The sequence below is a fragment of the Pedobacter sp. GW460-11-11-14-TSB4 genome (assembly GCF_059423705.1).
On record NZ_JBWKYI010000025.1, the window covers coordinates 1 to 57671 of the forward strand.

Here is a 57671-nt window from a genome sequence, read left to right on the forward strand (position 1 = left end):
AATTCATTTCCAAATATTATGTTAATCTTTTAAAACTGTTATTAAAGATTGTGAGTACTTAAACCCTTATCAATTAAAAGTTTAAACAAGCAAAACCGTTTTAGCAGATTTTACTTAGTGTAATTTTTTAATTTTTTTTACCTTGTAAAATGGATTGTAAATATCTGTAAATAAAATGTTTACATAATAGTGTATTTGCTACAATATGTAAAAAATTACGCTTCAAAACTAGTTTTTGTGGAAGATAAGTATTTACCTTTGCTGTACTAACTAACTTATTGTTATGAGCAAAAAGAAACTGCAAACGCCAGATTTAAGCTATTTAAATCTAGGTGGAAACATTGCTGTAAAGTACCAATTATCTCCAGCGGAATTAATTGATGATGCCTTATTAAATAAAGAAGGTACGCTGGCCGCTTCAGGAGCGCTGGCGGTTGATACCGGAAAGTTTACCGGACGTTCTCCTAAAGACCGTTTTATTGTATGCGACGAAGTAACTGAAGATCAGGTTTGGTGGGGCGATGTCAACATTAAAATTTCCCCGGAGAAATTCGATCAGCTGTTTTATAAGCTAACCAATTACCTTGAAGATAAGCAAATTTATGTCCGCGATTCTTCGGCTTGTGCCAATCCGGATTATTCAATATCGATCAGGGTAATTACAGAAACGGCTTATCAGAATCTTTTTGCTCATCATTTGTTTATTCGCCCGGATGAAGATCATTTGGGTATAACACCACCAGAGTGGACCATTATTGCTGCACCAGGTTTCCTGGCCGATCCGGCTATTGATGGAACCAGGCAGGAAAACTTCTCCATCATCAATTTTACCAGGAAAATGATTTTGATTGGAGGAACAGGTTATACTGGCGAAATTAAAAAGGGAATTTTCTCTGTTTTAAACTTTATCCTGCCAGTATATAAGAATACCCTTTCCATGCACTGCTCGGCCAATGTGGGTAAAAATGGCGATACCGCTATATTCTTCGGTTTGTCAGGAACAGGAAAAACGACCTTATCAGCCGATCCCGAAAGAGGATTAATAGGCGATGATGAACATGGCTGGGGCAAAGATTCGGTATTTAACTTTGAAGGCGGTTGTTATGCAAAATGTGTAGATTTAACCGAAGAGAAAGAACCTCAGATCTTTAAGGCGATCAAATTTGGCTCCTTGCTAGAAAACATTAATTTTTTTCCAGGTACCCAGGAGGTTGATTATAGTAATATCAGTAAAACGGAAAATACCCGTGTGGCCTATCCTATAGATTATATTGACAATGCCATTTTACCATCAATAGCGGCTGTTCCGAAAAATATCTTTTTCTTAACTGCAGATGCGTTTGGGGTATTGCCACCCATTTCAAAATTAAATGTAGAACAGGCCATGTTTCATTTTATGAGCGGTTATACCGCCAAAGTTGCAGGAACAGAAACAGGGGTAACAGAGCCTCAGTTAACGTTTTCGGCTTGCTTCGGTAAGGCATTTTTACCACTGCATCCATCTAAATATGCCGCATTATTAGGCGAGAAGATGGAAAAACACCAGGTAAATGTATGGTTGGTAAATACAGGTTGGAGTGGCGGGGCCTACGGTGTAGGTAAAAGGATGAAATTAAGTTATACCCGGGCAATGATTACAGCTGCGTTAAACGGAGATTTAGATCATAATAAATATAAGCAGCACCATGTATTTAAATTGATGATGCCATTAAATTGCCCGGGAGTACCAAACGAAATTTTAGACCCCTCTAAAACATGGAGCAATCAGGAGGAATACTTTTTAAAAGCCTACGAACTGTCTGATGCCTTCGTCGAGAATTTCAAGCAATTTGAACTGACAAAAGTACCAAAAAGCAGACACGAAGCGTTAAAATTATGTTAAATGCACTTTAAAATGCATTTTTTGAGCGAAAAATTTGCAATTCGATTTTTTTTTAGTTTTTATTGTGAAAGAATTGCCTCGGCTGGGGCAATTTTTTTGTTATACACCCTTGGTGATTTACCGAAACTAAATTCTAAGTAACGATTTAATTGCTTATTGATTTATTAATTTGTAATTTAAAATCAATTTATAAATTTGTTTTTCGCAACAATTTCGGATATGAAACGTTGAGTGTATTACAAAAGAAAAAAACAGCTAAAAATTAAAAACAAGAACTAAAACTAAAATTTCAAAAAAAATGGCAAACGCACCAAAACCAACAACTGTTAAAAAAGAGAGCTCTTCTAGTGCTTCAAATGTATTTGCAACATTCGTTATTCCAATTTGTATTATCATTGGATTCTGTGTTTGGAGATTCGTATTCGGAGAAGGAAGTAACTTTATCGATGGTGACAGAGAAAAATTACCATTACCTGGTAACTATCTTGGAACAGCTTACAAAGGAGGTCCTATCGTAGCGATCTTAGTTGGATTACTATTAGTAGTAATTGTATTCTCTATCGAACGTTTCATCGTTATTGGTAAAGCAAGTGGAAAATCTAGCTTAGATACTTTCATTCGCAAAGTACAAGGTTTATTAAGCGCAGGTAACATCGAGGCTGCAAAAGCTGAGTGTGATAAACAACAAGGTTCAGTTGCTAACGTAATTAAATCTGGTTTGAAAAAATACAGCGAAGTTGAAGCAGATACTAATATGGATGTAGAGCAATCTATCGTTGCTATCCAAAAAGAAGTAGAAGAAGCTACAGCTTTAGAAATGCCAATGTTAGAGCAAAACTTAACTGTAATTGCAACTTTGGTATCAATCGGTACATTGGTAGGTTTATTGGGTACAGTAACAGGTATGATCCGTGCATTCGCCGGTTTAGCAAACTCTGGAGCACCAGATCAGTCAGCATTAGCGGTAGGTATCTCTGAGGCATTGATCAACACTGCAACAGGTATCTTGGTTTCTACTGTGGCAATTATCATGTATAACGTATTAACTTCTAAAATCGACAAGTTAACTTACGCTATCGATGAGGCTGGTTTCAGCATCGTTCAAACATACGCTAGTTCGCATAAATAAGAATTTTGAAAAAATTTTTACCGGCTTTATGGAAAACCGGAAAAAAGATCATCATTATTAAAAACTAGTAAAAAATATTATGCCTAGAATTAAAGTTAAAAGAACAAGTACAGTAACAGATATGACTGCCATGTGTGATGTGGCATCATTGTTACTTACTTTCTTCATCTTAACTGCTACAGCAAGGCAACCAGAACCTCTAGCCGTTTCTACACCCTCATCTACGTATGAGTTTAAAGTACCGGTAGAAAACAATGCGATTTTAACAATCGGACAAGGTAAGGTATTCTTCGAGGTAGCAGGAAATAGAGTAAGAGCAAGAACATTAGAACTAATGGGCGAGCAGTACAGCGTGAAGTTTACACCTGAAGAAATTCAACGTTTCTCAGTAATCTCAACTTTCGGTGTGCCTTTTGCAAACTTAAAAGGTTTTATAGCCATGAACGGATCTGACCGTATGAAACCAGGAGTACAAAGAGGTATTCCTACCGATTCTACAGACAATCAGTTAAATGCATGGGTGTTAAATGCTCGTAAAGCAACTAAAGAGATCAACAACGTAGACATGCGCGTTAGTATCAAAGGTGATGCTAAAGAAGAATATCCAGTTGTGAAAAAGATTATTGATGTGCTTCAGAAGCAAAGTGTAAACAAATTTTTATTGGTTACTAACTCTGAAGCTAAAAAGAAATAAGAAATGGCAGAATTAAATACAGGCGGGAAGAAAGCCACACCAAGGGTTGATATGACTCCAATGGTGGATCTAATGTTTCTTTTGGTAACCTTCTTTATCTTAACAACATCAATATCTACACCACAGGCGATGGATATTGCAAAACCAGATAAAAACGAAAAGTTACCTGAAAACAGATTAGAACTGAAAGCAAGTAAAACCATGACCATCTTATTGGGTAAAAAAGATAAGGTAGCTTGGTACATGGGCGTAGCAGGTGAAACTGCACCAAATATCGAATCTGTATCACAAGTTGGAGAATCTATTGTTAAAAATAGAAAAACAGCTGATGCTTCAGGTGTTCCGGGAGACTTTGTTGTGTTGGTAAAGCCAACCTCAGGATCTACTTTCCAGAACTTCGTTGATATTATGGACGAATTGGAAATTCTTAAAGTTAAGGTTCGTCAGATTGATGATGATAATATCCTTGATAACGAGAAGCAGGCCATGAAGGAACAAGGAATTTTATAATCAATAAAAACCAATAGTTATGTCGAAGTTAGATATATTCAGAAAAGAATGGCTTGAAGTGGTTTTTGCGGATAAAAACAAAAGCTACGGTGCGTACCAATTGCGTAAAACCAATGGTGCAAACACCACAAGAGCATTAATTATTGGCTCTGCAATATTTCTAGTGTTATTTTTCTCACCTAAAATCTATAGCCTGATTAAAGGCTCAATGGACCATGAAGATGAGCAGTTAAAAGCACAGGAAGTAATTTTAGCGCCACCACCACCAGTAGATCCTAAAACACCACCACCACCACCGGTAGAGCCACCGCCACCGAAAGTTGACCAGGTGAAAATGCCACCTCCAATTGTAAAACCTGATATTGAGGTTCGTGATGAACCACCTACAGTTGAAAAGTTGAAGGAAGCTGATCCAGGTCAGAGAGATATCAAAGGTGATCCAACAGCTGATATTGTTATCGCTGAACCAGTAGGTGAAGGACCAAAAAGAGAAGCTGCCGTTGCGGTTGATGATAATAAAGTTTACGACTTTGTTAGTATCGAAAAACAACCAGAATTCCCTGGAGGTATCTCTAAGTTTTATGGATACTTAAGTAAAGCAATTAAGTACCCACCAATGGCACAAGAAAACAACGTTCAAGGTAAAGTGTTTTTATCTTTCGTTGTGGAAAAAGATGGTAAATTAACTGATATCACAGTTACCCGTGGTTTGGGTAGCGGAACTGATGAAGAAGCCATCCGTGTATTAAAAGCGAGTCCACGTTGGAACCCAGGTATCCAAAATGGTAAGCCTGTAAGGGTAAAATACAACATCAACGTTAACTTTACATTGAACTAATAGTAGATGTTAAATTTTGATATCTTTAAGCAAAAATCGCCTAAACAGCGGTTTTTGCTCATTTTAGGCCTTATCATGTTTGTCTTTTATGTGGTATTGGGGCTTGCATTTATCTTTTGGGAACCCATAGCGTTACGCTTAAGCTCTATTCCGCACTGGGGTAGGATCGCAATTGGAATCTTCTTAATTATTTATGCTTTTGTAAGACTATTAAGCCTAAGCAGGCGAGACTAATCCATGAGAAATTTCCTTTTTATATTCTTAATCCTGGCCCTTGTAGGCTGCAAACGTAAAAACAAAAGCGAAGCAGTTAAGGAAACCCGTACCAGCGGTACACTTAAAATGCTGGTTGATGAAAGCGTTGGCCCTATTGTGCAAAATCAGATTGATATTTTTAGTCTGGACTATCCACAAGCAAAATTCGAAACCACAGTAAAGCCAGAGGAAAAACTTTTACCTGCATTTTTAAACGATAGCGTAAGGGTAATTGTGTTGCCAAGGTTATTAACCAAGGCCGAAGAAAAATATTATAACCAGCGAAGTATAAAAATAAACACCTCACGATTTGCTGTAGATGGTATTGCTTTAATTACAAATCAGGGCAATATCGACAGTACAATTAACGTTAAAGATGTGATTGATATATTACAGGGGAAGAAATCAGATAAAAAATTGGTCTTTGATAACGCTTATTCAAGTACCTTTCAATATTTTAAAGAGTTGGCCCATATCAGCCAATTTCCAGCCTCAGGTGTTTACTCCAAAAATTCTAGCAAAGAAGTAATTAAACTTATTGCAGAAGATAAAAATTTTATTGGTATTTTGGGCGTGAATTGGATCACGGGCAAAGATACGGAGATGAGTGAATACCTTTCTCAGATAAAAGTGTTGGGGGTAAAGAATGTAAAAGGCAAGGTAGGAGACGATCAGTACTATAAACCAACTCAAGATAACTTAATCAATGGTGTTTATCCTTTCCTAAGAAATATAAATATTATAGATTGCGAAGGAAGAGATGGTTTAGGCACAGGATTTGCAACATGGTTAAGAAGTCAGAGGGGACAATTGATTGTACTTAAATCTGGACTTGGCCCGCATAAATTAATGCCAAGACAAATTAACCTGACAAAAGGAAATTAAATTAAAAATTATAAATTGAACCACGAAGTAAATCTAAAGAGACACTTCATTTTTATTAAATAAAAAAACAGAATATCCGATGAAAATTTTAAAGAAAGCAATAACCTTAAATGTAGGTTTGGTGTTGATGGGTTCTGCAGTTTTTGCTCAAGATTTAAATGACGCGAAAAAAGCCATCGACGCGGAGCAGTATCAAAAAGCATCATCAATGCTTAAATCGTTGGTGAGCTCAAAAGCATCAGATGGTAATAACTATTACAATCTTGGTTTGGTTTACTTGAAAACTGGTTATATCGACTCAGCTAGAGCCGTATTTACCAAAGGTGTTACCGCTGATCCGAAAAACAACTTAAACTTAATCGGTTTAGGTGAAGCAGATATGTTGTCTAATAACCCAAGTTCTGCTAAAACTAATTTCGACAAGGCAGTAGCTTTGGCGCCTAAAGATTACAAAACTTATTTGTATATCGGTAAAGCCTATTTAGCGCAGGATAAACCTAGTGATGATGTATCTAAACCTGATTTCACTAATGCTTTGGCTAACATTACCAAAGCAGATGAATTAGATTCTAAAGATAAAGATGCAGAGGTTTTCCTGGCACAAGGTGATGCCTATGCTTTGCAAAAGAAAAATTCTGAGGCATTAGGTCCGTATATGCGTGTTGGTGATGTTGATCCTAACAACAGAAGAGCTAAAACGCAGATTGGTAAAATGTACAAAGAGTCTAGGGCTTTTCCTGAAGGCGAAAAAGAATTACAAGATGTAATAGCTGCTGATGCAAACTATGGCCCTGCTTATCGCGAGTTAGGTGAATTATACTTACAATGGAGTAGCTTTGGTACAGATAAGGAAAAAGCAAAAAAAGCGATTGAGAATTACAAAAAATACATGGATTTAACAGATAAATCATTAGAATCTCAATTACGTTATGCGCAATTTTTATTTTACGCAAAAGACTTTCCAACTTTGGAGCAAGTAGCATCGGCGATACAAGCACCTGCTAATGATCCTAAGAGTGCTATTGTATCTAGGATGAAAGGTTGGGCAGCATATGAGAATAAAAATTATCCAGCTGCACTTACAAGCATGAGTGATTTTTTTGCTAAAGAGAAAGATCCAAACAAAATTCTTGGATTTGATTATTTATATTTAGGTAAAGCTCAATTAAAAGCTGGTCAAGATAGTTTAGCATTAATCAACATCACTAAGGCTGTAGAAAAAGATTCAACGAATGCTGATGCATTAGCTGAAGTTGCTAAAAGTTTTTACGATGCTAAAAAATATGCTAAATCATCTGAAATTTATGAGAAAGCTATAAAGGCTAATCCTAACGGAAAAGGAGCTTTATATAACTATTACTATAATGCAATGGCAAATTATTTTGACTATGCAGCAAAATTAACTGCAAAACAAAATCCTTCAAAAGATATTTTAGTAAGAGCCGATTCTTCAATTGCTAAAGTAACGCAACTAGCTCCTGAGACTTATGATGCATACTTAACAAGAGCACGTATTAATAGCTTATTGGATGATGAAAAAGAGCCTAAAGGCCTGATGCTTCCTTTCTATGAGGAATACATTAAAAAGATAACTGAAAAACCAGAATTAGCTACCGCAAATGCTAAAAAACTTTCTGAAGCTTATGATACTATTGGTGGTTTTTACTACTATAAAGACAAAGAAAAAGCTAAAGAATATTTTAACAAAAGCGTAGCTGTATATCCTACTGGAACTTTCGCAGCAGCTAAACTAAAAGAATTAGCAGCTCCAGCCCCAAAAGGTAAAGGCAAATAATTAAAAAGTTAAATAATTTAGAAAAGGCAGAGTTTGGTTACTCTGCCTTTTTCTTTTACTTTTGCATCATAAAATAAATAATATGCAAGCGCAAAGTTCGGCTATAGATTTTTTACCAATTATATTTCAAGTAATTGTTGCTTTAGGTTTTGTGGTAACCACGCTGGTTGCTACCCACTTTTTAGGTCCAAAACGTAAAACGAGCGATAAATTAGAAACTTTTGAGGCTGGTATTAAATCAGTGGGTAATGCACGTCAGCCTTTCTCTATTAAATATTTCGTAGTAGCCATCTTATTTGTACTGTTCGATGTAGAGGTTATCTTTATGTATCCATGGGCGGTTAATTTCCGTACCTTACGGATGGATGGAATGATCGAAATGTTCATTTTCATGGGGACATTATTGCTAGGTTTCATCTACGTGATCAAGAAAAAAGTTTTAGACTGGAACTAATCAGTTAGCAATTTTTAGTTTACAACAGGAAGTTTTTAGTTCAATTTTAGAACTGGTAACTGCTAAATGGCAACTGCAAACTGAAATGTGTATCACTTACACTAACTCATCGCAATTTTTTTATTTAGAAAGGTTCTAAATCGAGTAAAGCTAGTTTGTTTGCCTTTAAAATATTGTAAATTTGTTGCTCATTCTGCAAAAGGATGAGCATTTTTTGTTTATAAACATGAGTGAAATTAATATAGTTGATGCGCCTCCAGGAATAGAAGGATCTGGCTTTTTTGCCACTTCTCTTGATAAAGTGATTGGTTTGGCCCGCTCAAATTCATTATGGCCTTTACCTTTCGCAACCTCTTGTTGTGGAATCGAGTTTATGGCAACCATGGGTTCTCACTACGATTTAGGTCGTTTCGGTGCCGAACGCTTAAGCTTTTCTCCACGTCAGGCAGATGTTTTAATGGTTATGGGTACCATCGCTAAAAAGATGGCCCCGGTATTAAAACAGGTTTATATCCAAATGGCAGAGCCACGTTGGGTGATGGCAGTTGGTGCTTGCGCAAGCAGTGGTGGTATTTTCGATACTTATTCCGTATTACAGGGTATTGATGAGGTTATCCCAGTGGATGTTTACGTTCCGGGTTGCCCGCCAAGACCTGAAGCTATTTTAGATGGTTTTCAGCGTATTCAGGATTTAGTGAAAAGCGAATCGGGTAGAAGAAGAAATTCTGATTATTACAAAGAACTTTTAGGTCAATACGGCATTAAATAATGGAAGAAACGACACTAAATAATAATATTCTGGCAAAGCTTAGCGATAAGTTTGGCGAAAAGGTAACCGGAGTTTCTGAACCTTATGGTTTATTGACTTTTGCAACCACTAAAGATGTTATCATCAATGTATTATCGTTCCTTAAAAACGATTTAAGTTTTAATTTCTTAACCGATATTACCGCGGTTCATTATCCTGGTAAAGATCATGGTATTGCAGTGGTTTACCATTTGCACAACATGGTGGAGAAAGTTAGGATTAGGATTAAGGTTTTCATCTCAGAACAAAATCCAACTATCCCTACGGCAACAGCCGTTTGGAAAGGTGCCAACTGGATGGAACGCGAAACTTATGATCTTTTCGGGGTTAAATTTGAAGGTCACCCGGATTTACGCCGTATTTTAAATATGGACGATTTAGGTGTTCACCCAATGTTGAAACAATATCCATTGGAAGATCCGAACAGAGTAGATAAAAAAGACGAATTTTTTGGAAGGTAAACTATGAATCATAACCATCCGGTATTTACAGATAACGACCCGCAAAGTGAGCTGGTAACCCTAAATTTAGGCCCAACACACCCTGCAACACACGGCGTTTTTCAAAACGTTTTGCAATTAGATGGCGAACGTATTGTAAGCGGCGTTTCTACCATTGGGTACATTCACCGTGCATTCGAAAAGATTGCCGAACATCGCCCGTTCTATCAAATTACACCACTTACCGACCGTTTAAACTATTGCTCATCGCCTATTAACAATATGGGCTGGCATATGACGGTTGAGAAGTTGTTAAATATTCAGATGCCGAAACGTGTAGATTATCTTCGGGTAATCATCATGGAGCTTTCGCGTATTGCCGATCACATTATCTGTAACACGATTATTGGTCAGGATACCGGAGCAACCACCACTTTCTTATATCTTTTTCAGTTTCGTGAGCATATTTACGAAATTTTCGAAGAAGTTTGTGGTGCACGTTTAACCACAAACATTGGCCGTATTGGTGGTTTCGAAAGAGATTTCAATGATATTGCCTTTGCCAAAATCGATAAGTTTTTAAAAGAATTCCCTAAAGCGTTAAAAGAGTTTGAAAATCTGTTAACACGTAACCGTATTTTTATTGATAGAACGGCTGGTGTTGCAGAAGTAACAAAGGAAACCGCTTTAGAATACAGCTGGACCGGCCCGTTATTGCGTGCTACCGGTGTAGATTATGATGTTCGTGTAAGCGATCCATATTCTTCTTATCAGGATTTCGACTTTGAAGTACCCGTGGGTACAAGCGGCGATATTTACGACAGATATTTAGTGCGTAACGAAGAGATGTGGCAAAGTGTCCGCATTATCGAACAAGCACTGGTGAAGTTAAAAACAGAACCAAAAGGTATTTTCCATGCCGATGTTCCTGAATTTTATCTTCCTCCAAAACAAGAAGTTTACAACAATATGGAAGCATTGATCTATCACTTCAAAATTGTGATGGGTGAGATTGATGCACCAAAAGCAGAAGTTTATCACGCTGTAGAAGGCGGAAATGGTGAGTTAGGGTTCTATCTGATTAATGATGGAGGCCGTACGCCTTACCGCTTACACTTCCGCAGACCAAGTTTTATAAACTACCAGATGTTTGCACCAATGAGCGAGGGCATGTTATTGTCTGATGCCATTATCAACATGAGTAGTATGAATATTATTGCAGGAGAATTAGATGCTTAAAGTAGAAGAACAAACACCTGTAGTGTTTTCATCAGAATTGCTGGCCAAATTTGATGAGGTAAAAAGCCGTTATCCTGAAGGTAAGCACAAATCAGCTTTGTTGCCATTATTACACTTGGTACAGGCCGAATACCTTTGGGTGAGTACACCAGCCATGGATAAAGTAGCCGAATATTTAAATATTCAGCCAATTGAAGTTTATGAGGTGGCAACATTTTATACCATGTACTTTTTAAAACCACAAGGTAAATATGCCTTAGAGGTTTGTCGTACTGGTCCTTGTTGTCTGGTTGGTGCCGAAAAAATATTAAGCCACTTGGAAAACAAGTTAGGTGTTAAAGAAGGTGAAGTTACTGCTGATGGTTTATTCAGCTTTAGAGGCGTTGAATGTTTAGCCGCCTGTGGTTTTGGTCCGGTATTGCAAATAAGTCCGGAATATACTTTCTACGAAAACCTTACCGAAGCCAGTGTAGATAAATTGATTGAAGATTTGAAAAATAAGTCCTAAGTCGAAAGTCTTAAGTCGAGAGTCGTTTTGACTCATGACTATGGACTACAGACTATAGACTATAGACTAATTAAAATGTCTCGAAAACTGTTACTTGAGCATATAAACGTACCAGGCATCAATACACTTGAGGTCTATCGCCAAAAAGGCGGGTACCGTGCTGTGGAAAAAGCCCTTAAAACTTTAACACCTGAAGAGATTGTTGAAGAAGTTAAGAAATCGGGCTTACGCGGTCGCGGAGGTGCGGGTTTCCCAACCGGGATGAAATGGAGCTTTTTAGCTAAACCAGAAGGTGTTGCACGTTATTTGGTGTGTAATGCTGATGAATCTGAGCCTGGAACTTTTAAAGACCGTTATTTAATGACCTACATTCCCCATGCTTTAATTGAGGGAATGATTGTATCAAGTTTCGCATTAGGTGCCAAGGTTTCATACATCTATGTACGTGGCGAGATGATGCCTCAGATCCGCATTTTAGAAAAAGCAATTGCTGAAGCTAAAGCAGCCGGATGGTTGGGTAAAAACATTTTAGGAACAGGTTACGATTTAGAATTATATGTTCAGCCAGGTGGTGGTGCTTACATTTGCGGCGAAGAAACTGCTTTGTTAGAATCGCTCGAGGGCAAAAGAGGGAACCCACGTATTAAACCACCATTTCCGGCAATTGCAGGTTTATATGGTTGCCCTACAGTGGTGAACAATGTTGAATCGATTGCTGCAGTGGTACCAATTATCAACGATGGTGGTGATGAATATGCAAAAATTGGTATCGGTAGAAGTACAGGTACAAAATTAATATCGGCATCTGGTAATTTGGTAAAACCAGGTGTTTATGAAATCGAATTGGGTTTACCAGTAGAAGAGTTCATCTATTCTGATGAGTATTGTGGCGGTATCGCCAATGGTAAACAATTAAAGGCAACGGTTGCGGGTGGATCATCTGTGCCTATTTTGCCTGCTAATTTAACCTTGAAATATGCTAACGGAGAGCCTCGTTTAATGAGTTACGAATCGTTATCAGAAGGTGGATTTGCTACAGGAACAATGATGGGTTCGGGCGGTTTTATTGCCTTTGATGAAGATCAGTGTATCGTTAGAAATACCTGGAATTTTTCACGTTTTTATCACCACGAAAGCTGTGGACAATGTTCACCTTGCCGTGAAGGTACAGGATGGATGGAAAAAGTGCTGCATAAAATCGAACATGGTCATGGCAGCATGGAAGATGTTGATTTATTGTGGGATATTCAACGTAAAATTGAAGGGAATACGATCTGTCCGCTGGGTGATGCAGCAGCCTGGCCGGTAGCCAGTGCCATCCGTCACTTCAGGGATGAATTTGAATGGCATATTAAAGAACCTGTTAAGAGCCAGAGCCAAAATTACGGTATCGCAAATTATGCAACACCGATTGAAAAAGCTCCGGTAACAGAAGAGAAATAAAATCTTAAGGTCACATTTTGCGACCTTAGAAAAATAACTTAACACAACGAGTATATGTAAATGAAAGAACCGATATCACCCGAAATCATCCCCAACGAAGTAATAGTTAATAAAATATATCTTTTTAGAGGAATTAAGGTGATGTTAGATTCTGATTTGGCAGAACTCTTTGGCGTTGAGACTAAGAAGTTAAAACAACAAGTTAGAAGAAATATAGAGCGTTTTCCGGAGCACTTTATGTTTGAGCTAACAAAAGAAGAAAACGATGTCTTAAGGTCACAAATTGTGACCTTAAGACATGGACAACACTCAAAGTACCTTCCGTTTGCATTTAGCGAACATGGTATTTTGCAACTGTCGAACGTTTTGAAAAGCAGTAGGGCAGTAGAAGTAAGTATTAAAATTATTGATGTGTTTGTACAACTTAGAACGATGGTTTTAAGCAATACAGAAATAAGGCTGGAATTAGAAAAGATTAAAAAGAAGGTAGATAATCAAGATAAAAACATTGAAGTGATCTTCAGATATTTTGATGAACTATTGGAGCAGAAAGCACAGCCAAGAAAGCAAATTGGCTACAAAATCTCGAAAGAGAAATAATAAATAAAAAAGATTGCTTCTTGCCTCGCAATGATGGTAGAAGTAGAAAAAATAAAAAGAATATCATTAACCATGAGTGAAAAAGTTAAGGTTACGATAGATGGGATAACAGTAGAGGTTGATAACGGAACAACCATTCTGAATGCTGCAAGGCAAATCGGAGGGGATATTGTTCCGCCAGCAATGTGCTATTATTCTAAATTACAAGGCAGTGGCGGTAAATGCCGTACCTGTATTGTAAAAGTGACTAAAGGTTCAGAGAAAGATCCTCGGCCAATGCCTAAGTTGGTGGCTTCTTGCCGCACAACCGTAATGGATGGGATGGAAGTGCTTAACATTACTTCACCTGAAGTTTTGGAAGCACGTGCAGGTGTTGTAGAGATCTTATTGATTAACCACCCTTTAGATTGCCCTGTTTGCGATCAGGCAGGAGAGTGTGATTTACAGAATTTGGGCTACGAACATGGTTTGCAAAAAACACGTTATGAGTTTGAGCGCCGTACTTTTGAGCGCATCGATATAGGTGATAAAATCCAGTTGCACATGAACCGTTGTATTTTGTGCTATCGTTGTGTTTTCACAGCAGATCAGATTACCAACAAACGTGTACATGGTATTTTAAACCGTGGCGATCACTCCGAAATTTCTACTTACATCACCCAGGCGGTTGATAACGATTTCTCAGGAAACGTAATCGATGTTTGTCCGGTAGGTGCTTTAACCGATAAAACTTTCCGTTTTAAAAACCGTGTTTGGTTTACCAAACCAGTTGATGCACACCGCGATTGCGATCACGAAAAATGCAATGGTAAAGTAACCCTTTGGTATAAAGGAGCAGATGTTTTACGTGTTACGGCTCGTAAAGATCAGTTTGGAGAAGTAGAAGAATTTATTTGCAATACTTGCCGCTTCGATAAAAAAGCAACTGCTGATTGGGTAATTGAACACCCAACACACATTGATGATACTTCGGTAATTGCATCAAACCACTATGAAACATTAAAACCTTTGCATGTTATTCAGCCAAACGAGGCGCTACAAGCTGCAAATGAAATTGAATTACATAAAACAGTTAAATACTAATGGATAGCGCTTTTGTTATAGAAAAATTTATCCTGGTAGCTGTAATTTTCGGCATCAGTTTAGTTATTGCCATGTATTCTACTTATGCAGAACGCAAGGTTGCTGCATTTTTACAAGATCGTTTAGGACCAGATAGAGCTGGCCCCTTTGGTATTTTACAACCATTGGCTGATGGTATCAAAATGTTTATGAAGGAAGAAATTATTCCTACAACATCAAACAGATTTTTATTTATCGCTGGTCCTGGCCTGGCTTTGCTTTGTGCCTGTATTGGTACTGCCGTTATTCCATGGGGTAGTCCTGTTTTAATTGCGGGCAAAACTATTCCGCTACAAGTTTCAGATATCAATGTTGGTGTTTTATACATTTTCGGCGTAGTATCTTTAGGTGTGTATGGTGTGATGATTGGTGGTTGGGCGTCGAACAACAAATACTCTTTGTTAAGTGCGATTCGTGCAGCTTCTCAGAACATCAGTTATGAAATTGCAATGGGATTATCGATCATCGCTTTGCTTTTAATGACGAATACCCTAAGCTTAAAAGAAATCGTTGATCAGCAACACGGCTGGAGATGGAACGTGTTATATCAGCCACTTGGATTTTTAATCTTTATGGTTTGTTCATTTGCCGAAACCAACCGTGCGCCATTTGATTTACCTGAATGTGAAACGGAATTGATTGGTGGTTACCATACTGAGTATTCGTCAATGAAATTAGGATTTTACCTGTTTGCAGAGTATATCAATATGTTTGTATCATCTGCGGTAATGGCGGCTTTATACTGGGGCGGTTATAATTATCCTGGTATGGACTCAATGGCGGTATGGTTAGGGCCAACCTGGGCACCACTTTTTGGTACCGCAGTTTTCTTCGGTAAAATATGTGCTTTCATCTTTTTCTTCATGTGGGTACGTTGGACCATCCCTCGTTTCCGTTACGATCAATTGATGAATTTAGGTTGGAAAGGTTTAATACCTTTGGCTATTGCCAATATTATAATAACAGGTGTTGTGATTGCGATTATTGAGAAGTTTTAATTATGGAATCATTAAGTAATAAGAAAAAAGTACTGGAACAAAAGCCATTGAGCTTTATGGAACGGATGTACCTGCCGGCAATTGCCAAGGGCATGGGCATCACCATCAGTCACTTATTTAAGAAAGAGGCTACTGTAAGATATCCTGAGGTAGAACGCGAATTCTCTACCAACTTTAGGGGGATGCACTCGCTAAAACGTGATGAGAACGGTAAGGAACGTTGTACTGCCTGCGGTTTATGTGCACTATCTTGCCCGGCTGAAGCCATTACCATGATTGCTGCAGAGCGTAAACCCGAGGAGAAAGATTTATACCGCGAGGAAAAATATGCTGCAACTTACGAAATCAATATGTTGCGCTGCATTTTCTGTGGATTGTGTGAAGAGGCTTGCCCCAAAGAAGCAATTTACTTAGATGGACCGATTGTACCTGCTGATTATTTACGTAAAGATTTCATTTACGGAAAAGACAAGCTGGTAGAGGCGCCATTGGAAATGAAAAAATAATGAGATAGAATCGTCATGCTGAACTCGTTTCAGTATCTATCAAGCCAGATCCTGAAATAAATTCAGGATGACGAAGACATAAATAAAATTGCCCTCCCAATAATTGGGATAACAGTACCACCGTAATGATGGTAAAAACAAATAAATAAATAAACAATTAATGAGTACACAAGTATTCTATTTCGTAGCCACATTAAGTATCATCTTTTCGCTGATGGTGATTTTTGCAAAAAATCCAATCCACAGTGTATTGTACTTAATCCTTACCTTTTTTACCTTCACCGTTCACTATGTGTTATTAAACGCACAGTTTTTAGCGGTGGTAAACTTTATTGTTTACATGGGGGCGATAATGGTATTGTTCCTTTTTGTACTGATGCTGCTTAACCTGAACAAAGAAACCGAACCGAGTAAATCGCCACTGATCAAAATCGTGGGTGTAATTGCTGGCGGTTGTTTAGTTGTAACCTTAATCGGTTCTTTAAAATCAGCCAGTATTACCAGTCCGTTGATTTTGAAAAATCCAGGATTAGGATTAGTAGAAAATCTGGGTAAGGAGCTTTTTGGCCCATTCTTATTACCATTCGAATTGTCATCTCTATTACTATTGGCAGCAATGGTTGGAGCCGTTTTATTATCTAAAAGAGATGAGGTAGAAGCATAATGGAAAATTTATTTACACAAGCAGCAGGCGTTCCGCTAAACCACTACATCTATTTAAGTGCCATTATTTTTTCTATTGGCGTAGTAGGTGTACTTACCCGCAGAAATGCCATTGTAATTTTTATGTCGGTTGAGCTGATGCTTAATGCGGTTAACTTACTTTTAACAGCATTTTCAGTTCATAATAATGACCCATCAGGGCAGGTTTTCGTATTCTTCATTATGGCTTTGGCAGCTGCAGAGGTTGCAGTAGGCCTGGCAATTATTGTAATGGTTTACCGGAATACGAAATCAGTAGATATTAATGTTTTAAATCGCCTTAAGTGGTAAATATATAATAAGAATGACAATAGAACAATTGATTTGGTTGGTTCCGTTACTTCCTTTTTTAGGGTTTGTAATTAATGGACTGGGCAGAAACTCTTTATCTAAAGGACTTGTTGGTATCATCGGAAGCGGCGTGATCTTAGCCTCCTTTATCATCAGCGTAGTTATTTTCTTTAGTTTACAAGGCGATACACAAAAATCTCACGAAGTATTTTTATTTGATTGGATCAGCGCAGGTGCTTTACACATCCCATTATCTTTCCTGGTTGATCCTTTAAGCTCAATCATGCTTTTGATCATCACTGGAATCGGTTTCCTGATCCATTTATATTCGACCAGCTATATGCACGATGATGCCGGATTCGGTAAATTCTTCGCTTACCTGAACCTGTTTGTATTCTTCATGCTTTTATTGGTATTGGGTTCAAACTATATTGTGATGTTCATCGGTTGGGAGGGTGTAGGTTTATGTTCATACCTGTTAATCGGTTTCTGGTATACGAACAGCGCTTATGCATCAGCAGCTAAAAAAGCTTTCGTAATGAACCGTATCGGCGATTTAGGCTTTTTATTAGGGGTGTTCTTAATCTTCACCACTTTTGGTAGTGTAGAGTTTGCTAAAGTTTTTCCTCAGGCTGCGAATATGTTGCCAGGTAATGATACTTTGGTTTTAATCACCATTTTATTATTTATCGGTGCATGCGGTAAATCGGCACAGTTGCCATTATTTACCTGGTTACCTGATGCAATGGCCGGACCAACACCAGTTTCGGCTTTGATTCACGCAGCAACGATGGTAACTGCTGGTATTTATATGATTGCCCGCTCGAGCATATTGTTCGATCTTGCACCGCTTACCCAGCACATTATTGCTATTGTTGGTGCAGCTACAGCTTTAGTTGCTGCAATTATTGCTTTAACGCAGACTGATATTAAAAAGGTATTGGCTTATTCAACGGTATCTCAATTGGGATATATGTTTTTAGGTCTGGGCGTTGGCGCTTATACAGGTTCATTCTTCCATGTTTTAACCCATGCATTCTTTAAAGCATTATTATTCTTAGGTGCAGGTTCAGTTATTCATGCCATGCATCATGAGCAGGATATGCGCCACATGGGTGGATTGAAAGGAAAACTTAAAACTACTTTTACCACCATGATGATCGGTACCATTGCTATTGCAGGTTTACCACCATTCTCTGGTTTCTTCTCAAAAGACGAAATTTTGGCCCATGCTTTCCAGGCTAGTCCAATACTTTGGGGAATTGGAGTTTTAACCGCATTCTTAACGGCATTCTATATGTTCAGAATGATGTTCCTGACTTTTTCTGGAAAATACCGTGGTACACACCATGCAGAAAGCCATATCCACGAATCGCCAACAGCGATGACTTTACCGTTAATCATTTTAGCAATTCTTGCTGCAATTGGTGGAGCAATCAATCTTCCACATGTTTTTGGTGGAAACGAGTGGCTGGCACATTGGTTAGCAGGAGCAGGTGTTGCACAACATGAATTAGATTTAAGCCATGCTACAGAATATACTTTAATGGGCGTTTCGGTAGCCGCCGCGGTAATTGCTTTACTATATGCTTATACCCGATATGTAAAAGGTGCACATGTTCCGGTTGCTGATGAAGCGCCACGTTCGGCATTGGCAAAATTATCATACAATAAATTCTATTTGGATGAGATTTATGATTTCCTGATCACTAAGCCATTAGATGCACTTTCTAAATTCTTTTACAGGATTATCGATAACAAGTTTATTGATGGAATTGTGAACGGACTGGGATGGAGCACAAACGAAGCCAGTAAAGGCATCCGTTTGTTGCAAAGTGGAAACGTAGGTTTCTATATATTTATGATGGTATTCGGTATCATCGCATTACTATTATATACATTTAGTTACATATTATAAAAAGGGTTCAAAATTAAATAATGGAACAACTTTTACTACTTATATTTCTTCCGCTTGTAGGTGCAATCGTTACTGCATTTGCGGGTAAATCGGCTAAAATAGTTTCGACCGTATTTTCGGTTGTTTCTTTAGGTTTAGCTTTGGTTATCGCCTGTAATTTCATCCCAAATGCAAGTACCCAGTTTGAGGTTAATTTGCCATGGATTGCAGATTTGGGTATCAATTTCCACGCTGGTATCGATGGCATTAGCATGCTTGTGGTATTGCTAACCAATTTATTGGTGCCGATCATTATTTTATCGAGCTACAATCACGAGTATAAAAATCCGGCTGCATTTTATGCCTTGATTTTATTTATGCAATGTGGCCTGTTATTGGTGTTTACGGCATTGGATGCTTTCTTGTTCTATATCGGATGGGAAGCAGCATTAATTCCAATCTATTTTATCTGTGCCATCTGGGGAGGAAAAGACCGCATAAGTATCAACATGAAATTTTTCGTGTATACCATTGCAGGTTCATTATTTATGTTGATGGGTATTATTTACCTATACCTTCAAAACCCGGCACACAATTTTGATATTCAGGCTTTTTACGCTTTAAACTTAGATAGTGCACAACAGGGATGGATTTTCTGGGCTTTCTTTATTGCCTTTGCCATTAAGATGCCAATTTTTCCTTTCCACACCTGGCAGCCTGATACATACACCGCGGCTCCTACACAGGGAACGATGTTATTATCGGGTGTCATGTTAAAAATGGGTATCTATGGTGTAATTAGGTGGTTGTTGCCAATTGTTCCCGCAGGCGTTCATGATTGGGGACAAGTAGCGATTGTTTTGTCTATCATCGGTATCGTTTATGCTTCGATAATTGCTTTTACACAAAAAGATGCAAAACGTTTAGTCGCTTATTCTTCTATCGCCCACGTTGGATTAATTTCTGCAGGTATCTTTGCTTTCAACCAGCAGGGGATGCAAGGTGCCATGGTGCAGATGTTGAGTCACGGTATTAACGTAGTAGGTTTATTCTTCGTTTTAGATATTATCTTTTCTCGTGTTAAAACAAATAAAATTGAAGAGTTGGGTGGAATTGCTAAAGTAGCACCTCAGTTAGCCCTTACTTTTCTGATCATCGTATTAGGCACTGTAGCACTACCGGGAACAAACGGATTTATTGGCGAATTTTTATTACTGATGGGCGTTTACAACTACGGCATTTGGGCTGCAGCCATCGCAGGCTTAACCATTATTTTTGGTGCAGTTTACATGTTACGCATGTACCAAAATGTAATGCTTGGCGAAACCAACAGCTTAACCATCACCTTCACCGATATTAAAGGAACTGAAAAATTGGTTCTTTATATTATATGTGCATTAATTATTGTTTTGGGCATTTATCCAAAACCGGTTTTGCATTTAACAGAGGCATCTGTACAACATTTATTAGAACAGGTAAATCAAAAATTAAACACAGTAAATTAAGCAATGAATATTATTATAACCATTAGTATAACAGCTTTTATAGTGCTTTATGCAGGTTTGTTTAAGGCAAATAAAGCATTATTACCACTTACCGTTGTTGGCTTACTTACTGCACTGGGATTTACTTTTTGTGCATGGAATAGCAATGCTGTTCATTTCGGAATGATGCAGACGGATAACTTTGCCCTGGCATTTTCCGGAATCTGTATTATCGGTACACTTTTGATCTTTTTATTAACACAGAACTATTTCCACGCTAAAAGCGATAACATAGCCGAATATTATACCCTGATTCTTTTCGCACTGGCCGGAATGATCATGATGGTATCGTATAAAAATATGGCCATGTTATTTGTAGGCTTAGAAATCATGTCGGTGAGTTTATACATTTTGGCAGGTATCCGTAAAAAGGATTTTGCCTCTAACGAAGCTTCCTTAAAGTATTTCTTAATGGGTGCTTTCTCAACAGGTTTCTTATTATTTGGTATCACCTTGATTTATGGCGCTACAGGGTCATTTGATCTAGACAAGATACAGGCTTATCTTGTAAATAGTCAGGCCATTTCTCCAATATTCTATCCAGGTGTTATCCTGATGATGATTGGTTTAAGCTTTAAGGTTGGTGCTGCCCCTTTCCATTTCTGGACTCCAGATGTATACGAAGGTGCTCCATCTTTAATTACCACCTTCATGAGTACGGTGGTTAAAACTGCAGGTTTTGCTGCTTTCCTAAGATTATTTGCTGGTGCACTTGCTCCACTTCACGATTTTTGGGTTGCACCCCTGATGGTGATTGTGTGTTTAACCTTATTCATCGGAAACGTAACTGCGCTATTCCAGAAGAACTTCAAACGCATGCTGGCTTACTCGAGTATCTCGCATGCTGGTTACCTGTTATTTTCGCTTATCGTGTTAACCAAAAACTCTGGAAACAGCGTATTGGTTTATGCGGCAGCTTATACCTTCGCATCAATTATCGCTTTTGCGGTGTTAATATTAGTGAAACAAAAAACGGGTAGCGATAGCTTCGAAAGTTTTAATGGTTTGGCTAAACGTAATCCCCTAGTTGCATTATGTTTAACTGTAGCCATGCTTTCATTAGCAGGTATTCCTTTAACAGCTGGTTTTATCGGGAAATATTTAATGTTCCTGAACGTAATGACCGAATATAAAACCTTACTGGTTGCATTTGCGATTTTAAATGCATTGGTTGGCTTCTATTATTATTTTAGGGTAATTGTAGCCATGTGGTTTAAAGACGGCGCAGAAACAGTGCTTTCAACCCCGGTGCAATACAAAGTTGTTTTATTGGTTTCTGTGGCAATTACACTAATTTTAGGTATTTATCCTGCAATTATTTTAAACCTGATATAGGTATGCTGTTGTTTAATAATTATTTGTAGTTTTACGAATAATTGAATATGCACGATTTTTGGAATAACCTGCATCAGCTACTTGACCCCGAGAAATTATTGAGGGAGGGTGGATTCTATCTAGTCGTATTCGTTATCTATGCAGAAACAGGCCTGTTTTTTGGTTTTTTTCTTCCCGGTGATTATTTATTGTTTTTAGCGGGAATGTTTGTGGCAACAGGCAAGCTGGATGTGAACATTGCGGTACTCCTGGCGGGTTTATGTATTGCAGCCATTTCCGGGAATTTTACCGGTTATTGGTTCGGACGTAAAACCGGCCCGGTATTGTACACCAGAAAAGACAGTTTCTTTTTTAAAAAGAGATATTTAAAAGCCGCTGAAGATTATTATCATAAACAAGGTGCCTTTGCGTTAATAATGGGCCGATTTGTACCTATTGTTAGAACTTTTGCACCGATTTTTGCAGGGGTAGTAAAACTAGACTTTAAAAAATTTGCTTTATATAATGTCGTGGGTGGGGTACTTTGGATCTGTTCCTTAACTTTGCTCGGTTATTTTTTAGGCAAAAGATTTGAAAAAGAAATTAACGATTATTTATTATATATTATTATTGGCTTTATCCTTATTACAACTATACCATTATTAATTACCTTTGTAAAAAGTAAAGTAGTGAGTGGTCCTGAAGAGGATAAAACAGATTTAAATTAAAAATGGCAAAAGACGATCATCACGCGTGGCATAGCGTATCTCCTGGACATAACGTTCCAGAAATTGTAAACGCAATTATTGAAATTCCAAAAGGTTCAAAAGCAAAATACGAAATAGATAAAGAATCTGGCTTAATTAAGTTAGACAGGGTTCTTTTTTCATCAGTAATGTATCCTGCAAACTATGGTTTTATTCCGCAAACTTATTGCGATGATAAAGATCCATTAGATATTTTAGTACTTTGTTCGGTAGATGTTTACCCAATGACATTGATTGAAGCTAAAGTAGTTGGTGTGATGCATATGGTTGATAATGGCGAACAAGATGATAAAATCATTGCTGTAGCTGCTCACGATATGTCTGTAAACTACATCAACGATTTAGATGAGTTGCCTCCACACCAAATGAAAGAGATTGTTCGTTTCTTTCAGGATTATAAAGCATTAGAAGATAAAAATGTAACTATCGAACATTTACTTGGTGTTCGTTATGCGCATAAAGTAATTAAAGAAAGCATAGAACTTTATAACACAACATTTAGAGAATTAGCTTAATGGATTTACCCACGGTCTGTTTGTTTTTAAATTTAGAGCTAAGTGCAATCCTGCCCACAAACGTAGTTTTGGTTGCTTTACAAGAACCTGATACCACTTCTGTAGGCTGGCGATTATTCTTTGCATTATTTTTGGTGTTACTTAACGGATTTTTTGTTGCAGCAGAGTTTGCAATTGTAAAAGTTCGGGCATCACAAATTGAAATTAAAGCAAAAACGGGCAGTCGGGTAGGCAAAATGGCCAAAGGGATTATTCATAATCTCGATGGATATCTGGCCGCCACACAGCTTGGTATAACGCTTGCATCACTTGGCTTAGGTTGGGTAGGTGAAGGCGTTATGCATACTATTTTCAAAAATCTTTTCGATAGTTTGGAGTGGGGTTTAAGCGAAGCTTCTATCCAGACCGCATCTACCATTGTTGCTTTCTCGCTCATTACCATTATGCACATTGTATTTGGCGAACTGGCACCAAAATCTTTTGCTATCCAAAGACCTGTAGCGACAACGTTATTCGTTTCAATACCACTTCAGTTATTTTATGTGGTATTTAGACCATTCATTTGGACGCTAAATAGCCTTGCTGCGATTATCCTTAAACCATTCGGAATTGATACTTCCAGCGGACATGAATCGCTGCATAGTACCGAAGAACTTCAGTATTTATTAGACCAGGGTAAAGAAAGTGGTGCATTAGATAATAACGAACATGAGCTGATTAAAAACGTATTCGATTTTAATGAGCGCGTAGTGAAGAATATCATGGTTCCCCGGACTAAGATTTCGGGTATTGAATTAACTTCTCCAAAAGAAGAAGTGATTGATACGATTATTAAAGAGGGCTATTCCCGCTTGCCGGTTTACGATGATATTATGGATAAAATTGTAGGAATTATCCATGCAAAAGATATTTTACCATTGGTTGCCGCAGGTAACCAGCACTGGACCTTAAACGATATCATCAGAAAACCATATTTCGTTACAGAAACAAAGAAAATCAACGATCTGATGAGCGAACTGCAAAGTAACCGCATACAGATTGCTATTGTATTGGACGAGTTTGGCGGTACAGCAGGTATGGTTACCTTAGAAGATATAGTTGAAGAACTTGTAGGAGAAATCCAGGATGAATACGATGAGGAAAAACCACTGGTAGAAAAAGTGTCTGACAATGAGTTTATCGTAAATGCGTTCGCTACTGTATATGATGTGAATGAACATTTGCCTCACGATTTACCAGAGGATGAAGATTTCGATACCATTGGCGGATTGGTTTCTCACGTTTTTGAACGTATCCCTGAGGTCGGCGAAAGCAACGAATCATATGGTTATCTGTTTACTATCCTTAAGAAGACAGAGCAGAATATCGAAACAATCAAGTTAGAATTGGTGATCAATAAAGCAGATATGGTTGATAATCATTAATTTCAACTATGCATATTTTTTACACGCCAGATATAACCCAAAATACCTATACACTTAACGAAGAAGAGAGTAAACACTGCGTGAGGGTCCTTCGCCTGACCGTAGGCTCGATTGTTAACCTCGTTGATGGGAAAGGTGGTTTTTATACAGCTGAAATCACTTCCGATAATCCAAAAAAAGTTTCTTTAAGCATTTTAAAAGTAGAAAGGGAGTTTCATAAAAGAAACCATTACCTGCATATTGCTGTCGCACCAACCAAAAATATCGACCGTATCGAATGGTTTTTAGAGAAAGCAACAGAGCTGGGGATTGATGAAATTACACCAATTATTACCGATCGATCGGAGCGCAGGGTAGTTAAAGAAGACCGCCTCATTAAGGTGATCACTTCTGCAGTAAAACAGTCAATTAAAGCTTATCATCCCAAATTAAATGATGCTATTTCTTATGATGCTTTTTTAAAAGAATCATTTGATGGTGAAAAACTAATAGCGCATTGTATCGATAACGGAGAGAAAGAATATATATCCAAATTAGTAGCTCCACATCAAAAATATTTAATTCTTATTGGTCCGGAAGGAGATTTCACACCTGATGAAGTTAATTTAGCTTTGAACAAAGGCTTTAAAGCATTAACTTTAGGTGATAACAGGTTGCGCACAGAAACGGCTGCTTTATCTGTTTGTTTTGAAATCAATTACCTTAACCGATAATCAATTTGAAGTTTTCAGTTTTTAGTTTTCAGTTTCCGAAATTCAGGTTTATTGCTTTTGGCCTTGGCCTTTTAGCTTTTTGCTTTGTGCTGTCTGCTTTTAGTTCGTTACCGCCAACCTACCGGATGGCCAAATTAAAGTATAATGGTGGCGGCGATTGGTATGCCGATAGAACAGCCCTGCCTAATTTAATTGCCTACTGTAATGCCAATCTGAAAACTAATTTTTATGCAGAAGAAAGCATCGTTGAAGTAGGCTCAAAAGAAATTTTTAATTACCCCTTTGTTTATATGACTGGACACGGAAACGTGGTTTTTAACGATCAGGAAATTAAAAATTTAAGGCAATACCTTACCGGCGGTGGTTTTCTTCATATAGACGATAATTATGGATTGGATAAATTTATCCGTCCGCAAATGAAAAAAGTATTTCCAGAACTAAGTTTTGTTGAATTGCCTGCAAACCATGCTGTGTATAACCAGAAATTTAAGTTTCCCGCAGGCTTGCCAAAAATCCATGAACATGATAATAAAAGACCTCAGGGATTTGCATTGATATATAAGGGAAGAGTAGTTTGTTATTACACCTTTGAATGCGATTTAGGGAACGGTTGGGAAGACTTTGGCACTTATCCTGAAGATACGCAGGAAACAAGGACAAAGGCGCTAAAAATGGGCGCAAATTTAGTTCAGTACGCTTTAACTCAGTAGCGAATGTATAAAGTAAAAGTAAACGACCAGTTTTTATTCGAAATTGAACATAACGAATCGGCCTTGCTGGTAAATGGAGATCCGGTTCAGCTTGATTTAAGTACGATGAGTAATCGCAATACTCATGTTTTATATCAGAATAAATCTTTTAATACCGAAATCGTTGAGCTGAACAAAGCAGATAAAACCTGTAAAGTAAAAGTAAACGGTAATATCTACCAGATTAGCATCGAAGATCAGTTTGATGTTTTGTTAAAACAACTCGGCCTCGATAATTTAACGGCTAATAAAGTTTCAGAAATTAAAGCCCCGATGCCTGGTTTGGTACTAAAGGTTTTGGTTGAAGAAAATGCCGAGGTAAAGAAAGGGGATAATTTACTGGTGCTGGAAGCCATGAAAATGGAAAACATCCTAAAATCATCAACTGATGGCGTAGTAAAGAAAGTTTTGATTAAACAGGGCGATAAGGTGGAGAAGAATCAGATTTTGATTCAGTTTAAATAATTTTTGCCTCTGAAGTACGTCATTTCGAGCGGAGTGAAACAAAGTCGAGAAATCTGTTTAGATAGATCTCTCCATTCCACTGCGTTTCAGTCGAGATGACGAATTTCGGTTGAATTATTCAAGTTAGATATACCAAAATATAACTGTAAAAAAAAAGTCCCGATTTAATGTCGGGACTTTTCTTTTTTATTTACCTCTGCTAACCCGGTAAGGTTTTTGAGGAGGGTTTTTGAAATTTCTTTTGCCTGCAGTGCTAATTTCAGGAGCGCCAAGCATCGTCATGGCACAACGGAAACCAACTTCAGCTGATGATTCATCTTGTTGCATAAAACGACGAGTTGCCGGATTTAACCAGTAAGCCATATCATTCCAGGACCCACCTTTGTAAACTCTTGATTTATCGTTTACCAATGTTACACCTTCTTCATTTAATAAAGTGTTTTGTCTGTCACGATAGCCTCTTTGATCGGCCTGATAGCTGGTTGATGCAACCGGAGATTGCGGATCAGTCGATTTTGAAATCGAATCAGAACGTTTTGCCTGCGCTTGTTTTTCTGCCCAGGTTTGTTTTCTTCCGGCATAAGCATTTTCCTTAATCGGATTGCCATATTTGTCCAATGCAATTTTTCCGTTTTGCGAATCCTCTAGTTTTTTATTAGTAAAGTAGTTACCACGGTAAGGGTTAAATGCATCTGCATCGGTAAATGTACCTGTTCTGTAAACATCATTAACCCATTCATTCACGTTTCCAGCCATGTTGTATAAGCCGAAGTCGTTTGGAGTGTATTGAATAACCGGAACAGTTAAATCTCCTTTATCATTTAACGAACCGCCAACACCCATATAATCGCCAGGTGCTCTTTTAAAGTTGGCCTGAATCATACCTCTGGTTTTCTTTTTAGCCGAACTAACACCTAAACCATTCCAGGGGTAAATTTTATTCTGATTGATGTTTTCGTATTCTGTATTGCCAATTAAACCCAAAGCAGCATATTCCCACTCTGCTTCTGTTGGTAAACGGTAAGGTTGCATAATTACACCATCTTCCAGTGTTGCATTTCTTCTAGGCTGGTTATTTCTTCCAGTACCTGCAGCTGCCGTTCCTCCAGCTGTAGTTGTTGCAGCACCAGATTTTGTATTGTAATCGATTGGAGCATTTTTTCCCTTGTCATCATACTGGCCATTTAAATAGGCATCAGTATTAAAAGGTTTGTCTGGTTTTGGAGTTGCCGCTGCTGTAGTAGCAGTATTGCTTTTTCCATTGCCGGCTAATGTCTTATAATCAGTTAAAATTCCTTTTTCACGTAGAATAAATTCGTTAGCTCTCGAAGTTCTCCACTCGCAATAACGCGATGCCTGCTCCCATGAAACACCTACAACAGGGTAATCACGGTAAGCCGGGTGTCTTAAATAGTTATCTACATAAGGCTCATTATAAGATAATGCACGGCGCCATACTAAAGTATCAGGAAGCTCATTATAATAAAACTCACGATCTTCAGGATAGTTATATCTGATCCAGTGTAAGTATTCTAACCAATCGGTATTCGATACTTCAGTTTCATCCATGTAAAAAGATGGTACCGTAACCTGTCTTTTGTAATTGTAAATGTTTGGTTCAACACCCGCAACCTCGATGGCACTACCACCAACAACTAAAACTCCACCTTCGATTGGAATTAAGCCAGGCCCCGGAGCTCTCTTATATTGAGTAGCTACAGCAAAAGCACCAGATTGGTTATTTTTGCTTTTCCTATCGGCATAAGGAATACCTGTTTTGCTGGAACTATTCCCTCCTTTTGAGCTACAGCTCGTAAGTAGGGCGGCTAATGACAAACAAGTAAAAGAATATAGTAATAGTTTTTTCATATAATTCGTTGGTAATATCGTCCCCATGGGGATTCAACCGATAAAATTAAACAATTTTAAATGAATATATAAATAATGTGATAATAAAATATCGATTATATTTTTGAGTGATAACGTATTATTTTAAAGCGTATTGTGTCTGTTTACTTTTTAAGTTAAAATTAGGCTAAATAATTATAAATAAGCAAGATAAAAAGATAAATTGGTCATCAGAGCTTGGAGTAAATAAGCTATGAAGCTATTAGGTATAATTACATTTATTAAGGTTCAGCCCATATGAATGATTAATATTTCTACATTTTGGGATCACTAGCACATAAAAGAGTAGCGTACAAATTTATAGTGTTGTAAATAAATTAATCCATATTTGATTTAAAGATTGCGAAGATCAAATTGATAAATTGAATTAATATTTTTTTACAGAAAAAATAAAACACCTGAATTACAATGCTAAGTGCTTATTAATTATAGCTTTATATTTTGTGTAGTCACGCAGGTATGTAAAAATCGTAGGTTTAATTAGTAAATAATCATAGAATTCGTAATTTGGTGAAATATAAGTTTTGGTTTTGCGTTACAGAATATATTCTCCAGTTATTGCTAAATACCAAAATCTAAAATTACGTACCTTTAAAGGATGAATTTCAAGTACATCAGTAAACTTGCTTTTTCTGCACTCTCAATGGCCTTGGTGTTTGGTAAAACAAATGCTCAGGTAACCATAGGCAATACCCAAACAAATGGTAGCGAGGCAAACAATATAGTAACAGCAGTTCCATTTCTGCTGATCACACCCGATGCCCGTGCCGGCGCAATGGGCGATGCTGGCGTGGCCGTTGCAGGTGATGTAAACTCAGCCAGTATTAATGCCTCTAAACTTGCTTTTTTAGATAAACCTTATGGTTTTTCAGTTTCATATAGCCCATGGTTAAAAAGTTTGGTGCCTGATATTAATCTGGCTTATTTAAGTGGTTTTTACAAACTGGATGACCGCAATACCATTGGTGCATCTTTAAGATATTTTTCTTTAGGCTCAATCCAGCTTACTGATATCAACCAACAGGACCTGGGCATTTCCAATCCAAATGAGTTGGCTTTTGATGTTTCTTTCGCCCGTAATTTTGGTAAAGAGTTTTCACTGGGCACTTCATTAAGATATATCTATTCAAATTTAGTTTCGGGTCAGTTTGCATCTTCCGGACAAGTGCACAGCGGAAATGCGGTAGCAGTTGATGTTTCGGGATTGTATAAAACGACTACAACGTTATTTGGCAAACAGGCTGTTCTTTCTGCCGGTGCCAATATTTCCAACATCGGAACGAAAATGAGCTATTCTGATGGTGGAGAAAATTTCTTTTTACCTACCAATTTTAAACTGGGAGGGGCGTCTACCTTTACGATGGACGATTTTAGTACCTTAACCTTTGCACTCGATTTTAATAAATTGTTGGTGCCAACACAACCCATATACGATTCGAACAATAACATTGTCAGCGGAAAAGATCCAAACCGCTCCGTTCCAGCAGGTATTTTTGGTTCATTTACTGATGCCCCTGGTGGTTTTAGTGAAGAATTAAAAGAAGTTGGAATTTCTACAGGATTGGAATATTGGTATAACCAGCAGTTTGCGGTTAGGGCCGGTTACAACTACCAAAGCCCAATGAAAGGCGATAGCCGCTACTTTACCTTGGGCGTTGGGTTAAAATACAATGTTTTTAATATCGATTTCTCTTATTTAATTGCAAATGCACAAACTAGTCCGCTTGCAAATACCTTACGTTTTGGTCTATTGTTTAACTTTGGCGAGAATAAAAGCAAAAGATAAAAAAGACTAAAGCAAAATATAGATGAAAATTAGAGTAGGTTTCGGATTCGATGTACATCAGTTAAAAGATCAACATCCATTTGTTGTTGGTGGGGTTACATTAGATCATCATAAAGGTGCTTTTGGGCATTCGGATGCTGATGTTTTGCTTCATGCCATTTGCGACGCACTTTTAGGTGCAGCCAATCTTCGTGATATTGGTTTTCACTTTAAAAATACCGATGATCGGTGGAAAGGCATCAGTAGCATCATTTTATTAAGGGAAACGGTTAAATTGCTGGCGGAAAAAGGATGGCAAATTGGCAATATCGATGCTATGCTTTGTTTAGAAGCACCAAAAATTAATCCCCATATTCCTGCCATGCAACAAAATATTGCAGAAGCCATTGGGATATCTACTGACGATATTTCGATAAAAGCAACTACCAATGAGCAAATGGGCTTTATCGGCAGGGAAGAAGGCGTTGTTTCTTATGCGGTCTGCCTGATAGAAAAACCTTAATTTACACTAGAATTTCGGGCGCTTAAGTAAGAAATAGGTAAGCCTATACAGAAAATCAGAATCACCACATTTAAAATTGCCCGTTCGTAATTAAATGGTGCCGCTGGTATTTTGGTTAGCGGAACAATCAATAGCGTCATGATCGTCCAAACAATAATGGCATAGATTATTCCTGATAGGATGATATTCTTTCGTAAAACAGTGGTTTTTGTTGATGCTATGGTATAAACTAAGGCAAAACTAAAAGCAATAAAGTAATGGAGTGCCAGGCCAATAAGGGCTGTTTTAATTCCTCCGCTAAAAGCTGCTGGTCCCAGAATAGCACTGGCGATGTATTGAAATACACCCATAAAATTCATCTTTCCTAAAAATATAACTGCTGCCAATCCATCTAATGTTCCGGCAATAAGTGTAATCAATAAAACCTTTTTAAATGAAAATGGTATTTGGTTAGATTTTTCCATTAACAATAATAATGTTTTTTTTAAATAGCTTGTTATGAATTGTTTATGTTTTTTGTTGGGGTGAGGGGTAGATGGCGAACAAAGAAGCCAAGTTTCAAAAAACTTGGCTTCTTTTTAAATAGTCTTTCCATTAAGACCCTGAAATAAATTCAGGGTGACGCAGCGATAAATATTACGCCAACTGCTCTTTAACATTCCCCGTCCGCTTTAACGTCCCCCAGGTTTCCAGCTCACCTTTTATGGCTTTTCTGAACGAGCGGAATAGTACAACATACATTAACTGTCGCCAAAAAAACCGTTGCGGGAAGATGTAAAGTAAATTCGTGTACTTCTCTTTTTCCATGCGGAAGGCCATAGCTGCAAAAATCATATCTACAACAATAAAAATAATGTAATAGAAAAGCACCTGACCAAAACCATTATGCAGGCTTAAAATTCCTGAAAATCCGGTTAGGGTTAAATTATTGATGGCACTTAATGAGAATAAACCACTAATTAAGGAGATAAACATGAAAAGATCGGCCAATGGCGAAAATAATGGTAAAATGATCTGATAGATCAAAATATTTGGCATGCCTACCATTCCAAAATAACCATATTTCTTATTCAGTAGTGTTTTTCTGTTTTTCCAGAAGCTTTGCATTACGCCAAAACTCCAGCGAAAACGTTGTTTAAGCAACATGTTCACCGTTTCTGGTGCTTCAGTGTAAGCAATTGCAGTATCACAGTTTTTTACACGATAACCGGCTTTCAAAATACGCATGGTTAAATCGCAGTCTTCGGCAAGTGTATCAATGGTAAATCCGCCGATTTCTACAATCACATTTTTTCTGAAAGCGCCAATTGCTCCTGGTACAACCGTAATGGTATTTAATAAGTCGAAAGCACGCCTATCCATATTCTGTGCAGTGATATATTCAATAGACTGCCATTTGGTAATAATGTTGTTGGCATTTCCAACTTTCACCGTGCCAGCTACTGCCGCAATTTGGTCGCTATAAAAATAACGCATCAGTTCGGTTACTGCATCATCTTTTAGCTGGGTATCGGCATCAATACACACTACAAAGTCAGCACTGGCCTTTGATATGCCATAATTTAAAGCCGAAGCTTTACCACCGTTAGCCTTGCGGAAAACCTTTACCTGTGGATGGTTACCAAAATGTTGGTCAATAATTTCAAAGGTTTTGTCTTTTGAACCATCATCTACAAAAATCAGTTCAAAATCGGGATATGTGGTTTTTAAAAGACTATTAATGGTTTGCACAGCAGTAACCTCTTCATTATAAGCTGGAATGATGATACTCACTTTTGCTGAAGGATTTGTTATCAACTTGCCGGCATGCTGTTTTGCCCTTTTTCGCTGCCTGATCGCCAGATAAGCAATAAAAATGGTCCTCAAAATAGCAAGTACAATGGCTACGGAAAAGATGATGTTTAAAATCATGTTGCCGTAGTAAAAGAAGTTGATGAAAAAATAATCACCGGAGCCTGAAAAACCACTGTTTGCGGTAGATTTTACTGCAGGCATCAGCTCTGATCTTTTTTTACCCATTAAATCGCCAACTGTTGTAAAGGTATAACCCTTGGCTTTGAAGAATTTTATAATCCGGGGTAAAGCGGCAACAGTCGCTTCGCGATTTCCGCCTGCATCGTGCAATAAAAGAATATTGCCATTGTCCTGCTGCTTCACTACTTCATTAAATATCTGATCAGCAGTTTTTCCAGGTTCCCAATCTTCAGGATCGATATATTCACCAACATTGATGTAATTCTCTTTACGGCTCTGGGCAACCGGCAAAATTTCGGAAATGTTTTGGGGTTCGGCATCGGCGTTAAATGGTGCACGGAACAAAATTGTACTGTGGCCTGTAACGGCTTCAATTAACCTGCGGGTAGCATTGAGCTCGAACTTTACCCGTCTTGGTCCGATGGCCGACATATCAGGGTGGAAGAATGTATGGTTTCCAATCTCATAACCATCATTATACTCCTGTCTCAACAGTTCCATGTTCTGTTCAGCCATAATGCCAACGACGAAGAAACAGCCAGGCACTTTCTCCTGCCTTAAAATATTTAATACTTGTGGTGTGTAAACCGGATCGGGACCATCATCAAAGGTTAAGGCGATTTTCTTATCGGCCTCTCCAAACCTTTTAATTACGTATTGCTCTGGTAGTCGGGTATATTTTTGATCAGCAATAGAGAAATTGTCTTTTTTTAAAGTGAATTTCACGCTGCCTGGTGTGGGGGTAGAAATCAGATCCAGAATTTCGCCATCGCCCAAGTAGGAGATGCCTCCCATGTTTAATGAGGCAATTTTGCGTAAATCGAATGGTTTTTTCTTTAAAGTATCCAGACTAAGGTCATTAGAAATAAAAGACCATAAACGTTTGTCCTCAGAGCCTAAACGCCATAAGGCTATGCCAGCAATATCCCAGTCATCAGCCTTGCGGATTAAATTAAAATAGGTTGCCGCATCAGTAAAGTAAACCTCATGTTTTATTCCACTGCCATCGTTGTAAGTATAGTTTAAGTTGGCAGAAGCCGGATCGTAGTTTATTTTACTTTTATAATTAACAGCACTGGTCATGGCATCTTCGTAGGTTACTGATTTACCCACACTATTTTGTGGCCAATCGTAACCGTAGCAAGCCAGGGCCAGGATTACTTTGCTGGCATCAACTTTACTGCAAATATCATCCAGTTTTTCTTCCACCCATTCCTGATGAGAAATATCGCCCGCATTACTTTGCTCGGTATGCTGATCATAAGCCATCAATACAATGTAATCGTTATATTTTTGAAGAATTTCGGGTTTATAATCATCGTTTTCTGGTGAAATATCCTGAGAAACAATCAGTTTTTCTGCATGAAACTGGCCATAAAGGTTTTTCATGAAAGCATTAAAACTGTCGCTGTTCTCGAGGTTCAGTTCTTCAAAATCGATATTAATTCCTCTGTAACCATATTTTTTGGTAATGGCAATCAAATCATAGATGAGTTTTTGCTGCGCGGGCTGATCATTTAATAACCGCCTTACCGCTGCACCATCCCAATGATCTTTATTGTAATTCGAAACCACTGCAATAGCCGATTTTTTAGCTTTATGGATTACTTTTAAAGCTGCTGTATCTGCTTTATCAACAATAGAATCGCCGTTTAAAAAGAAAGATTCTGTAGCCACCATATCCAAATGGCCGATGTTCCTTTTAAGATCGGGTAATGATTTGCTCACTGTGGAAGCCCAGCTCACATAAAAAGCCATATTTATGCGTTTGCTGTTGCCGCGATGGGTTAAAATACGATGCTCCCGGTCTCTTTTAATTTTTTGAAGCTTCGACTTTTCGATCGTGAAATCCCGATACTGTTGCGATTTTTTTAACTTCTCTAACTGTTTTTCCGTTAAGGGTGTATTGGTATTTATAAAAGGCAAATTTGGTGCCTGTACCGATGATAGGGTATACACCACGCAGATAATTGCGCCTATGAAAACTAAAAAAAATGTGCGGCTTACCCAGGTAAAGGTGTGCCAGCGTCTTTTAGTCTCAGTTTGAAATATTTGTTTTCCGGACATTTTTCTTTTCTGATTTATTAATCAAATGTCACTAACGAATATGAAGATTGTATGAATGCTAAATTGGAATGGTTAAGATGATTGATCGTCTGGCCTGTTTTGAAATGCTGATTTTATCTCTCTATTTATCAGGGGAATAGGAAGTCTTCTGAATCTTTACATCATTAAGAGTTTAAGGTGGTTAAGGTTTTCTTGCATGATTGAAACGCGATAAGAGGGAAACGAAAAAAGCATGGTCATTCTGAGAGGTCAGCTTTAGGAAAATAAGGGAGTTGGGATGACTGGTTTTTCGTAAAATCGCCATTGGTAATCTTAAAGTGCTTGCTATAAGTTTGCCCTCTGCTCAGTCTTGCGTCGGTTAGCCACCGAATGGCTCTTACTTTTTCCTTGATGAAAAAGTAACAAACCTGAGCGCAGCGAAAGCATGCCTGCCTTAAAAACAACAACTACAAAGGCATAACTGAAAGGCTTGCATCGTTTTTTATCTGATAATGTTGCTTTTATAGGTATAAAAGATTGCTGCGCAATTTCTTGTAAAAACCTAAGAAAATCTTTATTACGGCAGCCTCTAGGCTCTGGCCTCACTCATCCCACAGCACTCGCTTGATTCTGCCTTGGGCTGTGATGGGATGAAAGTGGAAGCAAAGATTTCCTTGCTTTTTCCTGCGAAAATCTGCTATGCCGGATAGCAGCGTGCAGAGGATCTGTCATTGGTAGCCAGTCGATGGATAAATGTTTTTTGTTTTCAACTATTAGAGGTCTTAGACAGGCTCAGACAACATTTATGCTTACTTAATGAAATTGAGTTAGCCTGCAAAATATATCTACAAAAAAAGCCAGCATTTTTTAAAATTTGCTGGCTTTTTTATCTATATGATGGATGGACGATTTTCTTTTTATTCTTCTAAATAACCGAATCGCCCCTGGTTATAATCTTCAATCGCCTGGTGAATTTCATCCTGGGTGTTCATTAAAAACGGTCCGTATTGAACAATGGGTTCATTTATAGGTTCACCGCTTAAAATCAAAATCACACTGTTTTCTGAAGCATTGATCTTAATCTCCTCACCTTTATTTTTGAAGTAGACAAATTGATCGGCTACCACGGTTTCCGATCCGTTTATTGTAATCGAGCCTTCAATCACCATAAATCCGGTGTTAAAATGCTCAGGGAAGTTAAAAGTAGTTTCACCACCTTTATTCAGTCTGGCATTATAGAGTTCAATGGGGGTAAAGGTTTTTGCATTGCCTTTTATGCCCTGATAGTTACCTGCTATAATTTCAATTTTCCCTCCATTTTCGGGAAGATCAAAATGAGCCATATCAGCCTGTTTAATTTCCTGATAGCCGGGTTTGCCCATTTTATCTTTGGCTGGCAGGTTAACCCAAAGCTGCACCATTTGAAATGGACCGCCGGCTAAGCTGTATTGTGCTTCGTGATACTCTTTATGTAATATACCACTTGCAGCAGTCATCCATTGTACATCACCCGGGTAAATCACACCGCTGTTTCCAGAGCTATCGTGATGCGCAACCGCACCATGATAAGCTATCGTTACAGTTTCGAAACCCCGATGCGGGTGAACACCTACGCCTCTTGGTTCCTTCCTTGCAGAAAATTCGATCTTTGAGCCATAATCCATTAAGAAAAACGGGCTCATATTGATTTTATATCCGCTTGGGAAAAAATTATGTACCCTAAAGCCATCGCCAACCATATGTGGCGCTGGCGCTTTTAGTACTTTTTCTATTTGTTTTGTTTCCACGACCTTCAAATTTAAATAAGGCATGGTGCATAGGGCATGGAGCTATAGCCCCATGCTTAATTTCCCTTTGCGCTATGCTTATACACTTTTTACAAACTGTAATTCGCCTAAAATGCGAACTTCTTCACTTACCATTACGCCACCAGTTTCTAACGCAGCATTCCAGGTTAAACCGAATTCGGAACGGTTAATTTTTCCGCTTAAAGTAAAACCTGCTTTGGTATTTCCCCATGGATCGGTAGCAATACCACCAAATTCTGCAGTTAATTTTACCGGTTTGGTTTCGCCTTTAATGGTTAAATCGCCTTTAACAATATAATCGCCGCCATCTTTTTCTACTGAACTAGATTTAAATTCGATGTGTGCAAATTTTTCAGCGTCGAAAAAATCTCCGCTTTTTAAGTGATTATCACGGTCAGTATTTCCGGTATCGATTGAATTGATGTCGCCTTTGAAAGAAATTTCTGCATTTTCAAATTCATCACCTTCAGATGATAATTCTGCTGAGAAAGATTTTAAACTACCGGTTACAGTAGTAATCATTAAGTGTTTTACTTTAAATTGTAATTCGCTGTGGGTTGGATCTAATGTCCATTTTGTAGTTGCCATATCTTTTGTTTTTTGAGATGTTTAATATTTACAACACAAAAGTACAGCGCAGGTTTCGACTACAGATTGATGTATGGTAAGTAATGACAGATGAAATGATTGCGTTATTGAGGGAAGGATTGAATGTTAGGATTTAACAAAAACATTCAATCTATGGTCTGAAGTGTTTATTAGCCAGCTCCTTTCTTACACGGCTTAACGATTCAGGCGTAATGCCCAGATAAGATGCGATCATCCATTGCGGCACACGGAGCGTAAGGTTAGGATAAAGTTTAATAAAATCGAGGTATCTTTCTTCCGCCGTTGCACTCAATAACATGTTAATTCTTTTCTGCATAAAGCGGATCGAATTGTTGAGCAATTTAATTTGCATGGGTTGTAAGCAGGGTACTTGTCTGGCTGCTTCTTCCATAAAATTGTTGGGCATTAACACCGCTTCGGTTGCTTCAATGGCATCGATAAAAAATATTGATGGCTCATTGTTCATGTTGTTGCGGTCAGAAACCAACCAGTTTTCGGGGGCGAACTGGAGGATGTGTTCTTTGCCTTTCGCGTCAATTGAATACGCACGCAACAAACCTTTGCCTACAAAATATCCGTGTTTGAAATTATCGCCGGTATATTGCAATATTTCGTTTTTCTCGAATTTTTTAACCTTTAAAACAGATGATATGCTTTCGAACTGCTCATCAGTTATTTCTATTTTTTCCTGTAAGTATTTTTGGAACTGATGAATCATAAAGGTGGGATGTTATTTTTTTACGGGCTTAATATCGGAAAAATCTACACCACATTTACAATTACCACCACATCCATCTTTTTTTACCTGTAAAGATTTAAAAACCAAACGGCCAACATATACCAATGCTACCGCAAAAAGTAAAAAGACTAAAATCGTTTGAATATCCATAATGCAAATATAAGTGCTTTTAGGAGTACGGTGTTCAGATGAATGTAAATTATTGAGATACGGTTTTATCACCGCGGAAACGGGGTTTTTTATCTTGAATAGATGAATTATTATTTCTTTCGTTATAATTCATGTATCTACGAACTTTTTTGCTTGCCACGGAATCACGGAAGGAGCATATCTGTGTTTTATTCTTTGTAATCTCCATGGTAAAGAAAACAAGAACTATTCTTCCATAAAACCTACAGTACCACCAACCCAATCGAAATCGGCATTGTAACGAACGCCAATCATTTTGCCTTTGCTTAACCTGGCCAGATTGATGCAAAGCTGAGGCTCGCCACCATCGGGCCATAAGTACATCATTCTTACTTCTGCCTTTACACCACCATCAGGCGCCTGTACGGCTGGCTCGTAATTTACTTTTCTTTGTAAAATCCAGTTTTCGGGATCTTTTATATTGCTAATGTCTGTTTCGCTAACATCGATAATTACACCCATGCCAGCAAAAGAGAATAAAGGCTTAAGTACGTAATTTTCTAAATCTTTAGGGATTGTATTCAACTCATTTAAAAAACGTGTTTCAGGTACAAATTCGCTTTTTAGAAATGGCATGGTGTACTTACTGATGCGGTAAAACCAGTTAGGGTGCGTTACCCATTCCACGTCCAGCTCCTCACGTGGATCGAAGCTGTTTTTAAAAATTTCAGTATTATCGGCCACTTCATCAAAAATCAGGCGGTTATAAATCCTTTTTAACCGGATCTTTTTGCCATCTTCTTCGTAAAAGAGCTGTTTGCCTGCTTTTTTAATGTCTTCCAGTGCCAAAATTTTAATACCAAGCATGTTTTGGGTAACCAAAAAATCGATAGCCGTTTTCTGGTTAAGTGCATCTACATCCATTAAGGCCACTTCTTCTGGCTGATGTTTACCAATAATAACCTCTTTAAGCAGGTTGATGTACTTTTCTTCGGTAAATCCGTTTAAAAAATAATTAACCGAATGATCTATTTCGAAACTGCTTTGAAACGTTTTGGCCAGATGATGCTGAAAGCCATATAAGGAAGGAAATCCCTGCATTTCGATTAACATGGGAACAAGTTCTCCCCCTTCATTTTTACATATGCCAAAATCGAAAGTTAAAAAATGAGGTTGCTCATTTTCATTGGGCACATTCCAGCTTACAGGAATTGATTTTTGGGTGAGTTCCTTAAAGTTAGGTTGCTTTATTAATTTTATGATTTCTTCACCCGCTGCAATCAGTTTTTCTTTTAACGCTTTAGGTAAAAAAACTGGCGTTTCTGCCACACGAAAAGGAATTGGTGGATAGCCATTTTGCAATTCGGCAAGGAAGTTTTGATACTTCTCTTCGGTAAACTGCTGGTTATATTTTTGGCGTTGAGCAGGTATCATGTATAATGTGTTGTTTAGATTTTGCCAAGTAGTGCGTCCTTATGTAGTTCCGTCAGTTTTAAATCCAAATCTGACATAAAACTGCATTGAATTATTTTTACTATTTCATTTCTATTGATGGTGTTAGGATTTCTTCTCACTTGCATATAATGATCTCTTGTAATTTTCATAGTGAGTTTACCAATTGAGATATATTCAATCTCCTGACGGAGCTTCATTGCTATCCAGTTAAAAATCAAACAAGTCAAAATCCCTGTCAAAGCAAATTTCCAATTAAAGAAAAAAGCTACCAATGAGATTATAAAACCACCAATAATTAAAAATATTAGCCAAGTTTTCATGGTTAAAAAATTAACTGGTATACCCAGTTCTTTTTGAAATGCTTTTATTTTCTTCCTACGACCAATCCTAGGGAAAACTTCATGAAGGCGAGTCCTAGGGGTAATACTTCCTCTATCAATTTTTTGTGAAACAGCGATGGCACTTCGGATCTTATAAAAGGCTTGTTGAGAGGTACAACTTTCTTCATTCTGATAAGCAATGTTATCTTGGAAAACCTGGCAGATATCTCCAAATGTTTTTGTTTCTGAAAAAGCATCAGATGACAAATTGAGTTCGAAAGCTTTTGCTATGTAACCTAGTGTATCTTCTACATCCCGTAATTCGATATCTTGTAGCTTATAGTCTTCTACCGCTTTCATGAGTGTTAGTTCTATGCCTCTTGTAAATTCCCAATTGCTTTTTGTAAGAAATTAGGTAAAATAACACTTTGCGTCAGCACAATCCTTGCCGGATCGTCTAAACTGTTTAACATATCCAGGTATTTTTGTTCGCCGTGCATATCAACAATAGCCTTTTTCTTTTCCTCCTGAAGCAAATACATTTTCATGCCTACCGGATCAGCTTCTGGATGGAACTGTGTACCGATAATTTCATCAGAGAAGCGGATTGACATCATACAGCGTTCTAAATCGACATGTTTACGTTCTTTTTCGATAGCCAATAATTTAGCGCCTTTTTTCTCGAAAGCAGCAAAATCTGGTTCGATAACCTGCCAGTCTCTGCTATCGACTGAAAAGAAAGGGTTGGTGATGCCATTAAAAATTTCGTCTTTTTCTCCATCTTCTGTTAAGGTAATCGGGAAAATACCAAAAGCATTCGAGCGCCTTTCGGTTACATTGCCCAATTCATATTTCCTGCAAGCCAATTGGAAGGAATGGCAGATCAAAAAGGCATACTTTTTTCTTTCGTCGTTTTTATGGTTAAAAGCTTCTATCTGATCTAAGAGGTGAAAGAAATCATTTTCCCATTGTTCACCCTTACTTTCAACCGGACTTCCTGGCCCGCCACTAGAGATATAAGCATCATATCCGATGCCTGGTATTTCTCCTTTTTGCCTTAAATCAAAAATATCAAAGCTTAAATCGATATTGTTTTCGTTTCTAAAACGGGATAAAATTTCCTGAATCCCCCGCATACCCTGATTAGGTGCGCCATTATTCATGTCAATAACGGCCACCTTTAAGCTACTTTTATCCATTATAAAATTACTTTGCGCCTATAAGTGTTTGAGTAGTAATATAATCTACCACCGCCTCAAAGTTACCAGTTTGTTGGTAAACTGCCAACTGCCGGTCTGCGCCTGTGCCATGTTCGAGGATTTTATGCACGTAATTAATATCATCACGGCAGCCTAAATCATCTACTACATCATCCACAAAATCCAATAATTCTAAAATAAGATTGCGGCAGTTTACTTCCATTTCTTTTCCAAAATCGATTAGATTCCCGTCAATTCCATAACGTGCAGCCCGCCATTTATTCTCGTTAATTAATGCTCTCGAATAACTGATAAATTCCATGTTCTGCAACCGTAATTTGTACAGTTTGGCACATAAAGCCTGAAATAATGCGGTAAAAGCCATGGTTTCATCAATTAGCATCGGGCAATCGCAAATGCGGAACTCTACGGTATCAAAAAACGGATGAACACGAATATCCCACCAGATTTTCTTTGCATTGTCCATGCAATTGGTTTTGATGAGCAGTTTTACATAATTATCATAATCCTCTATGCTGTTAAAAATATCAGGAATACCGGTGCGGGGAAATTTATCGAAAATTTTGGTGCGGAAAGATTTGTAACCTGTATTTCGTGATTCCCAAAAAGGAGAATTGGTTGATAAAGCAAAAACGTGCGGTAAAAAATACCTCACCTGGTTGGCAATATGAATGGCCAGTTCACGAGACTGGAAACCTACATGTACATGCAGGCCAAAAATGAGGTTAGAGCGTGCGGCTTCCTGCAGTTCGTTTACAATCTCATTATAGCGTGGATGTTCAGTAATTAACTGTTTTTCCCAGTGCGAAAAGGGGTGAGTGCCAGCAGCGCCAATTCTTAAGCCTTGTTCGCCGGCGAGTTGTGATACGGTATAACGTAACTGAGAAATCTCTTTACGTGCCTCGGTGGTTGTTTTACAAATGCCAGTTCCAACTTCTACTACAGCCTGGTGCATTTCGGCCTTAACCTGGTCTTTGTGAATTTTTTGTGCAGCCTCTACAATTTTTTGGTCGTGAGAAGTAAGCTCTCTGGTAACGGGATCAATTACCATGTATTCTTCTTCTATGCCCAGCGTAAACTCGTTCATCCTGATATTGATTAAAATTTAAATCCCAATTATTTTTTTGGTGCAGCTTTTTTAGGCTTTGCTGGTGCTTTTTCTGCTGTTGCCGGTTTCTTTGGTGTAGCTTTAGCCTTTTCTGTAACAGTAACTTTCTTTGGCGCTGCCGCTTTAGCCACCTTTGGTGTAGCCTTAGCCATTAGCGGTTTACCGCCAACCGATGATTTGATGTATTCGCCCCAGGTTAAATTATCTTGTCCGTCTTTTTGCGCTTTAGCCCTTTCTATGGCATAATTGGCTGTGGTTTCTACTACCCAGTCAAAATTTTCCTGACCAACGCTTTTAATGTCGGCATCTGGTGCAGGGTTACAGAAATCGATTGCAATAGGCACGCCATCACGCACCGCGAATTCAACCGTATTGAAATCGTATCCTAAATATTTACATAGTTTTAAGGTGTATTCTTCTACGGTTTTAAGCAGTTTTGGATCTGGCGATTTACCTTCTGTTGCATAGCGCAAATGATGTGGGTTCCGTGGATCGTACTGCATAATACGAACGTATTTTCCGCCTATGCAATAACACCTGAAATATTCTTCGAAAATAATTTCTTCCTGCAAAAGCATCACCAATTGTTGTGTGCCACTGTGTTTATCAAAAAAATCTTCTTTATCATGCAGTTTATAAACATCTCTCCAGCCCCCACCATCGTAAGGCTTCATATAGGCCGGAAAGCCAGTGTATTCGAAAATGGCATTCCAATCTAATGGCATGGTTAAGTTCGAGAAAGATTCTCCAGTGGTTCCTGCAGGGTGTTCCCGTGATGGGATTAAGGCAGTTTTGGGTACGGGTACACCAATTTGCTCAGCCAGTGCATTATTGAAAAATTTCTCATCAGCACTCCACCAAAATGGATTGTTGATTACGGCAGTTCCGGTAATTGCGGCATTTTTTAATGATGCGCGGTAGAATGGTACATCCTGCGAAATGCGATCGATAATGACCGAATAACCTAATGGTGCATTCTGAAATATTTTGTCGATTTTAACAGCTTCGGCAGTAATGCCTTTTTCTGCTTTTTGATTGATTCTTTCGATTACGGCTTCAGGAAAAGAGCGTTCCTGTCCAAATAAAATCCCTATTTTTTTCATCGTTTTAAATTTGTCTTTCAATGGTGATTAAGCGATCATGAGCAGTGTTGCTGGTTGTACTTGTTTGCTCATGATGGTTTCATTGGTAAATTTTAGTTTAATTGTTTAACTGGTTAATCGGTTAATTGTTTTAAAACTGTAGTTCTTGCTAAGTAATCGACCCGGGATGTTGGTCTTTAGCCTAAATAATTATAATTGTGCGATATAATCCGGAAACATTTCTCTCCAGATGGGCCAATCGTGATCAGCATTTTGCCTGATATCCAGCCAATGGTCGATGCCTTTTTTTCTTAAAATTTCTGATAAACGTTCATTGTCGCCCCTGCACATATCCCGATCGGTTGTACCCAGCACAATTTTCATGTAGTGTAATTCAGGATTACTGTTGTTCAGCAGGTTGTCAACAGGGTTGTTGAAATAAACATCATCATTGTAAAAACCATCCAGCTGGCCAGAAATATCGAAAGCGCCACTCATGCTAAACATATGGCTAACCAGCCAGGGATGCCGGAAAGCGAAATTAGCAGCATGGTAACCGCCAAAACTACAGCCGGCAGTAATAATTTTACTGTGTCCGGTTTCATGTCTGGCCAAAGGTGCTACTTCTTCCAGTAAATACTTGTCGTACCAGATGTGGTTTTTAACCCTGTCTGCAGGATGGATACTTTTGTTGTACCAGCTTAATTTGTCAACACCATCCGGGCAATAGATCTTAATTTTTCCTTCGTTGATAAAACCCTCAACAGAATCGATCAACTTAAAATCTTTATTTTCAAAATATCGACCCATGCTTGTCGGGAACAGTAGGATAGGGATACCACCGTGACCAAAGATGAGCATGTCGATTTCGCCACTTAAATTCGGGCTGTACCATTTCTTATGTTCTTCTTTAACCATAATAAAAATTGAATGACTTAAGGTATAAATTAAAATCTACAAAAAGAATAGCTTAAGCCGTAAAAATGATACCAATCGAAAGCCAATTGTAAAAATTAACCTATGATAATTAATAGTTTACGGAGATTTGTACCTTTGCACCCTAATTCTGAGGCGATAGCCATGTGATAGGGGATTTTGATTATGATGTACACCACAATTTTATCGGTAAAAGTTAACACCAGCCACTTTAAAATACCCTCAGCTTATTTAAAGCATGAGGTAGAAATAGATATTTATACACCTGAAGGTATTTTAGGGAATGAAAAAATAGAGCTTCTTTTATTAAATGATGGGCAGGATGTGGCCAAAATGGAGTTTAGCCGCATTTTAGAAGAAGCCCACCATGGCAAAAGAAACCACAGGTTAATTGTTGTGGCCATTAGGGCATCAGCCGACCGATTAATGGAATATGGTGTTGCAGGCGTTCCTGATTTTAAGGGCCGCGGGGCGAAAGCCCACTTATACAGCGATTTCGTGATCAAAGAACTTTTACCTTTTGTTAAAAAGAAAATTGCAATGCCAATAACCGGTAAAGTAGGTTTTGCCGGATTTTCTTTGGGCGGTTTATCTGCTTTTGATATTGCCTGGAACAATCCTTCTGCTTTTGATGCCGTTGGTGTTTTTTCTGGCGCATTTTGGTGGAGAAAAAAAGATTTGACCGAGGGTTATAGCGATGCCGACCGTATTATGCATGCGCAGCTGGAAAGTACTTCTACCAGTCCGGATATGAAATTCTGGTTAATGACCGGGACAGAAGACGAAAAGGCCGATCGGAATAAAAATATGATTATCGATTCGATAGATGATACGATTGATGTAGTTAAAATACTCTTAAACAAAGGCTATAAAAGGCCTGACAATGTTTTTTACTACGAAAAAGTAGGCGGCAAACATGATGTTCCCACCTGGGAAAGTGTAATGCCGGCCTTTTTAGATTGGGCATTTGAAGTTTAACGGTTATATCTTCGCCAAAAGCGCATTCATTTTTAAACTGAGTTTCTTAGCCCCGATTTCGTTAAGGTGATCGCCATCGTAAAAATCCTGCGCATGAAAAGAACTATCCTGCAAAAGATTAAAGTACCTGACTGTAGTGTGGAAGGTATTCAGTTTTTTAATGGTAGAAAGTGTAGTCTTCAACTGGTTTTTGCTTAAATGCGATACATAAGATTTATAAGCCGGGCTGGTAAACAAGACCACCTTTATATGCTTGTGCTCGGCAAAGGCGATAATTTCATCCAGTAAATGCAGGTTAGTTGAATATTGTAGATTATCTTTCGCAGTATGTCGTGCTGCGGCTGTTACGCCACTTTTGATTAAGTCTTTGTGATGAATCGCTTTGTAGCTCGAACCCCAACCCAGGCTGCTGCAGCTAATGTCATTTTCCCCTCTAACATAATGGTTTAAAAGCCTGCTTAAATTGATGTCGAGTTTATTGCTCAGTATTTCCGTACTGTTAAAAATTTTATGATCAGTATTGATGTCGTAATAAATGCGGTAATTTTTTGCCCGCCAGGCTTCGGGACTATTTTGTAAACGGCCATAAAAGGAAAAATAATCAACAGGGATGACAATGTATTTTAAATGATCCCATTGTTGGCTGTACTTTTTTAAAATTTCCAGATCATAATCAAAGGACTGCGAAATGTAACTCGCGTTAAAGCTCGATTTGATGTATTTCGGATCGATGCCATAATATACATGAGAGCTGCCCAGAAACAAAATACTTACCTCTTTGGCGTGATGGTCGAGATAACTTTTTTTGTACTCGTAATCGTTTGGAATCCTTCGGATCAAAACTTCGCAAAAAACAGCCAGAAAGAGAATTGGAAGCAGAAAGATGGCGATAGATCTAGTGAATTTTTTCATAGCTAAAATTGAAAGTAAATGAATTGTTGTTCGGCGCCTGCGAAAAAGAATATGACCAGCACAAGGCCGTAGTAAATACCCCATCTAATTGGTTTAGGCCACGATAATGCAAATCTGGCAATGGCATATTGTTCCATTCTGCCATTCCATTCGATTAAAATAAACAAGGCCAATAACAGAAATAGTTTAACCGGCAATATTTGGGGAATACTGAAAAACGACTCAGAACCAATGGCTGATATGATATTGAAAGCATGCTGTACAGAATTTGCCCTGAAAAAGATCCAGGCGAAAACAGTTAAACCGAAGGTTAATACCATCGCTGCAAATTCTTTTAAGCTTGGGAATATTTTTCCTTGAGCAACAGTATCCAGGTTCGATCGGTTAGTATTGAAAACAATCAAGGGCATAATGTACAGTGCATTTAATAATCCCCAGATGATGAATGTCCAGTTGGCACCATGCCAAAAACCGCTCACTAAAAAGATGATAAACGTATTCCTTACTTTTATCCAGGTGCCGCCTTTGCTTCCACCTAATGGGATGTAAAGGTAATCTCTGAACCAGGTGGATAACGAGATATGCCATCTCCGCCAGAATTCGGCAATATCCCTGGAGAAATAGGGATAGGCAAAGTTTCTTAACAGCTCAATCCCAAATAACCGTGCTGTACCCAGGGCAATGTCTGAATAGCCAGAGAAATCGCCATAAATCTGAAAAGCAAAAAGAATGGCGCCAAGCAATAAAGTGCTGCCGGAATATTCTCCGGAATGATTAAAAATCATATTGGCGTAATTGGCACACTGATCGGCAATGACGATTTTTTTAAACAGACCCCATAAAATCTGGCGTAAACCATCAATCGCCCTGCTGTAATCAAAAGATCTTTCTTTTTTGATCTGAGGAAGTAAATGCGTTGCCCGTTCTATGGGCCCGGCAACCAGCAGCGGGAAAAAACTCACAAATAAAGAATAATCAATAAAGTTCTTTTCTGCCGGTATCCGGTTTTTATAAATATCGATTACATACGACAAACCATGAAAAGTATAAAACGATATGCCCACAGGTAAAATGACTTTTAATGTCCATGGGTTTACCTGAAGGCCAAAATTTGCAATGGCATCGGCAAAAGAGTCGGCGAAAAAATTGTAGTATTTAAATATCCCTAAAAAACCCAGATTGATGGAAATGCTCAGCCAGAACCAAAATTTTTTAGACTTACTGTTTTTACTTTCCGTCATTTTTAAGCCGGTGAAATAATCCAGTAAGGTGGAAAAAATGAGCAGGAACATAAAACGCCAATCCCAGCAGGCATAAAAGAAATAGCTTGCCCCCAGCAATAATATATTTTTAGATCTTAAACGTTCTTTTCCCAAAACCCAGTACAGTATAAAAACTATGGGCAGAAAAGCAGCAAAGCTAAAAGAGTTAAACAGCATAGCGTTGAGGTTAATACTTCGTTTAGGAATAAAATTAACGCTTTGAGCCGTCCGATTAATAGGGTCGGTAAATTTGTACGCAGAATTGCTTAAAGTTGTAAAATACCTGTATAGCTACTTCACGGTATTTCTATCGCTGTATTTTAGAAAAATACCAGTATCGAAAATGGTCCACAAACAGCTTCTTTGTCCGCATGCTTTTAGTGCTGCATTAGCCCAGGTATTACAGGTTTTGAAAATGCTGTAACTCCCTTTTGCCTCATAAAAGGCATCGCCAATATCGTAATGGATATTCGATTTTACATTGATCAAATGTCCGGCTTCATCTTTTTTGAAGCTATTTAAGATGTAATCGATCAACTGTCGATATTGCGTTTTGCTGATGCTAATTTTCTTACAGTCCGCATCTTCCCAAATGTTTTTGTAGTAAGTGGTGTGCATGGCAGATGTGCTTAAGCCTGAAATGGCCCTGAGCCCATTGCTGAGTTTAAGGTCTGAAAATTCTGGTGTTTCAAGGTAGAATTTCTTGTCGCCCCAACCCATCGCCAGGTATTGATAAGTGCTATCGGCCTCCAGCGTATTTTGGTAACTGATTTCTTTTGTCCAGTCCATTTCTGCGCTTACCGCCGGAACGATAATATCAGTATGTACGCCGTTAGTCATAATATATATGTTAACTTCCTTAGCGTTTTTTGGATAGGCATTTATAGTGATACGCGAACAAGCAAAAGCCGTTAAAAAGTAAAATCCAATCAGCATAATCAAAGCAATGCAGCATCTGCCAGCATATTTTAAAAACCTTTTGTTCATTTCGGTCAGATTATTTTATCCTTAATACAGCATTTGAGTTTTTGGTAACCCATTTACTGCGGGATATCGATTTTATTGATGGCGGCATCGAAAAACATGATTTTTTGCGACTTCAACTAATACCTACATTCACAATATGATAAAAGGACTTTTTGAAACCCATATTTATGTTGAAGATTTGGCAAGATCGATTGATTTTTACAGCAATACCCTGGGCTTAACACAATGCCATTACGAAGAAGAACGCAGAATTGCATTTTTCTGGATAGGGAAACCAAAAGAAGCGATGCTGGGGATCTGGGAAAAACCAAAAGTTGAGATTGATGTCAGACATTTTGCCTTTGGTTGCGACCTGGAAGACGTACTGGACAAATCGATTAGTTTTCTTGAATCTAAAAACCTAAAGCCCTATAACTTTCTTAAAAATGGAAACCACGAACCTATGGTTTTCGCCTGGATGCCAGCCTTGGCCATTTATTTTAATGATCCTGACGGGCATATATTGGAATTTATTGCCATTTTAGAAGGAGAGGCCAGGCCAGAGTTGGGCGTGATTTCTTACCAGGAGTGGTTAAATAGAAATATTTAATGTAATCTTATTATAGAATTGTCATCTTGAGCTTGTCGAAGGATCTATGAAGTATCGCTTAAAGCATTTCGACAAGCTCAATGTGACAATGTTCATAACAAATAGTTTAACCGGAAAATTTCCGCAGGGCTTCAGCTGTTGAGCCCAAAAAATTAATGTGTTTGCCTTTGTTACTTTCGTAAATAAAATCTTTGATGCTTTTGCTTTGATATGGACTAAAATCGCCAATAATGGCCAGGCTTACCCGGTAATTTGAAAACTTTTGGAGAATTTCTCCGGCTATCCCGTTTTTAAGGTCAAAGAAATCGGGCGTGATATTGCGTTCATGGATAATAATTTTATCAAAGCCCTGGTAATATAAGTTCCCCAATAAATCTAATCCATCTTCTGCATGATTAATGATGATTTCTTCCGAAATGAGCTCGGCAATATTGGTATTGTTTATGGTGTGTGATTCAATTTTCATCGGTAATTTTAAATAGGCGGATAAAGGTAATGATATTCATTTCCTTGCTGCTAATATAAATTTTGCTTTTAAACAGAACATCTGGTAAAAATCTGTTTATTCTATTTTAGAATTTTATAGCGATATTAGCCTTTAAAGCTAATTATCCTCCCACAACCATGCAAGAAATCGAAATTGTTGCTTATGCCTTTTCTCAGTTTGCTAAAATGGACGCCGAAGCGTTCGAATCCTCAAAACCACACTGGAAAATAAAACAATATAAAAAAGGCGATTTCTATAACCAGCATAGAACGGTTTGCAAATTTTTAGGATTTATCATCGATGGGGTATTTCGCTCTTACGTGGTTGATGAGAAAAGCGGCGAAGAGAAAAATGTCTTTTTATACTCAGGCAACCAGTTTGTAGTAACCTTTAAAAGTTTTATTAACCAACAACCTTGCGATTATCATACACAGGCCATGACTGATGCGACTGTGGTTTATATCCATATTGATGATTTATTGCAATTGTACCAGCAATCTCATCAATGGGAGACTTTTGGACGGCTTTTGGCGCAGGAGGCATTTAACATCGCTATGGATAGGGCGGAGAGTTTTGTTTTTAAAACACCCGAGCAGCGTTATCTCGATCTGATTAAATACCACCCGCAAATTTTTAATAATATTCCGCTCTATCATATTTCCTCTTATTTGGGCATCCAGGGGCCATCGTTAAGCAGGATAAGAAAAAGACTTACAGGTAAATAACGATTTTAACTTAGGTTAAAATTATTGCTGTTTTTAAGCTGGAGATTTGAGGTATCAAATTAAAACTAAAAACAACATGAAAACTTTAAAATCAAAAACAATCGTATTTGTACATGGTCTATTTGTAAACAATAAAAGTTGGGAAAATTGGAAAACTTTCTTCGAAGCTAAAGGTTACACCGTTTATACACCTGCAAATCCATCGCATGAAGGTGATCCAACTGCTTTAAGAACCAACATTGATCCCAATCTAACCAAGGTAAATTTCGTTGATGTGGTGAATAACCTTGTGAAATTTATCGACACCCTGCCGGAGAAACCCATTCTGATCGGACACTCATTGGGCGGTTTAACCGTTCAAAAATTAATGGACCTGGGTAAAGGCGAAGCTGGGGTAATGATTGATGGTGCCCCTCCAATGGGTGTTATTCCATACGAATGGAGCTTCTGGAAATCTAATTTTACAGTGGTTAATCCATTTAAAGGTAATTCTGTTTTTATGCCTACTAAATCGTGGTTCCATTATACCTTCGGTAATACTTTGCCAAGAGCAGCATCTGATCAGGTATTTGATGAATTTGTGGTGCCAGAAAGCAGAGCGATTGCCTGGGGAACCTTAAAAAGTTATGCCAAGGTAGATTTTAAAAAAGCCCACCAACCTTTATTGTTTATCGCTGGCGAAAAAGACCATATTATGCCAGCGAGTTTGAACAAAAGAAATTTTAAAGCCTACAAAAATCCAGATAGCATAACCGATTTTAAAATGTTTGAAGGAAGAGGCCACTTCATTTGTGGTGAAAAAAACTGGGAAGAAGTAGCAACTTATATCTACAACTGGATCAAAAACTAAATTCCTGACAGGTTTACTTAAGGTTTTAAATTAATTCTAACCGGAAAGGCGGGTGTGTAAGAAAGGGAAAACATTGCTCTCGCTTTTCTGTTTAAAAATGAGATAATTACAACATTATCATCATATTAAATAGTGAGAGATATAGTAGAAAATCCATTTCAAAACACTATCTTTGCGCCAAATTTGAGGCGCATTTTATGCAAAAGATTAGAAATATAGCTATTATAGCACACGTTGACCACGGCAAAACTACTTTGGTTGATAAGATTTTACATTCTTGTTCTATTTTTCGTGACAACGAACAAACAGGAGATTTGATATTGGATAACAACGATTTAGAGCGCGAGCGTGGTATCACGATTGTATCTAAAAACGTATCGGTTCAATACAAAGACGTAAAAATTAACATTATTGACACTCCTGGTCACGCGGATTTCGGCGGTGAGGTAGAGCGTGTTTTGAAAATGGCAGATGGTGTACTTTTACTTTGCGATGCTTTTGAAGGTGCAATGCCTCAAACGCGTTTCGTAACGCAAAAAGCTTTGGCCCTTGGTTTAAAACCAATTGTGGTAGTAAACAAAGTGGATAAAGAAAACTGTCGCCCGGAAGAGGTTTACGAGCAGATTTTCGAATTGTTCTTTAACCTTGAAGCCACTGAAGATCAATTGGATTTCCCGGTAATTTACGGTTCATCTAAACAAGGATGGATGAGTACCGACTGGAAAGTACCCACTACTGATATCTTCGCTTTATTAGATGCGGTTGTGGCTAATATTCCACCTGCACCAATTAACGACGGTACTTTGCAAATGCAGATCACTTCGTTAGATTATTCATCTTTCGTTGGTCGTATCGCAATTGGTCGTGTACACCGTGGTACAATTAAAGAAAACCAACCGGTTACTTTAATTAAACGCGATGGTAAAATTGTAAAATCAAGAGTAAAAGAACTTTATACTTTCGAAGGTTTAGGAAAAATCCGTACTTCAGAAGTAAGTTCAGGTGATATTTGTGCGGTTGTAGGTATTGATGGATTTGATATTGGCGATACTATTGCTGATTTCGAAGCACCAGAACAATTACCGGTGATCAGCATTGATGAGCCAACCATGAACATGTTGTTCACCATTAATAACTCTCCATTTTTTGGTAAAGAAGGTAAATTAGTAACCTCTCAGCGTATTAAAGAACGTTTATACAAAGAGATGGAGAAAAACTTAGCTTTAAAAGTTGTTGAAACAGCTTCTCCAGACGCCTGGTTAGTTTATGGTCGTGGTATTCTCCATTTATCTGTATTAATCGAAACGATGCGTCGTGAAGGTTATGAGATTCAGGTAGGTCAGCCTCAGGTTATCATTAAAGAAATTGATGGTAAAAAACATGAGCCAATTGAAACTTTAATCGTTGATGTTCCGGGAGAAGTTTCTGGTAAAGTAATCGAATTGGTAACTCAACGTAAAGGTGAGTTGTTAATTATGGAGCCAAAAGGCGATTTACAACACTTAGAATTCGAAATTCCGGCACGTGGTATCATTGGTTTACGTAATAACGTTTTAACTGCTACAGCAGGAGAAGCGATTATGGCACACCGTTTCAAAGCTTACGAGCCTTGGAAAGGTACAATCCCAGGTCGTTTAAATGGTGTATTGGTTTCAATGGAAAAAGGACAAACTACAGCTTATTCAATTGATAAGTTACAAGATAGAGGTCGTTTCTTCATCGATCCGGGAACTGATGTTTACGAAGGTCAGATTATGGGTGAGCACATCCGTGATAACGATTTAGTGGTAAACGTGGTAAAAGGTAAAGCATTAACCAACATGCGTGCTTCTGGTACTGATGATAACACGCGTATCGCACCAGCAATTAAATTCTCTTTAGAAGAAGCAATGGAATACATCCAGGCTGATGAATATATCGAGGTTACACCGCAAAGCATGCGTTTACGTAAAATCTTCTTAACAGAACAAGAACGTAAAGTTAAAGGAAAGCAATTCGCTTAATTCCTTAAACATATACATATTAAAGCCCCGATGTAAATCGGGGCTTTTTGCGTTTAAACATTAAAGGTTGCTAATTGGTTTACCACCTGAGCCACCTAAGAACATCTGAGCTGGGCGCATCATTTATGTTTCTAATTAGAGTTGACAACTTTAATAGTCAATAGGAGCTGAAGTTGTCAACTCTTGTGTTAAATCTTAAACGGTAATAGAAATAATAAGAAAAGCAGTTTTAGTGCATTTTTTAAGGTTAGTCCTTCTTTCCGCTAAATCCCCGATGAAGAATCGGGGGATACCGCTAAAATAAGGTTTAGAACGGTTAGGGCTGTGATTATAGATTGGTTGATTATTCACCTAATTTGAGCGTTGCCGACTTCAATGGCAGGGGAGAATAACTTCGGGTAAGGTGTTGCTGGTCAGTTAAATCGTTAATCAATGTGCAATTTTTGTCAGCGTTTTTTCATAAAACCTGTAGGAATAAAAAAACTAACAATTAGATGGCAATTAATTTTGCTTTCAGTTTTAATTTTGTGTTTTTGCTAGCAAACTAATGATCCACCATCATGATTAATAAAGGGTTATCCAAAACGGGTATATTTTTATTAAATATGCTCTCGCTGTTGCCGCTATTTATTTTATACAGATTGGCGGATGCTTTTTACGTGTTAATATTTTATGTTTTTGGCTACCGCAGGAAAGTGGTTAGGGAAAATCTGGTTAATGCGTTTCCTGAGAAAAATACGATCGAAATCAATGCGATAGAAAAGCGTTTTTATAAATTTTTGTCTTCACTTTTTATTGAAGTAATCAAAATGAAAAGCATTTCTAAAAAAGAATTAAACAAAAGGGTAAAATTTAAAAATACCGATCTGGTAGAAGCTTACCTCAAAAATAATGAAAGTGTACTTTTCTGTTCATCACATTATGGCAATTACGAATGGGTGTGTATGGCAATTGGTTTAAACTTTTCGGGCGAACATTTCCCAATTTATAAACCGTTAAGTAGCGAAGCTTTCGATAAGTGGTTTCTGACCATGAGAAGCAAATTTGGCAACCAAATGGTATCCATGCGCCAAACTTTAAGGGCTATCCAATCCAATAAGAATAAACCAACCATGTTTACCTTTGGCAGCGATCAGGCACCCTCAAAAGACGAATCGAATTACTGGACAAGCTTTTTAAATCAGGAATCTTCTATACAGCTGGGGATTGAGAAAATCGCAAAAAAAACGAACCGCCCGGTTTTTTATCTGAAAATCAATTATTTGAAAAGAGGATATTACGAAGTAGATTGTGTGCCAATCTGTTTAAATCCCGCCGAAACTGCCGAGTTTGAAATTACCGAAATGCATACCCGCTTTTTAGAGGATATGATTAAAGAAGCCCCTGCTTATTGGTTATGGAGCCACCGCAGATGGAAATACAAACCTGAACCAAAGGTTTCAAAAGTGATGTCAAATGATCAGAATAGAATGGATGCCATGGCTTAGGCTAATCCATTTGTCTAAATATGAAAACTAACATTTTCGTGGCATAATTTTTTAAGGTGCTTTTTAAATTAGCATTTTAAAATTTCTGGTATGATTAAAAAGGGGATTTCCCATCTGGGAATATTTTTTTTAGGCGTATTATCTTTGTTCCCATTATCTGTTTTATACATACTGGCCGATGGAACTTATCTACTGTTATACTTTGTTTTTGGTTATCGGCGCAAAGTGGTCAGGAAAAACCTGTTAAACGCATTTCCTGATAAAACATTACGAGAGATTATTACGATCGAAAAACGGTTTTACCGTTATCTGGCCTCTCTGGTTTTCGAAATTGTTAAAATGAATAGCATCTCCAAACAAGAGATCAAAAGACGTTTTGTGTTTAAAAACAAAGAACAGGTCCAGGCATATTTAGATCGTGGTCAGAGTGTGTTGATCTGTTCAGCGCATTATGGTAACTGGGAGTGGGGTACTTTGGGCATCGGGCTTAACTTTTCTGCAGATCATTATCCAATTTATAAACCCTTAACAAACCCTACGTTTGATAATTGGTTTAAAAAAGTACGAAGCAAATTTGGCAATCAATTAATTGCCATGCGGCAAACCATGCGGGCTTTGCAGGCGAGTAAAGATAAACCAAGCATGTTTAGTTTTGGGAATGACCAGGCGCCCTCGAAAGACGAATCGCATTACTGGACAAGTTTTATGCATCAGGCCAGTTCTGTTCAGCTGGGGATTGAAAAAATTGCAAAACGCACCAATCAACCAATATTTTATTTTAAAATCAATGTGCTGAAACGCGGTTTTTATGAAGTTGATTGTGTGCCGTTATGTTTAAATCCGGCTGAAACCGCTGAGTTCGAAATTACCGAAATGCATACCCGTTTTTTGGAAGAAATAATCAGGGCAAAGCCAGCGTATTGGTTGTGGAGCCATAGAAGGTGGAAATACAAGCCTAAGCACCAGCTGCTATTTGCTTCAAATGAAATACTAAAGCAGGCATAATTTCCTAAATATTTTATATTTGTTGTGATAATGCCTGCCGATGAAAACCTTTAAAAAAATACTGTTAATCCTGATTTATTCGTTTTTCTTATCATTACTGGCATTATTCCTTTGGAAACCATATTTGTTGAATGTATTAAAACATAGAACACCCAACGCCGAAACCTACAAAATTTTCCCACAGGAAATTTCACATAAAAGCGATTCTTCCTTTCATTTTATCAGACCGGCTCAGCAGCGAAACGATTTAGATACATTGCATGTTTTAGATGGGAAGGACCAATCTATTCCATTGAAAGAATATTTAAAAAATGGGCAGATCAATGTTTTTATCGTGATCAGGAATGATAGTGTTTTATATGAGCGATATAACACGGGTTATAGCGACAGTACTTTGACGACTATATTTTCTGGCGCTAAAAGCATGATTTCTATTATGCTCGGTCAGGCCTTAAATAATCATAGTATTAATAGCCTGAATGATAAAGTAACCCGGTATATTCCCGAATTAAAATCGAACCCTGCCTTTGAACAAATTGCCTTGAAAAATCTGCTGGATATGAAATCGGGCCTTGAATTTCAGGATGCGTTGGGCGGAATAGTAAAAGCGTTTTTTTCTGATGAGGCTAAATATTATTATACCAATGATATGAAAGCACAGTTGATGAAAGTTAAACTGGTAAATCAACCAGGCACGGTTTGGAAATACAAAAGTATCGATCCGATTGTATTGGGCTGGGTTTTACAAAAAGCAACAGGAAAATCTGTAGCACAATATTTTGAAGCCAATGTATGGAAAAAAATAGGGGCAGCGTATAATGCAAGCTGGGGATTAGACCAAGTGAACGGTTTGACAAATACCGCGAGCCGTTTTCAGGTTACAGCTATTGATTTCGCTAAAATTGGCCGGTTATATTTAAACAAAGGCAAATACAATGGTAAACAGGTCGTGCCAGAGCGTTGGGTGGATCAATCGGTCAATATGGGTTCAGAACAACCTGCTTCTGCAAAGGGCTGGCAAAAATCGGCACATCATTACCTCTGGTGGATTCCGCAGGAAGGAGATAAAGGAGATTACGCTGCAGAAGGAATGCTTGGCCAAAGGTTATATATGGATCCAAAAACAAACACCATTATTGTGCAGTTTGCTGATCGTGGTGCTGGTCATTATCCTTACCGCAAAATCAGCAGGTATTTAAGTGGTCTGCCGTTTAGCTATCCGAAGTCTTAACCGCAAAGTTCGAAGGAATAAGGAGCGCAAATAACGCTACGGATTTTTTCTTTCTTCGCGTAAAACTTAGCGGCCTTTGCGGTTAATTTTTTAAAATAGTACATTGCCGCTGCATGGAAAACAACGATGTAAGAATTTCAAAAAAGAAGCCGATTTTTCCGGTAACACCTGCTTTGCAGAAATATTTGCGTACTTACCAGCGTGAAGCGAAATTACCCATCGGTTATCACGATTTAATGCAGTTTAATGAAGCGTTTCCACTAATGGATAAGTTTGGTAAAGATTCGCTTTGGGAAGGACCTATATATGCACAGGATTTAATTGAAACCTTACACGATGGTTTAAAAGAAATTTATGCGAACTTAAAAGCATCCGGCAATTTGCGCATTGTTGAGCATAAGTACATCGATAAAATAGAATACTGCACCTTCGGCAATACCCATCCTTTTCGCATCCGCATTGTAAACCGTTTAAATGATGTTTACGATTATTTCTATATTAAAAAAGCCGATGCCTCGCGTATTTATGGTTTAGAAATGGAAGAAATCCTTTCACCTAACCAGGTGAATTATCTTGTTGATGGCAATACTTTAGTAGAAGAACATATTGCCGGGATTCCAGGCGATGTTTTTACAAAAGGACAGTTGTATACGCCAGAGTTTAATCCCACCAGAATAGCAAAAGAGTTTGTAAAGTTTAATGAGCGCTGTTTGATTATGCTTTTGGGCGATATGCGGGCCTATAACTTTGTGGTACAGATTACACCCGATTTCGATGATATCCAGTTCCGTATCCGTGCAATAGACTTTGACCAACAGTTTTACGAAGGAAATTTGAAGGTTTATCTGCCTCAGTTTTTTAAAGAAAATCTACCTTATGTAAAAATGAGCATGGAGCAATTGACAGATAAAACGGTACTGCAATACCAGCAGGAAGAACGCTCGTCTATTGTGCATCGGGTAAGGAGCGAACGGCATCGCCTGACCGATCTCCGCGATGTTTCGAATAAAGAAGAATTAACCACTCCAGAAAATATCGCGCTGCTA

At 38.0% G+C, this 57671-nt stretch carries 56 protein-coding genes (1 of these 56 running past the window's edge); 39 read left to right on the plus strand and 17 right to left on the minus strand.

All coding sequences use genetic code 11. From position 1 onward, the window contains the following. The first annotated feature begins 283 nt into the window (after positions 1 to 283). The 28 genes from pckA (at position 284) to AC07YT_RS19755 (ending at position 26487) form a co-directional block, all read left to right on the plus strand. On the plus strand, positions 284 to 1882 hold the full coding sequence (pckA, locus tag AC07YT_RS19620; RefSeq protein WP_086548864.1) for a phosphoenolpyruvate carboxykinase (ATP): 1599 nt from the start codon (positions 284 to 286) through the stop codon (positions 1880 to 1882). Positions 1883 to 2180: 298 nt separating this feature from the next. Then, entirely contained in the window at positions 2181 to 3011 is an 831-nt protein-coding gene (locus AC07YT_RS19625; protein WP_086548865.1) for a MotA/TolQ/ExbB proton channel family protein, read from the plus strand. A 79-nt stretch (positions 3012 to 3090) separates the two neighbouring features. After that, the gene (locus AC07YT_RS19630) at positions 3091 to 3705 is read left to right on the plus strand and encodes a biopolymer transporter ExbD (protein ID WP_086548866.1); all 615 of its coding nucleotides are present in this window, start codon (positions 3091 to 3093) and stop codon (positions 3703 to 3705) included. A gap of 3 nt (positions 3706 to 3708) precedes the next feature. Further along, a complete protein-coding gene (locus AC07YT_RS19635) occupies positions 3709 to 4215 on the plus strand; it encodes an ExbD/TolR family protein (protein WP_086548867.1) in 507 nt (168 codons plus the stop codon). 19 nt (positions 4216 to 4234) lie between these two features. After that, entirely contained in the window at positions 4235 to 5053 is an 819-nt protein-coding gene (locus tag AC07YT_RS19640; RefSeq protein ID WP_086548868.1) for an energy transducer TonB, read from the plus strand. A gap of 237 nt (positions 5054 to 5290) precedes the next feature. Next, positions 5291 to 6193, plus strand: a complete 903-nt coding sequence (locus tag AC07YT_RS19645; RefSeq protein WP_086548870.1) for a PstS family phosphate ABC transporter substrate-binding protein — start codon at positions 5291 to 5293, stop codon at positions 6191 to 6193. Positions 6194 to 6272: 79 nt separating this feature from the next. Next, positions 6273 to 7988: a tetratricopeptide repeat protein gene (locus AC07YT_RS19650; RefSeq protein WP_086548871.1), complete on the plus strand. Its 1716-nt coding sequence runs from the start codon at positions 6273 to 6275 to the stop codon at positions 7986 to 7988. A gap of 82 nt (positions 7989 to 8070) precedes the next feature. Beyond that, positions 8071 to 8442: an NADH-quinone oxidoreductase subunit A gene (locus tag AC07YT_RS19655; RefSeq protein WP_029274758.1), complete on the plus strand. Its 372-nt coding sequence runs from the start codon at positions 8071 to 8073 to the stop codon at positions 8440 to 8442. Between the two features lie 226 nt (positions 8443 to 8668). Beyond that, positions 8669 to 9211 carry an NADH-quinone oxidoreductase subunit B gene (locus tag AC07YT_RS19660; RefSeq protein WP_057931427.1) on the plus strand — a complete coding sequence of 181 codons (543 nt, stop codon included), beginning with the start codon at positions 8669 to 8671 and terminating at the stop codon, positions 9209 to 9211. Then, complete coding sequence (locus AC07YT_RS19665; protein WP_086548872.1) at positions 9211 to 9711, plus strand: NADH-quinone oxidoreductase subunit C; 501 nt, start codon at positions 9211 to 9213, stop codon at positions 9709 to 9711. Before AC07YT_RS19660 ends, AC07YT_RS19665 begins: the two co-directional genes overlap by 1 nt. 3 nt (positions 9712 to 9714) lie before the next feature. Continuing rightward, entirely contained in the window at positions 9715 to 10929 is a 1215-nt protein-coding gene (locus tag AC07YT_RS19670; protein WP_057931425.1) for an NADH-quinone oxidoreductase subunit D, read from the plus strand. Further along, complete coding sequence (locus tag AC07YT_RS19675) at positions 10922 to 11437, plus strand: NADH-quinone oxidoreductase subunit NuoE family protein (protein WP_086548873.1); 516 nt, start codon at positions 10922 to 10924, stop codon at positions 11435 to 11437. Before AC07YT_RS19670 ends, AC07YT_RS19675 begins: the two co-directional genes overlap by 8 nt. Before the next feature lie 75 nt (positions 11438 to 11512). After that, on the plus strand, positions 11513 to 12880 hold the full coding sequence (gene nuoF, locus AC07YT_RS19680) for an NADH-quinone oxidoreductase subunit NuoF (protein WP_086548874.1): 1368 nt from the start codon (positions 11513 to 11515) through the stop codon (positions 12878 to 12880). 60 nt (positions 12881 to 12940) lie between these two features. Next, positions 12941 to 13480, plus strand: a complete 540-nt coding sequence (locus AC07YT_RS19685) for an ORF6N domain-containing protein (RefSeq protein ID WP_086548875.1) — start codon at positions 12941 to 12943, stop codon at positions 13478 to 13480. 72 nt (positions 13481 to 13552) lie between these two features. Next, positions 13553 to 14563, plus strand: a complete 1011-nt coding sequence (locus AC07YT_RS19690; protein WP_029274750.1) for an NADH-quinone oxidoreductase subunit G — start codon at positions 13553 to 13555, stop codon at positions 14561 to 14563. Continuing rightward, on the plus strand, positions 14563 to 15600 hold the full coding sequence (gene nuoH, locus AC07YT_RS19695; protein ID WP_086548876.1) for an NADH-quinone oxidoreductase subunit NuoH: 1038 nt from the start codon (positions 14563 to 14565) through the stop codon (positions 15598 to 15600). The genes AC07YT_RS19690 and nuoH overlap by 1 nt, the downstream gene beginning before the upstream one ends. Positions 15601 to 15602: 2 nt before the next feature. After that, positions 15603 to 16106: a NuoI/complex I 23 kDa subunit family protein gene (locus AC07YT_RS19700; protein ID WP_047800899.1), complete on the plus strand. Its 504-nt coding sequence runs from the start codon at positions 15603 to 15605 to the stop codon at positions 16104 to 16106. Between the two features lie 160 nt (positions 16107 to 16266). Next, positions 16267 to 16770: an NADH-quinone oxidoreductase subunit J family protein gene (locus AC07YT_RS19705; RefSeq protein ID WP_029274747.1), complete on the plus strand. Its 504-nt coding sequence runs from the start codon at positions 16267 to 16269 to the stop codon at positions 16768 to 16770. Beyond that, positions 16770 to 17099, plus strand: a complete 330-nt coding sequence (gene nuoK / locus AC07YT_RS19710) for an NADH-quinone oxidoreductase subunit NuoK (protein ID WP_086548877.1) — start codon at positions 16770 to 16772, stop codon at positions 17097 to 17099. The genes AC07YT_RS19705 and nuoK overlap by 1 nt, the downstream gene beginning before the upstream one ends. 13 nt (positions 17100 to 17112) lie before the next feature. Then, positions 17113 to 19017: an NADH-quinone oxidoreductase subunit L gene (nuoL, locus tag AC07YT_RS19715; RefSeq protein ID WP_494945488.1), complete on the plus strand. Its 1905-nt coding sequence runs from the start codon at positions 17113 to 17115 to the stop codon at positions 19015 to 19017. A 20-nt stretch (positions 19018 to 19037) separates the two neighbouring features. Continuing rightward, a complete protein-coding gene (locus AC07YT_RS19720; RefSeq protein ID WP_086548878.1) occupies positions 19038 to 20501 on the plus strand; it encodes a complex I subunit 4 family protein in 1464 nt (487 codons plus the stop codon). Positions 20502 to 20504: 3 nt separating this feature from the next. After that, positions 20505 to 21875, plus strand: a complete 1371-nt coding sequence (locus AC07YT_RS19725) for an NADH-quinone oxidoreductase subunit N (RefSeq protein ID WP_086548879.1) — start codon at positions 20505 to 20507, stop codon at positions 21873 to 21875. A 47-nt stretch (positions 21876 to 21922) separates the two neighbouring features. After that, positions 21923 to 22582: a DedA family protein gene (locus tag AC07YT_RS19730; protein ID WP_086548880.1), complete on the plus strand. Its 660-nt coding sequence runs from the start codon at positions 21923 to 21925 to the stop codon at positions 22580 to 22582. Between the two features lie 2 nt (positions 22583 to 22584). After that, positions 22585 to 23136 carry an inorganic diphosphatase gene (locus AC07YT_RS19735; RefSeq protein ID WP_025146339.1) on the plus strand — a complete coding sequence of 184 codons (552 nt, stop codon included), beginning with the start codon at positions 22585 to 22587 and terminating at the stop codon, positions 23134 to 23136. Continuing rightward, positions 23136 to 24560: a hemolysin family protein gene (locus tag AC07YT_RS19740; RefSeq protein ID WP_086548881.1), complete on the plus strand. Its 1425-nt coding sequence runs from the start codon at positions 23136 to 23138 to the stop codon at positions 24558 to 24560. Before AC07YT_RS19735 ends, AC07YT_RS19740 begins: the two co-directional genes overlap by 1 nt. An 8-nt stretch (positions 24561 to 24568) precedes the next feature. Continuing rightward, positions 24569 to 25273 carry a 16S rRNA (uracil(1498)-N(3))-methyltransferase gene (locus AC07YT_RS19745; protein ID WP_086548882.1) on the plus strand — a complete coding sequence of 235 codons (705 nt, stop codon included), beginning with the start codon at positions 24569 to 24571 and terminating at the stop codon, positions 25271 to 25273. Between the two features lie 125 nt (positions 25274 to 25398). Further along, the gene (locus AC07YT_RS19750; RefSeq protein ID WP_494945493.1) at positions 25399 to 25983 is read left to right on the plus strand and encodes a DUF4159 domain-containing protein; all 585 of its coding nucleotides are present in this window, start codon (positions 25399 to 25401) and stop codon (positions 25981 to 25983) included. Between the two features lie 3 nt (positions 25984 to 25986). Then, positions 25987 to 26487, plus strand: coding sequence for an acyl-CoA carboxylase biotin carboxyl carrier protein subunit (locus tag AC07YT_RS19755; protein WP_086548883.1), 501 nt, complete (start codon positions 25987 to 25989; stop codon positions 26485 to 26487). A 186-nt stretch (positions 26488 to 26673) separates the two neighbouring features. Here the strand turns inward: AC07YT_RS19755 and AC07YT_RS19760 are convergent, their stop codons facing one another. After that, the gene (locus tag AC07YT_RS19760) at positions 26674 to 28356 is read right to left on the minus strand and encodes an SUMF1/EgtB/PvdO family nonheme iron enzyme (protein WP_494945489.1); all 1683 of its coding nucleotides are present in this window, start codon (positions 28354 to 28356) and stop codon (positions 26674 to 26676) included. Between the two features lie 637 nt (positions 28357 to 28993). Between AC07YT_RS19760 and porV the strand changes: the two genes are divergently transcribed. Together porV and ispF are read left to right on the plus strand one after the other, a co-directional pair. Next, a complete protein-coding gene (gene porV, locus AC07YT_RS19765) occupies positions 28994 to 30181 on the plus strand; it encodes a type IX secretion system outer membrane channel protein PorV (protein WP_086548885.1) in 1188 nt (395 codons plus the stop codon). Positions 30182 to 30203: 22 nt separating this feature from the next. Further along, entirely contained in the window at positions 30204 to 30683 is a 480-nt protein-coding gene (gene ispF / locus AC07YT_RS19770; RefSeq protein ID WP_086548886.1) for a 2-C-methyl-D-erythritol 2,4-cyclodiphosphate synthase, read from the plus strand. On the opposite strand, the gene AC07YT_RS19775 is transcribed toward ispF, so the two are convergent. The 12 genes from AC07YT_RS19775 to AC07YT_RS19830 form a co-directional block, all read right to left on the minus strand. Continuing rightward, on the minus strand, positions 30680 to 31147 hold the full coding sequence (locus AC07YT_RS19775; RefSeq protein WP_086548887.1) for a hypothetical protein: 468 nt from the start codon (positions 31145 to 31147) through the stop codon (positions 30680 to 30682). The two genes, ispF and AC07YT_RS19775, sit on opposite strands and share 4 nt — an antisense overlap. A 172-nt stretch (positions 31148 to 31319) precedes the next feature. Further along, on the minus strand, positions 31320 to 34724 hold the full coding sequence (locus tag AC07YT_RS19780) for a trifunctional glycoside hydrolase family 18/polysaccharide deacetylase/glycosyltransferase family 2 protein (RefSeq protein ID WP_086548888.1): 3405 nt from the start codon (positions 34722 to 34724) through the stop codon (positions 31320 to 31322). An 896-nt stretch (positions 34725 to 35620) separates the two neighbouring features. After that, a complete protein-coding gene (locus AC07YT_RS19785) occupies positions 35621 to 36490 on the minus strand; it encodes a pirin family protein (protein WP_086549492.1) in 870 nt (289 codons plus the stop codon). A gap of 78 nt (positions 36491 to 36568) precedes the next feature. After that, positions 36569 to 37099 carry a YceI family protein gene (locus tag AC07YT_RS19790; RefSeq protein WP_086548889.1) on the minus strand — a complete coding sequence of 177 codons (531 nt, stop codon included), beginning with the start codon at positions 37097 to 37099 and terminating at the stop codon, positions 36569 to 36571. 151 nt (positions 37100 to 37250) lie between these two features. Continuing rightward, positions 37251 to 37838, minus strand: coding sequence for a Crp/Fnr family transcriptional regulator (locus AC07YT_RS19795; RefSeq protein WP_086548890.1), 588 nt, complete (start codon positions 37836 to 37838; stop codon positions 37251 to 37253). 12 nt (positions 37839 to 37850) lie between these two features. Next, the gene (locus AC07YT_RS19800) at positions 37851 to 38009 is read right to left on the minus strand and encodes a FeoB-associated Cys-rich membrane protein (RefSeq protein WP_082458743.1); all 159 of its coding nucleotides are present in this window, start codon (positions 38007 to 38009) and stop codon (positions 37851 to 37853) included. A gap of 225 nt (positions 38010 to 38234) precedes the next feature. Beyond that, positions 38235 to 39422: a hypothetical protein gene (locus tag AC07YT_RS19805; RefSeq protein WP_086548891.1), complete on the minus strand. Its 1188-nt coding sequence runs from the start codon at positions 39420 to 39422 to the stop codon at positions 38235 to 38237. Positions 39423 to 39436: 14 nt separating this feature from the next. After that, positions 39437 to 40123, minus strand: a complete 687-nt coding sequence (locus AC07YT_RS19810) for a hypothetical protein (RefSeq protein ID WP_086548892.1) — start codon at positions 40121 to 40123, stop codon at positions 39437 to 39439. Between the two features lie 11 nt (positions 40124 to 40134). Beyond that, a complete protein-coding gene (locus AC07YT_RS19815) occupies positions 40135 to 40962 on the minus strand; it encodes a type 1 glutamine amidotransferase (RefSeq protein ID WP_086548893.1) in 828 nt (275 codons plus the stop codon). A 7-nt stretch (positions 40963 to 40969) separates the two neighbouring features. Continuing rightward, complete coding sequence (locus AC07YT_RS19820; RefSeq protein ID WP_029274724.1) at positions 40970 to 42070, minus strand: carboxylate-amine ligase; 1101 nt, start codon at positions 42068 to 42070, stop codon at positions 40970 to 40972. 29 nt (positions 42071 to 42099) lie between these two features. Beyond that, complete coding sequence (locus tag AC07YT_RS19825; protein WP_086548894.1) at positions 42100 to 43194, minus strand: ATP-grasp domain-containing protein; 1095 nt, start codon at positions 43192 to 43194, stop codon at positions 42100 to 42102. Positions 43195 to 43383: 189 nt separating this feature from the next. After that, a complete protein-coding gene (locus AC07YT_RS19830) occupies positions 43384 to 44091 on the minus strand; it encodes an esterase family protein (RefSeq protein WP_086548895.1) in 708 nt (235 codons plus the stop codon). A gap of 183 nt (positions 44092 to 44274) precedes the next feature. Between AC07YT_RS19830 and AC07YT_RS19835 the strand changes: the two genes are divergently transcribed. Continuing rightward, entirely contained in the window at positions 44275 to 45087 is an 813-nt protein-coding gene (locus AC07YT_RS19835) for an alpha/beta hydrolase (protein ID WP_086548896.1), read from the plus strand. Between the two features lie 3 nt (positions 45088 to 45090). On the opposite strand, the gene AC07YT_RS19840 is transcribed toward AC07YT_RS19835, so the two are convergent. The 3 genes from AC07YT_RS19840 to AC07YT_RS19850 form a co-directional block, all read right to left on the minus strand. Beyond that, positions 45091 to 45999 carry a hypothetical protein gene (locus tag AC07YT_RS19840; RefSeq protein ID WP_086548897.1) on the minus strand — a complete coding sequence of 303 codons (909 nt, stop codon included), beginning with the start codon at positions 45997 to 45999 and terminating at the stop codon, positions 45091 to 45093. A gap of 2 nt (positions 46000 to 46001) precedes the next feature. Continuing rightward, on the minus strand, positions 46002 to 47438 hold the full coding sequence (locus AC07YT_RS19845) for an MBOAT family O-acyltransferase (protein WP_086548898.1): 1437 nt from the start codon (positions 47436 to 47438) through the stop codon (positions 46002 to 46004). A gap of 114 nt (positions 47439 to 47552) precedes the next feature. After that, positions 47553 to 48248 (minus strand): TIGR02117 family protein, encoded by a 696-nt coding sequence (locus tag AC07YT_RS19850; RefSeq protein ID WP_086548899.1) that lies wholly within the window; start codon positions 48246 to 48248, stop codon positions 47553 to 47555. 136 nt (positions 48249 to 48384) lie between these two features. Between AC07YT_RS19850 and AC07YT_RS19855 the strand changes: the two genes are divergently transcribed. Beyond that, positions 48385 to 48837, plus strand: coding sequence for a VOC family protein (locus tag AC07YT_RS19855; protein WP_086548900.1), 453 nt, complete (start codon positions 48385 to 48387; stop codon positions 48835 to 48837). Positions 48838 to 48943: 106 nt separating this feature from the next. Here AC07YT_RS19855 and AC07YT_RS19860 read toward each other — a convergent pair whose 3' ends face one another. Next, positions 48944 to 49303, minus strand: coding sequence for a DUF4180 domain-containing protein (locus AC07YT_RS19860; protein ID WP_086548901.1), 360 nt, complete (start codon positions 49301 to 49303; stop codon positions 48944 to 48946). A 158-nt stretch (positions 49304 to 49461) separates the two neighbouring features. Here AC07YT_RS19860 and AC07YT_RS19865 point away from each other — a divergent pair, with 158 nt between their 5' ends. From AC07YT_RS19865 to AC07YT_RS19895, 7 genes are all read left to right on the plus strand, one after another. Next, positions 49462 to 50049: a Crp/Fnr family transcriptional regulator gene (locus tag AC07YT_RS19865; protein WP_086548902.1), complete on the plus strand. Its 588-nt coding sequence runs from the start codon at positions 49462 to 49464 to the stop codon at positions 50047 to 50049. A 76-nt stretch (positions 50050 to 50125) separates the two neighbouring features. Further along, the gene (locus tag AC07YT_RS19870) at positions 50126 to 50899 is read left to right on the plus strand and encodes an alpha/beta hydrolase (protein ID WP_086548903.1); all 774 of its coding nucleotides are present in this window, start codon (positions 50126 to 50128) and stop codon (positions 50897 to 50899) included. A gap of 197 nt (positions 50900 to 51096) precedes the next feature. Then, a complete protein-coding gene (gene typA, locus AC07YT_RS19875; RefSeq protein WP_086548904.1) occupies positions 51097 to 52902 on the plus strand; it encodes a translational GTPase TypA in 1806 nt (601 codons plus the stop codon). Between the two features lie 560 nt (positions 52903 to 53462). After that, a complete protein-coding gene (locus AC07YT_RS19880; RefSeq protein WP_086548905.1) occupies positions 53463 to 54389 on the plus strand; it encodes a lysophospholipid acyltransferase family protein in 927 nt (308 codons plus the stop codon). A gap of 90 nt (positions 54390 to 54479) precedes the next feature. Beyond that, positions 54480 to 55394, plus strand: coding sequence for a lysophospholipid acyltransferase family protein (locus AC07YT_RS19885; RefSeq protein WP_086548906.1), 915 nt, complete (start codon positions 54480 to 54482; stop codon positions 55392 to 55394). Between the two features lie 40 nt (positions 55395 to 55434). Further along, positions 55435 to 56625, plus strand: a complete 1191-nt coding sequence (locus AC07YT_RS19890) for a serine hydrolase domain-containing protein (protein WP_086548907.1) — start codon at positions 55435 to 55437, stop codon at positions 56623 to 56625. A gap of 113 nt (positions 56626 to 56738) precedes the next feature. Next, positions 56739 to 57671, plus strand: the 5' portion of a protein-coding gene (locus AC07YT_RS19895) for a hypothetical protein (protein WP_086548908.1). The gene runs 111 nt beyond the window's last position; 933 of the gene's 1044 nt are visible here — the first part of the coding sequence; the start codon lies at positions 56739 to 56741; its stop codon lies beyond the right edge, outside the window.

Bases quoted from the DNA above. Each gene is read 5' to 3' on its own strand.
- AC07YT_RS19630 (WP_086548866.1), top strand. From the start codon at position 3,091: ATGCCTAGAATTAAAGTTAAAAGAACAAGTACAGTAACAGATATGACT.
- AC07YT_RS19735 (WP_025146339.1), top strand. From the start codon at position 22,585: ATGGCAAAAGACGATCATCACGCGTGGCATAGCGTATCTCCTGGACAT.
- AC07YT_RS19880 (WP_086548905.1), top strand. From the start codon at position 53,463: ATGATTAATAAAGGGTTATCCAAAACGGGTATATTTTTATTAAATATG.
- AC07YT_RS19870 (WP_086548903.1), top strand. From the start codon at position 50,126: ATGAAAACTTTAAAATCAAAAACAATCGTATTTGTACATGGTCTATTT.
- typA (WP_086548904.1), top strand. From the start codon at position 51,097: ATGCAAAAGATTAGAAATATAGCTATTATAGCACACGTTGACCACGGC.
- AC07YT_RS19760 (WP_494945489.1), bottom strand. From the start codon at position 28,356: ATGAAAAAACTATTACTATATTCTTTTACTTGTTTGTCATTAGCCGCC.
- AC07YT_RS19855 (WP_086548900.1), top strand. From the start codon at position 48,385: ATGATAAAAGGACTTTTTGAAACCCATATTTATGTTGAAGATTTGGCA.
- AC07YT_RS19685 (WP_086548875.1), top strand. From the start codon at position 12,941: ATGAAAGAACCGATATCACCCGAAATCATCCCCAACGAAGTAATAGTT.
- AC07YT_RS19810 (WP_086548892.1), bottom strand. From the start codon at position 40,123: ATGAAAGCGGTAGAAGACTATAAGCTACAAGATATCGAATTACGGGAT.
- ispF (WP_086548886.1), top strand. From the start codon at position 30,204: ATGAAAATTAGAGTAGGTTTCGGATTCGATGTACATCAGTTAAAAGAT.
- AC07YT_RS19700 (WP_047800899.1), top strand. From the start codon at position 15,603: ATGGAATCATTAAGTAATAAGAAAAAAGTACTGGAACAAAAGCCATTG.
- AC07YT_RS19805 (WP_086548891.1), bottom strand. From the start codon at position 39,422: ATGATACCTGCTCAACGCCAAAAATATAACCAGCAGTTTACCGAAGAG.
- AC07YT_RS19865 (WP_086548902.1), top strand. From the start codon at position 49,462: ATGCAAGAAATCGAAATTGTTGCTTATGCCTTTTCTCAGTTTGCTAAA.
- AC07YT_RS19650 (WP_086548871.1), top strand. From the start codon at position 6,273: ATGAAAATTTTAAAGAAAGCAATAACCTTAAATGTAGGTTTGGTGTTG.
- AC07YT_RS19840 (WP_086548897.1), bottom strand. From the start codon at position 45,999: ATGAAAAAATTCACTAGATCTATCGCCATCTTTCTGCTTCCAATTCTC.
- AC07YT_RS19890 (WP_086548907.1), top strand. From the start codon at position 55,435: ATGAAAACCTTTAAAAAAATACTGTTAATCCTGATTTATTCGTTTTTC.
- AC07YT_RS19790 (WP_086548889.1), bottom strand. From the start codon at position 37,099: ATGGCAACTACAAAATGGACATTAGATCCAACCCACAGCGAATTACAA.
- nuoK (WP_086548877.1), top strand. From the start codon at position 16,770: ATGGAAAATTTATTTACACAAGCAGCAGGCGTTCCGCTAAACCACTAC.
- AC07YT_RS19675 (WP_086548873.1), top strand. From the start codon at position 10,922: ATGCTTAAAGTAGAAGAACAAACACCTGTAGTGTTTTCATCAGAATTG.
- AC07YT_RS19635 (WP_086548867.1), top strand. From the start codon at position 3,709: ATGGCAGAATTAAATACAGGCGGGAAGAAAGCCACACCAAGGGTTGAT.
- AC07YT_RS19705 (WP_029274747.1), top strand. From the start codon at position 16,267: ATGAGTACACAAGTATTCTATTTCGTAGCCACATTAAGTATCATCTTT.
- nuoL (WP_494945488.1), top strand. From the start codon at position 17,113: ATGACAATAGAACAATTGATTTGGTTGGTTCCGTTACTTCCTTTTTTA.
- nuoH (WP_086548876.1), top strand. From the start codon at position 14,563: ATGGATAGCGCTTTTGTTATAGAAAAATTTATCCTGGTAGCTGTAATT.
- AC07YT_RS19655 (WP_029274758.1), top strand. From the start codon at position 8,071: ATGCAAGCGCAAAGTTCGGCTATAGATTTTTTACCAATTATATTTCAA.
- AC07YT_RS19640 (WP_086548868.1), top strand. From the start codon at position 4,235: ATGTCGAAGTTAGATATATTCAGAAAAGAATGGCTTGAAGTGGTTTTT.
- AC07YT_RS19625 (WP_086548865.1), top strand. From the start codon at position 2,181: ATGGCAAACGCACCAAAACCAACAACTGTTAAAAAAGAGAGCTCTTCT.
- AC07YT_RS19730 (WP_086548880.1), top strand. From the start codon at position 21,923: ATGCACGATTTTTGGAATAACCTGCATCAGCTACTTGACCCCGAGAAA.
- AC07YT_RS19670 (WP_057931425.1), top strand. From the start codon at position 9,715: ATGAATCATAACCATCCGGTATTTACAGATAACGACCCGCAAAGTGAG.
- AC07YT_RS19800 (WP_082458743.1), bottom strand. From the start codon at position 38,009: ATGGATATTCAAACGATTTTAGTCTTTTTACTTTTTGCGGTAGCATTG.
- pckA (WP_086548864.1), top strand. From the start codon at position 284: ATGAGCAAAAAGAAACTGCAAACGCCAGATTTAAGCTATTTAAATCTA.
- AC07YT_RS19885 (WP_086548906.1), top strand. From the start codon at position 54,480: ATGATTAAAAAGGGGATTTCCCATCTGGGAATATTTTTTTTAGGCGTA.
- AC07YT_RS19830 (WP_086548895.1), bottom strand. From the start codon at position 44,091: ATGGTTAAAGAAGAACATAAGAAATGGTACAGCCCGAATTTAAGTGGC.
- AC07YT_RS19860 (WP_086548901.1), bottom strand. From the start codon at position 49,303: ATGAAAATTGAATCACACACCATAAACAATACCAATATTGCCGAGCTC.
- AC07YT_RS19775 (WP_086548887.1), bottom strand. From the start codon at position 31,147: ATGGAAAAATCTAACCAAATACCATTTTCATTTAAAAAGGTTTTATTG.
- AC07YT_RS19720 (WP_086548878.1), top strand. From the start codon at position 19,038: ATGGAACAACTTTTACTACTTATATTTCTTCCGCTTGTAGGTGCAATC.
- porV (WP_086548885.1), top strand. From the start codon at position 28,994: ATGAATTTCAAGTACATCAGTAAACTTGCTTTTTCTGCACTCTCAATG.
- AC07YT_RS19820 (WP_029274724.1), bottom strand. From the start codon at position 42,070: ATGAACGAGTTTACGCTGGGCATAGAAGAAGAATACATGGTAATTGAT.
- AC07YT_RS19755 (WP_086548883.1), top strand. From the start codon at position 25,987: ATGTATAAAGTAAAAGTAAACGACCAGTTTTTATTCGAAATTGAACAT.
- AC07YT_RS19780 (WP_086548888.1), bottom strand. From the start codon at position 34,724: ATGTCCGGAAAACAAATATTTCAAACTGAGACTAAAAGACGCTGGCAC.
- AC07YT_RS19660 (WP_057931427.1), top strand. From the start codon at position 8,669: ATGAGTGAAATTAATATAGTTGATGCGCCTCCAGGAATAGAAGGATCT.
- AC07YT_RS19725 (WP_086548879.1), top strand. From the start codon at position 20,505: ATGAATATTATTATAACCATTAGTATAACAGCTTTTATAGTGCTTTAT.
- AC07YT_RS19750 (WP_494945493.1), top strand. From the start codon at position 25,399: ATGGCCAAATTAAAGTATAATGGTGGCGGCGATTGGTATGCCGATAGA.
- AC07YT_RS19740 (WP_086548881.1), top strand. From the start codon at position 23,136: ATGGATTTACCCACGGTCTGTTTGTTTTTAAATTTAGAGCTAAGTGCA.
- AC07YT_RS19645 (WP_086548870.1), top strand. From the start codon at position 5,291: ATGAGAAATTTCCTTTTTATATTCTTAATCCTGGCCCTTGTAGGCTGC.
- AC07YT_RS19745 (WP_086548882.1), top strand. From the start codon at position 24,569: ATGCATATTTTTTACACGCCAGATATAACCCAAAATACCTATACACTT.
- nuoF (WP_086548874.1), top strand. From the start codon at position 11,513: ATGTCTCGAAAACTGTTACTTGAGCATATAAACGTACCAGGCATCAAT.
- AC07YT_RS19815 (WP_086548893.1), bottom strand. From the start codon at position 40,962: ATGGATAAAAGTAGCTTAAAGGTGGCCGTTATTGACATGAATAATGGC.
- AC07YT_RS19795 (WP_086548890.1), bottom strand. From the start codon at position 37,838: ATGATTCATCAGTTCCAAAAATACTTACAGGAAAAAATAGAAATAACT.
- AC07YT_RS19845 (WP_086548898.1), bottom strand. From the start codon at position 47,438: ATGCTGTTTAACTCTTTTAGCTTTGCTGCTTTTCTGCCCATAGTTTTT.
- AC07YT_RS19825 (WP_086548894.1), bottom strand. From the start codon at position 43,194: ATGAAAAAAATAGGGATTTTATTTGGACAGGAACGCTCTTTTCCTGAA.
- AC07YT_RS19690 (WP_029274750.1), top strand. From the start codon at position 13,553: ATGAGTGAAAAAGTTAAGGTTACGATAGATGGGATAACAGTAGAGGTT.
- AC07YT_RS19850 (WP_086548899.1), bottom strand. From the start codon at position 48,248: ATGAACAAAAGGTTTTTAAAATATGCTGGCAGATGCTGCATTGCTTTG.
- AC07YT_RS19835 (WP_086548896.1), top strand. From the start codon at position 44,275: ATGATGTACACCACAATTTTATCGGTAAAAGTTAACACCAGCCACTTT.
- AC07YT_RS19665 (WP_086548872.1), top strand. From the start codon at position 9,211: ATGGAAGAAACGACACTAAATAATAATATTCTGGCAAAGCTTAGCGAT.